Genomic DNA, 57671 nt, shown 5'->3' on the forward strand with positions numbered 1-57671 from the left:
GCGGCGGCCGACGGGGCGCTCGGGGCGCGGCGGCGCCGGACGCGCCAGCGACCACCGAGACGGTGGTCGAACTCGTCGGCGGACGGGATTTCCGCGTGGACGCGGGCGGTTTCTGGCAGGTGCACCGGTCGGCCGCCGCGACGTTGTCCGGCGCGCTCGCCGACGCCCTGGGCCCTCGGCCCGTCGATCCGGACGCGTGGCATCTCGATCTCTACGGGGGCGTCGGGCTGCTCGCGGCCGCCGTGGCCACCCTCGGCGGACCGGCGACACGGATCACCACCGTCGAGTCCGACGCGCGCGCGACGGAGCACGCGGGCGAGAACCTCGCGGAGTGGGTGGGGGCGCGAGCGGAGACCGGCCGAGTGGACCGGTGGCTCGCACACGTGGAGACCACCGCCTCGGCGGCAGAGAGGGAGCGGCTCCGGCGCGGTGTCGTCGTCCTGGACCCCCCGCGGGCCGGCGCCGGTCGCGAGGTCGTCGAGCGGATCGCCAGGCTCTCGCCGGAGCGCGTCGCCTACGTGGCGTGCGACCCGGTGGCCCTCGCGCGCGACCTGGGCACCTTCCGTCAGCTGGGCTACGAGGGCGATGCGGTCCGCGGCTTCGATCTCTTTCCGAACTCTCATCATGTCGAGGCGCTTGTCGTCCTCACGCGAGACCGTCCGGGGTCCTAGGCTGAACGCATGACCCGTGTCGCCTTCATCGACGATCACGAGTCCGTGCGCCTCGGTCTCGAGGCCGCGTGCGCGAGGAACCCGAACAAGGACGTCGTCTTCTCCGGAGACACCGTCACGGACTACCTCAAGTGGCGCACCCGGTCGGGGGAGGGGCCCGCTGACGTCGTCGTCCTCGACCTCACCCTCGGCGACGGGACGACCGTCACCGAGAACGTGGGCCGGCTCGTGCGCGACGGCTCGGAAGTGATCATCCACAGCGTCGCGGATCGTCCCGCTGCCGTGCGTGAGGCTCTCGCCGCCGGCGCGGCCGGTGTCGTGAGCAAGTCCTCGCGCATCGACGATGTCATTCGCGCGATCCGGATCGTCGCGCGCGGCGAGCCCCTCGACAACGTGGAGTGGGCGAGCGCCGTCGACGGTGACCGAGCATTCGCCGACGCGCAGCTGTCCGCGAGGGAGCGAGACGTGCTGCGCCTGTATGCGGCGGGCCTTCCCCTCAAGGCGGTCGCCGACCGACTGGGGATCGCTTACTCGACCGCCAAGGAGAACATCACGCGCGTGCGGGTGAAGTACATCGAGGTCGGGCGTCCCGCTCCGACCAAGGTGGACCTGCTCCGGCGGGCGATGGAGGACGGGCTCGTGGCCGAGGGCGACGGTGACGTCTGAGATCGCTCCGTCCGGGTCGGTCGCTCTCCGGCCCGTGCTGCCTCTGGGCGAGGCGGCGGCAGCAGGCAGCGAACGTTTCTCCCAGGCGCGGATCGAGCGCATCCTCGGCGTCGTGTGCGGCTTCGGGTGCTCGGTGCTCGGGGCGCAGGCCTTCTTCAATGCACTGAGCTCGACGCAGGAGGCGCCGCTGTGGCGCGTGGGCCTGGTGATCCTGATCTTCGTCCCGCTCATCGTCATGGTCGTCGCCAGTTCCAGCGGGCTGGCCACGCGCGCGTGCGCCGGGGTTTTCGCGCTCGTCTTCCCCCTCGCTCTCCTGGCGTGGCCCGTCGCGACGGCCGGGCGTGTTGCCGCCGGGACGAGCGAGCCGTGGATCTGGTACCTCCTGAACGTCGCCACGGTGGCCGCCGTGCTCGCCTTCCCCCTCGCGTGGCAGATCGTCTGGGCGCTGCTCATCCCTGTGCTCTACGGCGTCGTCCGGCTCGTCCAGTTGCAGGATGCGGCCGTCTCGGGCTTCATGCCCACCCTGCTCGACGTCGTCTTCGCGATCATCCTCGCCCTCGTCTTCCTCGTGCTCGGGTGGATGCTGCGCACGATGGCGGTGGGGATGGACACCGCGCGGCGTGAGGCCGTGGGCTCGTACGCCGCCGCCGCCGCCGCTGACGCCGCCGAGCGGGAACGCGTCGCCGTGGCCGCCTTGATGCACGACAGCGTCTTGGCCGCCCTGATCGCCGCGGAGCGGGCGCACACGCCCCGAGAGCGATCACTCGCGGTGTCGATGGCGCGCGAGGCGCTCACGCGTCTCGCCAACGTCGACCAGGATGCCGGTGAGGGCTCCGATGCGCCGGTCCTGCTGGCGGCCTTCGTCGCCGACCTGGAGGCGGCAACCGTCGAGGCCGGCGGTCCGCACGTCGTCGGCGAGCTGCCCCACGAGGAGTGGGCCCTGCCCGGCCGTGTGGCTCGCGCGCTGATCCTCGCGGCGACCCAGGCGGTGGCCAACGCCGTGGAGCACGCGGGGGGCGCCGATCTGGCCGTGCAGGTGGTGGCCTCGCCGCACCGCATCGAGATCGTGGTCTCGGATGGCGGCCCAGGGTTCGATCCCGAGGCAGTCCCAGACGATCGCTTGGGAATTCGCGGCTCGATCTCGGCCCGCATGGCAGCCGTCGCCGGCAGCGCGCGACTGGCCAGCGGCCCCGAGGGCACGCAGGTGACCTTGACGTGGGAGCGACCGTCATGAGGATGTCGATGCGCACGGCGCTCTCGGCGCTCGGCGTCGCCTTCACGGCCTACCTCGCCGTCGGCGGCATGGTGTGGACCGTCTGGCCCGAGCGGCCGCTGGTCGTCGTCGCCGCGCTGGCGCTGTATCTCGCGACCACCTGGCTCTGCATCTTCTGGGCGCCCGGCACGACGCCCCTTCCCTCGTGGCTCGTCGTGCTTGCCGTCGTCACCGCGATCGTCGTCCCCAACGCGAGCTGGTACGGCGCGGGTGATGAGGCGCGGCTGCAGGCTTACGCCACGTGGGGCCTGGGCGGGATCAGTGCGCTCCTGGCGATCCTCGTCGTGCGGGGGCGGGTGCTGACGGCGTGGTTCGGCGTCGCGATCATCGCCGTGATCGGGAGCTTCTGGATCGGGATCGCCGGGGCGCTCTCGCTCGGAGCGGTGGGCGCGGCGGTGTGGGTCGGCATCGCGCAATTGGTGACGGGGCTGATGGCCCGCGCGGCGCGCGACACGGCGGAGCTGACCGAACTGCAGAGGTCGTCGTCGGAGTGGCTCGCCTCACAGGCGGGTCGCCGCCGCGAACGCCGGGTGACCGTCCAGCGGGCGATCGCCTTGGCCGGTCCCGTCCTGACGCGGGTGATCGAGACGGGAGGCGCCCTCGACGACGACGAGCGCCGCCAGGCCAGGCTCGCCGAGGGGCGTCTCCGCGACGAGCTGCGCGGTCGCAGTCTTCTCGACGACGACGTCCGCACGCAGCTGGAGGCTGTGCGGCGCCGCGGCGGTGAGGTCACGATGCTCGACGAGGGAGGGCTGGACGGCATCGCCGAGGAGGACATCGCAGCCATCCGTCAGGAGCTCGCCACGACGCTGGAGAACGCCGAATCGGAACGGGTGTTCATCCGCACCTCACCGCACGAGCATGTCGCCGTCACCGTGGTCGGACGCTCGAGGAGTGAGGACGACCCCGACGGCGAAGAGGTCGTGGACCTCTGGCACGAGATCCCCCGGCCGAAGAGCGACTCCGGTCCCGACGCCGCTGAATGACGCGCGGCGAGGCGACACGCGCACACGGCTGAAGAAGAAGGAAGGCGAGGGGCGGCGAAGCCGCCCGCCCCTCGCCTTGCGAGTGGTTACCCGAAAACCGACTCGCGGGTCGGAATGGTCCTTAAGAGCAGACCGACCGAACGCAGAAGCGTTCCAGCAGTTACAAGTGTGCGGCGGTGCACCCGGAATGTCTGTAGGTATTTTGGGGGACATTCTGTCGAGGCGTGGGGAGAGCGCTCGAAAAGCACGACGACATCACCCGATCAACCCGAGAAACGGCCCCATCCCACGTCGCGTCGCAGCGGCGCGCGTAGCGATCGCGCCGACAGCCGCCACGCCGAGGGACGGACGGCGCGCGGTGCGACCGCGGCGGCCGTTTCGGCCTCGTACGCCTCGGTGACGACGGCCACCACGGCGGCCAGCTCCTCGGCGGTGGGAGTGCCGCGAACGACGTCGAGCTCGACCCGAGGGTGCGTCCGGTCCGGGTCTGTCGAAGAGGTCATAGCGGAATGTTCCCGTGCTTCTTGGCCGGGAGGCTCGCGCGCTTGCCCCGGAGCGACCTGAGCGCCTTGGCGATCGCGACGCGCGTCGCGGCCGGCTCGATGATGCCGTCGAGCTCGCCGCGCTCAGCCGCGAGGAACGGGGAGGCGACGTTGTAGGTGTACTCGGTGGCCAGTCGCGTCCGCACCGCGGCCACGTCCTCGCCCGCCTCTTCGGCCTTGCGGATCTCGCCGCGGTAGAGGATGTTGACCGCGCCCTGACCGCCCATGACCGCGATCTCGGCCGTGGGCCAGGCGAGATTGATGTCCGCGCCCAGCTGCTTGGAGCCCATCACGATGTAGGCGCCGCCGTAGGCCTTGCGGAGGATGACGGTCACCAGCGGGACCGTCGCCTCGGCGTAGGCGTACAGGAGCTTGGCGCCGCGACGGATCACGCCGGTCCATTCCTGATCCGTGCCCGGCAGATAGCCGGGCACGTCGACCAGCGTGACGATCGGGATGGAGAAGGCGTCGCAGAATCGCACGAAGCGGCTCGCCTTCTCTCCGGCCTCGATGTTGAGCGTCCCGGCCATCTGCGACGGCTGATTGGCGATGATGCCCACGCTGCGCCCCTCGATGCGTCCGAAGCCGATCACGATGTTGGGCGCGAAGAGCGGCTGGACCTCCAGGAACTCACCGCCGTCGGTGATGTGGGAGATCACCTGGTGGATGTCGTAGGGCTGGTTGGGGGAGTCGGGGATGATCGTGTTCAGCACGCGGTCGGCGTCCGTCGTCTCGAACTCGAACGCGTGCTCGTAGTCGGGGAGCTCCGACATGTTGTTGTCGGGCAGGAAGCCGAGCATCGTCCGCACGTAGTCGATCGCGTCGTCCTCGTCCTCCGCGAGGTAGTGGGCGACGCCCGAGCGGGTGTTGTGCGTGTAGGCGCCGCCGAGCTCCTCCATCCCGACGTCCTCGCCGGTCACGGTCTTGATCACATCGGGGCCGGTGACGAACATCTGGCTGGTCTTGTCGACCATGACCACGAAGTCGGTGAGAGCGGGGGAGTACACCGCGCCGCCGGCCGCAGGGCCCATGATGATCGAGATCTGCGGGATGACGCCGGAGGCCGCCGTGTTGAGGCGGAAGATCTCCCCATACTTGCCGAGGGCGACGACCCCCTCCTGGATGCGCGCGCCGCCGGAGTCGAGGATGCCGACGATCGGCATCCCGCCGCGGAGTGCGAACTCCATGACCTTGATGATCTTGTCTCCGGCCACCTCGCCCAGTGACCCGCCGAAGGTCGTGAAGTCCTGCGCGTACACGGCGACGGTCCGGCCGTGGATCGTGCCCACGCCGGTGACGACGGAGTCGCCGTAGGGACGGGAGCGGTCCATTCCGAAGGACGACGTGCGGTGACGGACGTACTCGTCGAGCTCCACGAACGAGCCGGGGTCGACGAGCATCTCGATGCGCTCGCGGGCGGTGAGCTTGCCCTTGGCGTGCTGTTTCTCCCGCGCCGTCACTTCGGCGTCGACGATCGCCTCCTGATAGCGCGCGCGGAGGTCGGCGATCTTGCCGGCGGTCGTGGACAGGTCAGGCTGCTCGGTCACGCGTTCCACCCTAGCGAGCACCCTCCGCCACACCTTGGCGCTCGCACACAACGCCGTGTCGTTTCCCTTGTCGAACGTGACAGGGCGCTCACGCTCGGGGCCTTCGCCAGCAGCGTATCGTGGCCGGCATGACGCTCCTCGATTCCGGATTCCCGCTGTCTGCCGCGATCAGTCCCCGCCTGCAGGTGGTCGAGACCGTCGACTCCACCAACGCCACGCTGGTGCGTCACGTGACCGACGACCCCGAGACCCATCCGCACCTCTCGGTGCTGCTCACCCGCGATCAGCGAGCAGGGCGGGGCCGTCGAGACCGGACCTGGACGACGCCGCCCGGGTCGGCGCTGGCCGTCTCGGTCGTGCTGGACGTCGGCGCCGTCGCGATCGACGATCGCGGCTGGATCCCGCTCATCGCCGGAGCCGCGATGGTGCGCGCCGTCGGTGGTCAGCTGTCGCGGTTCGAAGCGAGCCTCAAGTGGCCCAACGACGTGATGGTCGAGGGGCGGAAGATCTGCGGGATCCTCGCCGAGGTCGTCGCCGCCGCTCCGAACCTGGTCGTCGTCGGCGCGGGCGTCAACACTGCGATGCCGGCGGGCGAGCTGCCGGTGCCGACCGCGACGTCCTTCCACGCTCTCGGCGAGAGTGCCGAGGAAGACCGGCTCCTGGCGGACTACCTCACCCACCTCCGCGACGACATCGCCACCCTCGCCGTCTCGGGGTCGGCCGCGGTGCGCCCGGCGGTGGAGGAGCACTGCGCGACGCTCGGAACGCACGTGCGCGTGACGCTCCCCGACGAGTCGACGGTGGTCGGGCAGGCGGAGCGTCTGGACGACGGCGGGCGACTCCTGGTGCGGACCGACGGCGGCGACGAAATCGTCCTGGCTGCCGGTGACGTCGTGCACGTGCGTCCCGACGCGGGCTGAGGGGCTTCTCTGAGGCTCGACACTCGTGCCTCCCGCCCCGGGGCGGCGGGCCGGGTCGAACGGTGTCCCCGCGGCGTGCCCCCGGAGCGGTGTCGGCAGCCCACGCCATGATGAGAGGGTGTCTCAGCCGAGTTCGCTCCCGGGAAGGCCGCTCACGCCGGCCTCCGGTGCGTCTGCGCCGGAGATGCGCATCGCCCGGGTGCGCTCGCACGCTCGGCGCCTGCTGTGGTCGGCACTGGTGCTGATCGCCACCGCCGCTGCCGTGGGCTACTACTCCGGAAACCTGCCGAACTCCTGGACGGCGTGGTTGCCCGACGAACTGAAAGAAGCGGCGGCCACCTGGCTGCTGTGGTCGGCTGCCGCCGTCGTCGTGCTCCTGCTGGTCGTGATCCCTTATCTGCGCTGGCTCGCCCACACCTACACGATCACCACTCGCCGAGTGATCGAACGCAGCGGACTCGTCGCGCGTCGACGCGTGGAGATCACGCACGCCCGCGGCTACACGATCTCCGAGAAGCGCGGACCGTTGCAGCGCATGTGGGGCACGGGGGACCTCGTCCTCTCCAACGGCGTCGAGCAGCCCGTGCGGCTCACGAACGTGCCGGCCGTGCGTCTCGTGCACGAGACGCTGGCGGATCAAGTGGAGATCAGTCAGATCCTCGCCCACCGAGACGCCCACGGACCGGGAGCTACGGGGGCCACCACCGTCCTTCCGTGAGTGCGCGGCACGTGTCGTCGCCCGTGTGCGTCACTATGGTCGAGCGGGGAGAATAGTCGAGCGGTGCGTGCCGTCGCCGCGTGAAGGGAGCCCCATGTCGTTGAAGGTCGGGATCGTGGGAGGCGGGCAGTTGGCGCGAATGATGATCGCGCCCGCGGTCGAGCTCGGCATCGAGGTGCGGGTGCTCGCCGAACGGCCGGACATGGCGGCCGACCTCGCCGCCTCGCAGGTGGGCGACTACCGCGACCTCGAGACCGTCCGCGCGTTCGCTCGCGACGTCGACGTGGTGACCTTCGACCACGAGCACGTGCCGCAGGACGTGTTGCGGGCCCTGGTCGCCGAGGGCGTCGCCGTGCATCCCGGGCCCGATGCCCTGGCGTTCGCCCAGGACAAGCTCGCGATGCGAGCGCGTCTGGCCGAACTCGGGCTCCCGCAGCCGGAATGGTCGGCAGTGTCCGATGCCGCCGCGCTCACGGCATTCCTTCACGCGAACGGCGGCCGTGCTGTCGTCAAGACGCCGCGCGGCGGGTACGACGGCAAAGGCGTGCGTGTCGTGGCCGACGCCGACGAGGTGGCGGAGTGGCTCGATGCGCTCGCGCCCGGCGAGGCGCTCCTGGCCGAGGAGCTCGTCGATTTCCGGCGCGAGCTCGCACAGCAGATCGCGCGCCGACCCTCGGGACCCGTGCGCGTCTACCCGGTCGTCGAGACGGTCCAGCGCGGCGGCGTGTGTGCCGAGGTCGTCGCGCCGGCCCCGGGTGCCTCCCCGCGATTGCGGCAGGTCGCGGCCGAGATCGGCACCACCATCGCCGAGGGGCTGGGGGTCACCGGCATGCTCGCCGTCGAGCTGTTCGAGACGACCGATGAGCGCCTCCTCATCAATGAACTCGCGATGCGGCCGCACAACAGCGGTCACTGGAGTCAGGACGGCGCGGTGACCGGCCAGTTCGAACAGCATCTGAGGGCGGTGCTCGACCTTCCGCTGGGAGACCCCGCTCCTCGGCAGGATTGGGCGGTCATGGTCAACATCCTGGGCGGGCCGGAGTCGGAGGCGATGTCGAGCCGGTTCCCGGCCGTCCTGGAGGCGCACCCCGCGGTGAAGCTCCACACTTACGGCAAGGACCCCCGGCCCGGGCGCAAGGTGGGGCACGTCAACGCGTGCGGAGACGAACTCGACGCGGTCGCCTACGAGGCGCGGTCGGCGGCGGCCTTCTTCGCCGACTGACGGGAAGAGGCCCGGCAGCGGTCCCTCCCGTCGCCGTGAATCCGGCTGCGGGCGCCGTGCCGTTACGCGAGTTCTCAGCGCCGCGCCCTAGCCTTGTCGAGTGACCCGACCGCTGCATTCTTCGGACGCCCCGCTCGTCGGCGTCGTCATGGGCTCAGACTCCGATTGGCGTGTCATGAGCGACGCCTCCCAGATCCTGTCGGACTTCACGGTGCCGCACGAGGTCGAAGTCGTCTCGGCCCACCGCACGCCCGACAAGCTCCTCCGGTACGGGCGGGAGGCGCGCGCCCGCGGCCTCCGGGTGATCATCGCGGGAGCCGGGGGTGCGGCGCACCTCCCCGGCATGCTGGCGTCGGTGACCTCGCTCCCCGTCATCGGCGTGCCGGTGCAACTGGCGACGCTCGAGGGTCTCGACTCCCTGCTGAGCATCGTCCAGATGCCGGCGGGCATCCCGGTGGCCACCGTCTCGATCAACGGCGCGAAGAACGCGGGGCTCCTGGCCGCGCGCATCCTCGGCGCGGCAGACGACCGCCTCGCCGACCGCGTCGAGCAGTACGCGCAGTCGCTCGAGGTGCAGGTGGAAGAGAAGAACCGACGGCTCAAGGAGTCGCTGTGAGGGAGTCGCGGTGAGCACGCTCAGTCCGCCCCGTCCCTCGGCGGCAGCGGCTGCACCGGGACGCGGCCTCTGGAACGAGTACTCGCTGCGGACGCCGGACGCCGCCTCCCCGGAGATCATGACGCGGCGCGGATGGTGGCTCGTCGCGATGAACTTCCTGCTGCCCGGCTCGGCGCAGGCGCTCGCCGGTGACCGCCGACTGGGGCGTGTGGGCCTGATCTCCACCTTCGCGCTGTGGGTCCTGGTCCTCCTGACTCTCGTCGTCGGCCTGTTGTCGTGGCAGTCGCTCCTTGCCGTCCTCTCCACCTGGATCGTCCTTCTGGCGGCGCAGGTCGTGCTCGTCGCCTACGCGCTGCTGTGGGTCGTCCTCACGATCGACACGCTCCGCCTCGTCCGGCTCGTGCGGGTCCGCCCGCGTGCTCGGGTGGGGATCGCCGCGCTCAGTGTCGCACTCCTGGTCGCCGCCTCCGGGGGTGCCGTCTACGCGTCGCAAGTGGCCGGATCAGCCCGTGACACGATCGCATCGGTGTTCGGGAGCGGGCCGAGCATGCCGGCGGCCGACGGCTACTACAACTTCCTGCTCCTCGGAGCCGACAGCGGCACGGGACGCACCCACATGCTGTTCGACAGCATCTCGGTGGTCTCGGTCAACGCCGAGAGCGGAGCCGTCACGATCACCGGGATCCCCCGGGACATGCGAGATGTTCCGTTCTCGGACGGCCCGATGAAGAAGCTGTATCCGAACGGCCATCAGGGTCACGCCGACCCGAGCTGCGGCTGGGACAACAAGATCAATCAGCTCAACACCGAGGTCGGCGTCTGCATGGACGGCGACGCCCTGTACCCCGACGCGGTCGCGAACGGATCGACGCCCGGGATCGAGGCGACGCGCGACGCCGCCGAAGGCGTGCTCGGGATCACGATCCAGTACTTCGTGTTCGTCGACATGGACGGCTTCGCCGAGCTCATCGATGCGCTGGGGGGAGTGGACATCACGGTGGCCGAGCGGCTGCCGAAGGGGGCGCTCCACAAGAACCCGGACGGGAGCCTGTCGGGCATCACGGGGTGGATCGAGGCGGGCCGGCAGCACATGGACGGCGACACCGCGCAGTGGTACGCGCGGTCGCGCTACACGACGAGCGACTACGACCGGATGAAGCGTCAGCGTCAGCTGCAGCAGGCGATCCTCGACCAGTTCACGCCCACGACCGTGCTCACCCGGTTCCAGGGGATCGCGTCGGCCGGGTCCGAGATCGTCCACACCGACATCCCGTCGAGCATGCTGCCGTTCCTCGCAGACCTGGCGGTGAAGGCGAAGTCGCAGAAGGTCACCACCATCGAGCTGACCCGGGACAACGACGTCAACCCGGACGCGCCCGACTTCGACCACATCCACGCTCTCGTACAGCGCGCGCTGCACCCGCCGTCCCCGTCGCCCGCTCCCGGAGGCGGGGAATGACCGCGGGTCACCGGAGGGGCGAGGTCTGATGACGACGACCTTGCGGATCGTTCTGGACCGTCCGCTCGACGGCCCGGCGACCGACCTCGGCGAGGCTGCGCGGGAGCTCGCGCGGGGCTTGGTCGCCACCGCCCCGTCGGGGTGCGACGTAGAGGCGATCGTGCCCTCGGGCGCCGACGACCCTGCCCCCCTCGTTCCCGGCCTGCGTGTGGCCCCGGCGCCGGCCCTGGCGCGACGTGAGCTGGTCACGGCGTGGCAGCTCGGGCTCCCCACAGGCGTGGGCGGGGGATTGATCCACGCTCCGTCGCTCGTGGCCCCGCTCGTTCGTCATGACCGGGTCAACGATCACGACCAGACGGTCGTCACGATGTGGGACCTCGACGCCTGGGAGCACCCGGGCGAAGTCGCGCGGACCGCCGTCGTGCGCGAGCGGGCGCTGCTGAAGCGGGCGGTGCGTCACGCCGACGCCGTCGTGGTGCCCACACACGCCATGGCGGAGCGTCTCGTCGACATCGCTCGTCTCGGTGACCGGATCCGCGTGATCGCGGGCGCGCCGGGGGAGGGGTTCCGTGTGCCCTCCGATGAGGTCGGACGCCGCCGATCGCTCGGTCTTCCCGAGGGGTTCGTCCTCCTGAGCGGCTCCGCGCGCGCGTCCCACGGACTCGCGACCGGGTTCGCGGCGATCATCGCTGCGCGGGTCGACCTGCCCGTCGTGGTGATCGACGCCCCTGAGGGCGAGGAGCCTCACATCGCCGAACTCGCTGCGGCGGCGGGGCTGGCCGAAGGGCGACTCCACGTGCGCCCGGCGCTGGATATGCACGACCGCGGGGCCGTGCTCGGCGGAGCGGTCGCCTTCCTCGCGCCCGCCGTGGGAAGCTCTTTTCCCTGGCGGATGGGGGAGGCGCTCCGAGCGGGCGTTCCGGTGGCCGCCATCGACACACCCGTCCACCGAGAGGTGCTGGCGGAGGGCGGACTGTGTGCGGAGGACGCGGACGGGCTCGCCGGCGCGCTCGCCGAGGCTCTCGGTTCGGCGGCTGCCGCGGAACGGCTCGCCGTGCTGGCGGCGGACCGCGGCCGAGCGTTCTCGTGGCTCGGCGCCGCAGAACGGGTGTGGCAGCTCCACGCCGACCTCTAGAAGCAACCTGGTGTCAGCCTCCGAGCATTCTTGAAACGGCGTGTCGGAACATCCGGTTCCAACTCAGGGTGGTATCGGAAGTTGACTTCCGTAACAATGGTCACATGTCCCCCCGACTCGGAAGCCGTCGCGCCCTCTCCCCGCTCGCGCTCGTCGTCGGCGTCCTGTCGCTCGTCGCCGGGATGCTGACCTTCTCCCCGCCCGCCCCCGCCCAGGCCGCAGAGCTGCCGGGATCGATCCTCGAGGGCGGCTTCATCATCAGCGATCGTGAGTTCTTCGACGCGGACTCGATGACCGCCGCGCAGATCCAGACGTTCCTCAACGCACGCGTGGCCACGTGCAAGGCGAAGAGCGACGCGCCGACCTGCCTCAAGAGCTTCACGACCGATCTGCCCAAGCATGCTTCGGACAAGTACTGCTCCGCGATCGCCGCCAAGAAGGGCGCGACCGCCGCGCAGGTCATCGCGACGGTCGGCAAGGCCTGCGGCATCAACCCCAAGGTCATCCTCGTCATGCTCCAGAAGGAGCAGGGGCTGGTGACCTCCAGTGCGCCCTCGGAATGGTCGTATCGGGCGGCGATGGGACAGGCATGCCCCGACACGGCGCCGTGTGACGAGGCAGCGGCCGGGTTCGTGAACCAGGTCTACAAGGGTGCACGGCAGATGCAGGTGTACACGAAGAACCCGACGTCGTTCAACTACCGCGCGGGGCAGGTCAACACGATCAAGTGGCATCCGACGAGCTCCTGCGGATCGTCGAAGGTCTTCATCCAGAACCAGGCCACGGCGAATCTCTATATCTACACGCCCTACCGTGCGAACATCGCCGCGCTGACCGCCGGTTACGGGACCGGCGACAGCTGCTCGGCATACGGCAACCGCAACTTCTACAACTACTATGTCGACTGGTTCGCCTCGGGGGCCTCGCCCTCGAACGGCGCCCCCGCGCAGGTCGGCTCCTGCACGTCGCCCGCATCGGCCGACATCGCCGCCGCGACGGGCACCGCCACCGTCACGAAGGCCGCGACGGCCCGCAAGGCGCCGACTTCGCGCTGCACGAGCGACACGAACTCAGTCGCGAAGGACGCCAAGCTGACCGTGACAGGCGCCTACGGCGCGTGGATCCGCGTGAAGGTCGGGTCGGCGACCCGCTGGGTGCTCAAGTCGTCGCTCAAGCTCTCGAACACCGGCACGCCCGCCGCCGGAGGAAGCGTCTGCGCGCTCCCCTCGGAGTCCAGTGTGACCAAGGCCTCGGGGAAGGTCGTGGTGGCCACCGCGACGCTGAACGCCCGCAAGGCGCCCAACACCAGCTGCGACTCGGGCAAGACGCAGATCAAGATGGGCGCGACGTACACGCGCACGGCGACCTACGGTGTCTGGTGGCGGCTGACGATCAGCGGGTCGCCCTACTGGGTGCACAGCGGGTACGTCTCGCTCGCCGCGACGTCGACGCCCAAGCCCGTGCCGACGCCGAACCCGACCCCGAAGCCGACGGCCTCCCCGACTCCGACGCCGAGCGCCACCCCCGCTCCGGCCACGCAGACGATGTACACGAAGAACGCCGTGCACCTGCGGACGGGCGCCGGGTCGTCGACGCTGGTCTCCACGCTCGTCAAGGGCACCAAGGTCACCGTCACCGGCACGAAGGGCGCGTGGAAGGCTGCCACGGTCGGAAAGGCCAAGGGCTGGATCGACGGCAAGCACCTCGTCGCCAAGAAGCCGGCAGCCGGCGCGACCTCGTCCCTGCAGACCAAGGCGGCGCTGACACTGCGGGCTGCGGCATCGTCGTCCGGCAAGGCCGGCGCGAAGCTCGCCAAGGGCGTCAAGGTCACCGTCGTCGATCAGACGGGAAGCTGGCGTGCCGTGAAGGCGGGAAGCTCTTCCGGGTGGGTTCCGGCGTCCCAGCTGACGAAGGTCTCGGCGGCCCAGAAGATGCAGACGACCACGTCGCTGAACCTCCGCGCCAAGGCGTCCACGTCGTCGAAGATCATCACGACGCTCAAGAAGGGCACGAAGGTCACGGTCGTCTCCTCGAGCGGCGCGTGGCGTAAGGTCACGGTGTCGTCGAAGACCGGCTGGGTGCACTCGAAGTACCTGAAGGCCGTGCCGGCGTCGACGACGAAGAAGGTCGTGAAGACCACCACCACTAGCCTCAACCTGCGTGCCAGCGCCTCGACGAGCGGCAAGATCCTGACCGTCTTGAACAAGGGCACGAAGGTCACCGTGGTGTCGTCCAAGGGCGTGTGGCGGAAGGTGACGGTGGGAAAGCAGACCGGCTGGGTGCACTCGAAGTACTTGAAGTAGGCGCACGTTCCTCGCGAGTGGCTATTGCAGCCGATTTCCGAATATGCACAATTGTCTTCCCTAAATCACGCCCGCACTGATACGGTGCGGTTGTGGACGAGGAAGACACGGACAGATATTCCCTGCTGAGCAGACGCGGTATCCTCACCGGTGCCTCTGCGGGAGCTTTGGCGCTGTTGATCGATTCGTTCGCGTGGACGAACGTCGCCACTGCCGCCTCCACTGTCAAATGGGTGAAGCCTCTCAAAGGGCCGATCAACTACACCCAGGATTGGGAAGGCAACGGGAACTTCCCGTATTCCCCCGACGGTCGGCACCGTGCACTGGACATGATTCGTCCGCAGCAGGTCGATTCGCCGGTCTACTCGATGGCGGCAGGCAAGGTGGTCCAGAGCGGCTGGTACGCCAGCTACATGGGTTACTGTGCCACGGTCAAGCACGCGGACGACTACTACACGCTGTACGCCCACCTCAAGAACGCGCCGATCGTCGACGAGGGGGAGACGGTGGCGGCGGGCCAGCGCATCGGGACTATGGGGGGCACGGGCGGGTATCCCGTCCACCTCCATCTGGAAATGTACAAGGGCGGTACCTCGCGTCATACCCCTAGCCCTGGAGGCCACCGGATCGACCCGGAGCCCATTGTCCGTGCCGCACCATTTCCGGGCGAGACGCCGCAACTGATCGGAGAAGAAATGCCCAGCTACGCCGAACGTGTCTACGATGCCACGCAAGCGGTTCCCGCAGGATCGTGGGGATGGGTGCGGCTCAATGCCGAAAACCACGTCTCGCTGTTCTCGGGTGGTCTGGTCCTTGCCACGGCGAGTTTCACCATCGACAATCTCGCGGTCGGCGACGTGGTCAAATTCCGATTCGTGAAGTACAACGAGTCCACGGGCAACATGCTCTCGCTGGGGCCGGTGGAAGTCGTCGGAACCACGGGGAGCACGTTCGGACAGCTCGCCGCGGTGATCGACCTCGGCACCGACCGTCGTCTTCGGCTGCAGATGATGAGCGACGTCGCGGCGGGGGTGACGTTGACGGGAATCGATCTGCGCGGTCTGAAGTGGTCATCGTGACCCGCTCCGAGCGCTGACCCAGCCGCTGCTCGGGCTGAGCCCGGAGAGACGCCCCGGAACCGGTGATGCCCGGCGCGCGTCCAGCTTCGCGGGTGATGCGGTCCGTTAGGATGACGGGTGGTCCGCCGCACGCCCGACAGTCAGGCCGGTGGTCTCAGCCTGCGAGGAATCCTGTGACACAGATCGACTACAGCGCCTTCGACACACCGGGGCGCGGCCGGGGCATACTCGACGTCTTCGGACACCGCTATCTGCTCGGGGTCCTCATCAGCAAGACCTCTTCTCTGCGCTATCGCAACTCGGTGCTCGGCTGGTTCTGGTCGTACGTCCGGCCGACCGTGCAGTTCCTGGTCTACTACGCGATCGTCGGCGGCGTGCTGCAGATGCACCAGAGGGTCGAAGCGTTCCCGCTCTACCTCTTCAGCGGCATCGTGGTCGTCAACCTCTTCAACGAGGCGTTCGGGGCGGCGACGCGATCGATCGTCGACAACAAGGCGCTGGTCCGCAAGATCTATCTGCCCCGCGAGCTCTTCCCGATCGCGGCGATCATCGGCTCGTTCGTCCACTTCCTCCCGCAGCTCGCGGTCCTCCTGATCGTCTGCATCTTCCTCTTCGGGTGGGTGCCCTCGTTCGCCTCGATCGGTCTCGCGCTGGGGGGTCTCGCCCTGGTGCTCCTGTTCATCCTCGGGCTGGGGCTCTTCTTCTCCGCGATCAACGTCCGCTTCCGCGACGCGTCGAACGTCGTCGACATCGTCCGGACGATCTCCACCTGGTCCTCGCCGATCCTCTACACGTGGGTCATGGTCGAGCACGCCACCCGGAACGTCCCGTGGATCTTCCACTTCTACATGAGCAACCCCGTCACCGTCGCCGTCGAGATGTTCCACCAGGCGTTCTGGGAGCCGACGGTCGCGGAGTCCCAGCGCCACGGGTGGCCTCCGGAGATGGTCTGGTACGTCGTCGCCGCGCTCGCCGTGATCGCCGTCGCCTTGACGATCGGCCAGCTCACCTTCCGCCGCTTCGAGCGCACGTTCGCCCAGGATCTGTGATGACGACGATGACCGACACCGCCCAGCCCCGCATCATCGTGGAGCACGTCTCGAAGTGGTTCAACAAGCGCAGCAGTCGCTCGATGAAAGACGCGTTCATCAACGTCGTGCGCGGTCGTCCTGTCCGCTCGCAGCAGTTCCAAGCGCTCAACGACCTCTCGTTCATGATCGGCGAGGGCGAGTCCGTTGCGGTGATGGGGCTCAATGGGTCCGGCAAGTCGACGACGCTCAAGCTCGTCTCCGGGGTGCTCGAGCCCGACGAAGGGCGCGTGCTCACGCGGGGTCGCGTGGCGGGGCTCATCGAGGTGGGCGCGGGGTTCCATCCCGACCTCACCGGACGGGAGAACGTCTTCCTCAACGCCGCGATCCTCGGGATGAGCGAGGCGGAGACGAAGGAGCGGTTCGACGAGATCGTCGCCTTCAGTGAGATCGGCGACTTCATCGATCAAGAGGTCAAGCACTACTCGTCCGGCATGTTCATGCGCCTCGCCTTCAGCGTCGCCATCCACGTGCACCTCGATGTGCTGCTCGTCGACGAGGTGCTCGCCGTCGGCGACGCCCCGTTCCGCGCCAAGTGCAACGCCAAGCTCAAGGAGCTCGCGGCGCAGGGAGTCACGATGATGGTCGTCAGCCACAGCAAGGGACAGGTCAAGGACCTGTGCACCCGCGGCATCGTCATCAAGAAGGGCGTCAAGATCTTCGACGGGCCCATCGATGAGGCCGTCGAGGTCCTCGAGGGCAAGTGAAACGGCCCGGCGAAAGGTCTCGCCGGGCCGCCTGCTCATCGCCCCGCCGTCAGAGGCGCACCACGATGTTCTCGGAGTCGATGTAGCGGCCCACCGGCGACGCGAAGGCCTCGATCACCTGCGCGACGTGTTCCGGCTGCATGATCGTCGTGGGGTCCTCCGTCGGGGCCAGCACACGCCGCAGGGCGGTGGCCGTGCGGCCGGGGGAGAGGCACACCACGCGCGTGCCGTAGATCGCGAGCTCCTCGCGCAGCACCTGGCTCATGTTGATCACCGCGGCCTTGGACGCGGAGTAGGTCAGCCATCCGGAGCGTCCGGTGATCCCGGCCGTCGAAGCGATGTTCACGATGAGCTCGAAGGTGTTCCCGAGATGGAGGAGCTCCTGGATGAGCGTGAACGGCGCGTAGAGGTTGACGGTCATGGTGCGCTCGAAGTCGGCGAACTCGACCTGGTGGATCGGGACGGGGTTCGTGTAGCCCGCGTTGTTGATGAGGATGTCGACGTTGCCGACGGCGCGGCGGATCTCCGCGATGGCTGTACGCAGAGCCTCGAGGTCGCCGACATCGGCCGGGTGGGCGACGAGGGTCTTGCCCCGGGCCTCGGCGAGTGCGCCGAGCTCGTCGCGTGCCTGTGAGAACGCGTCGGACTCGCGGGCCACGATGATGACGGTCGTGATGTCGTCGACCGACTCGATGAAGCGGCGGGCGGTCTCGTAGCCGATGCCGCGGGACGCTCCGGTGACCAGTGCAGACTTACTCATAGGACGTCTCATTCTCCTGCATCAGGTAGGTGGCGAGCCGGATGTCGGTGGGCGTCGTGACCTTGAAGTTCTCGTCACGGCCGTCGATGTAGGACACCGGGTAGCCCGAGGTGGCCACGAGGGTGGCGTCCTCGGTGAACACGTCGCCACGCTCCGCCGCCTGGCGGTGGGCGTCGGCGAGATCACTCGTGCGGAACTTCTGCGGCAACTGGACGTTGCGCAGCCGTGAACGGTCGAGCGAGCCCGTGACGGTGTGGGTGTCGGGGTCGACGGGCGCCACGGTGAACGGGATCTGGTGCATGAGGGCCACATTGTCGTGCGGCGACGAGATGAGGTTCTCGAAGTCCTGGCGCAGCACGAGGGGACGTGCCGCCTCGTGGATGATCACGCTGTCGTGCGTGCAGTGCGGCAGCATCGCCGACACTGAGGTGTGACGGGAATCGCCCGCTTCGACGAGCGTGACGGGCGTCTTGATGGCGTAGTCCTCGAGGAGCTTCTCGACGGCGCCACGCCACCCGTCGGGGTAGTTCATCACGATCTCGCCGATCTGCTCGATCGGGTCGATCGCCGTGAGTGAATACACGAGGATCGGGATGCCGTTGACCTTGAGGAACTGTTTCGGCTGGTTCGCGCCGACGCGCGCGCCGACCCCGCCGTTGAGGAGAATGAGGGAGTGCACCCGGGAGACCTCCGTGTCTGGTGTGTGAACCAATCGACTATATCCGTGTGAGCTTGGCGTATCCGGGATGCCCGGGCGCGCGGCGCTCATCGGTCAGTCGGATTCCCCGTCCGTCTCCGCCTCGGCGTGGCCGATCGGCGGCGTCCCGTCGATGTCGCGGCGGGCGGCGTCGATGAAGCCCGAGGCGTAGTCGTCTGCGGGGAAGGAGCCGAGGTAGTACTCCCGCATCTCCTCGCGGATCGTGCGCCGCGAGTCCGGGCCGAGGGCGTCGTCGAAGGCCGCGGCCCACGTCGCCCGGTCGTCGGTGATGACGTACCCGGCGCGCGCCAGCGGGAACTCCGCCATGAACTCGGCCAGATCCCGGCCGAACGCGGTGGTGATGAGCGGCTTCAACGAGTAGAGGAAGTCGCCCACGACACTGGAGACGTCGGAGATCATGAGATCGCTGTCGTTGACACAGTCGTTGACCGAGCGCAGACGCTCCGCCTCGTCTCCGAAGACGTGCGGCACGCCGGTCTGGGACCGGTGGGCGCCCAGCCGCTGCTGGATCCGCTCGTTGATCGCGCGGTGGCTCGGGTCCTTATAGCTCCACGGGTGCGGGCGGAACATGACCGCGCATCCGCGGGCGAGAAGGTCCTCGACGATCTCCTCGGCGACGTCGAGCGACGTGTACGACGAGTCGAGACGTATGCCTCGCCATGTCGGCGCGTACAGCGCCACGGGATGCGGGCGGTCACGTGCTCCAGCCGAGGCCGGGAGAATGCTCTCGACCTGCGGGCGCCCGACGATGACGAACTTCCTCGGGTCGATCAGGACGCCGTGTCGCGCGTAACGGTCCTGACCGGCTTGACCTGCGACGTACACACGGTCGTACATCGCGGTCACGGGGTTGTAGCTGGGGGCCTTGTCGCTCTCGCCATGGAGGAGCTGGATATGCGTGAGCTTCTGGAACCGTACGAAGTGGGTATTGCGGGCAGCGTTGTTCGTGTAGAAGGCCACCCGCAGCGAGGGGACCGTGAGCTCGTCCACGTCGCGCATCGTGGGGGCCAGGACGACGGGTACGTCTCCGGCGACGGCGACCGCATCGTTCCAGCTGCGCCGGTTGCGGAGCATGATGAAGAAGGGGCGGTCGAGCCGCCGCAGGTAGGGCAGCCACATCGCGAGCTGGAACCCCGTGTTGGCCGGGGCGTCCCAATAGACGACGAAGTCGGGCTTCAGCGCCGCGAGGGCTCCGGGGAGCGCCGACCGGGTGCGGCGCGAGGTGCGTTGGCGCAACCAGGCGATGGCGTAGATGACCAGCACCGTGAGACCGATCGGCACGGCGACCAGCGTCCAGAACCAACCGTCCACGTGCAGACGGCTGAGAAGGAACAGCAGCGCCGGGGCGGCCAGCACGACGACGTGCAGGAGGCGCTTGAGAAGGGGGACCGGGGGAATCACCGTCAGTCCGGGGACGTTGGCGATACGCACACCGACGTAGCCGGCGATGGCCTCGATCATCGGTAATGCCGACAGCAGGACGAGGACGAACCCCATGGAGAGCCAGGCGACCGGGGCACTGGAGACCTCGTCGGTGGTCAGCGGCGGAGTGACCGCGAACGTGAGGATGACGAGCCCCCCGACGCTCTGGCGCAACACTCCCTGCCACCGGGGCCGCAAGCGGGTGACGACGACACCGAGGAGAGCCCCGTACGCGATGACCCACGCCACGATCCCGAGAGCCGTCAACTCGGAGTACAGCAGGAGGGTCGCGGTGACGCTGAGGACGATGATCGCGAGATCGACGGGGTCGTTGCGGAGAGCGCGTTGAAACATGAAGGGTCCTGCCTAGAGAATCCGTGGCGTTGTCACGCGTCGTGGAGTCGGACGTTGATGACCTGACCGGTCACCGGAACCGTCAGCATCCGGAGGGTCACCCATGCCACGTGATCGGGATCGAGCAGGGTGTCCTCGGGCTCCTCGCCGAAGGCGGCGGTGCGCATCGGGGTGGCCGTGCGCTGCGGGTTGACGCAGTTGATGCGCACGCCCGATTCGGCCCACTCCTCGGACAGCGCCTGGGTGAGGTTGACGACACCGGCCTTGGTCGCGCTGTAGATGCTGTACCCCGCGCGGCCCCGTGTGTAGGAGCTCGAGGTGAACAGCACCACTTCGCCTCCGGTCTCCTCCAGGTAAGGGAAGGACTCGCGGGCGACGGTGGCGGGCGCCAGCAGGTTCGTGCGGATCGTGCGCTTCACCTCCTGCTTGGGCGTTTCGACCAAGGGGGCGATGTTCAGCACACCGGCGGTCATGACGACGGCGTCGATCCGGCCGAACTCCTCGTGGGCCGCGCGGAGAGCCTTGCGGACGGCCTTGGGCGAGCCGACGTCGGTTCCCGTCGTCGACCGGCTGAACTCCCGCACGCGAGCGCCGTGCTCACGAGCCTGCGCGACGATGCTCGCGCCGATGCCGTAGCTCCCGCCGAAGACGACGATGGCCTTGCCGGTCAGGTCGGCGAGGTCGCCGCCGTCGAGCGAGAGGCTGGCCGACTGCAGCTGGAAGAGCTTGTCGGCGATGTGGATGTCGATCGGCTCGGTCACCTTCATGTTCTCCGCGGTGCCGTCCACGACGTAGATCGGTGTGTCGGGGAGGTAGGTGAACACGACGCCGCAGTCGTCGGTGGCCGTGAAGTCGGGATCCTCTGCGGCGATCTCGTACGCTCGCCGGATCACGCCGAGACGGAAGGCCTGCGGCGTCTGCCCGCGACGCAGGCGCGAGCGCGGGGGAATCCCCGTGATGTGCTGCCGGTCATCGACCTCGATGATCGTGTCGGCGGACGGGACGGCGGTGTCGACGGCGTCGTAGTCGTCGAGCGCCCGGACGCAGTCGGAGATGATCCGGTCGTCGATGAACGGCCGCACGGCGTCGTGGAAGAGCACCTTCGTGTCGTCTCCCTCGATCGCGTCGATGGCCAGCCGTGTGGTGTCGTTACGGGTCTCGCCGCCGGGAAGGATGCGGGTGAGCTTGGCGAAGCGGCCACTGCCCAGCAAGTGCGACAACTCGTCGATCGTCGCCGCGTTCATCATGACGATGACCTCGTCGATGTCGGGGCTCGCGTCCAGCGCCTCGAGCGTGTGCTCCACGATCGCCTTGCCCGCGATCTTGATGAGCTGCTTCGGGATACCGAGACCGACGCGTGCGCCGATCCCTCCGGCCAGGACGACGGCGACGGTATGCACGTTGTTCACCCGGTGGACGCTCCTCGGCGATCGATGGGCGCGCGGTACTTGCGCCGCCGTTCATCCTACTCGGGCGGCCCCGAGAGCCCGGGGAGAGCGCTCGACTATCGTCGAAGGGTGCCGACGACCTTCTCCGTGATCAGCCCGATGTACAACGTCGAGGCCTATCTGCCGGACTTCTTCGCGTCGCTGCGTGGTCAGACCTACGGCTTCGAGAGGCTGGAGGTGATCCTCGTCGACGACGGCTCCACCGACGGCACCCTCGCTGCGGCGCAGGAGTTCGCTGCCGCGTGGTCCAACGTGACCGTCCTCACGCAGCCCAACGGCGGGCAGGCGAGCGCCCGCAACCGGGGCCTCGCACATGCGACCGGGACCTGGTTGACCTTCCCCGACCCCGACGACGTGCTCTCCCCGGGCTACTTCGCAGCGGCGGCCGCGGAGATCGAGCTCCACGCGGAGGGCGAGCTCGCGATGGTCTCCGCGCGCATCCTGATGTGGTTCGAGGATCGCGGCAGTCTCCTCGACAACCACGCGCTCGCCGGACGCTTCCGCCACGGTCGCCGCGTCGTGGATCTCGACGCGGAACCCGAGTGGATCCAGCCGCACATCACCTCGGGCTTCGTGCGGCGCGACGTCGTCAACGCCGCGGGGCTGGGCTTCCCCGAGGACCTTCGCCTTCGCTTCGAAGACGCCAACTTCGTCGCGCGCTACCTCCTGCATTGCCCGCGCCCCGCGGTGGCCTTCCTCCCGTCGGCGCAGTACCACTACCGCCAGCGGGCGGACAGCTCGTCGACGATGCAGTCCAGTCACGAGAAGCCGGAGAAGTACACCGATACGATCCGCATCGGATTCGGCGGCGTGATCGCCGAAGCGGAGTCCCTCGGGCGGTCACTGCCGCGATGGGCGCAGAACCTCTTTCTGTACGACCAGTTCTGGATCCTCCGCAGCTCGCAGACCGCCCGGGTGCGCCAGTCGGACTTCCCCGAGGAGATGCACCGGGAGTTGGCCGAGTCGGTGCCGGGCTTCCTCCGGCACATCGACGAGGAGGCCATCTCGGGATTTGCTCTGATGACCGTCGCGCCGTGGATGCGTGAGGCGCTCCTGCTCGTCAAGCGGGGGCGCGCGGCCGGCACGGTGTACCGCGGCGCCGTCGACCGTCGCCGCGGACTCCAGTCGGTCGTGTATCGCTACCACGGCGAACGCCCCGCGGAGCGTCTCACTGTGGACGGTGCGGTCGTGGCGCCGCGCTTCGAGAAGACCCAGCCACTGGAGTACGTCGGTCGGCCGCTGGTGTGGCAGCGAACGCTCTGGCTGCCCGAGCCCGGGGTGGTGGAGGTCACGCTCGACGGCGAGCCCCGAGAGATCGAGGACCGGCCAACGGTGCCCCTCAGCCCCTTCGCCCCTCGCGGTCGTCTCCGAGGCAGGACCGCGGCCGATCTCCGGCGACTCCGAAAGCGCGTGGGGAGTGCGATCCGGCGACGCCTGAGTGGCCAGCTGGTGTCTCTCCTCCGGCGCGATCTCGCGGTGAGGTCGCCCCGGCTCGCCCGGCGCTTTGCCGGGGCATGGGTGTTCATCGACCGCGAGGTCGACGCCAACGACAGCGCGGAAGACCTCTACTGGTGGGTGCGGGAGCATCACCCGGAGGTCAACGCGTGGTTCGTCGTGCGCGCCGGCACTCCGGACTGGCACCGCTTGACTGCTCGCGGGGCCCGACTGGTCGCGTACGGCTCACCGGAGTTCACCGCACTCCTGGTGCACGCCGATCACCTTGCCTCCAGCCATGCTGATCGGTTCATCACTCACGCGCTACCGCGCAAGTACCGCCCGGCCGGCTACAGCTTCACCTTCCTGCAGCACGGAGTCATCAAGGGCGACCTCTCGCTGTGGCTCAATCCGAAGGTCATCGATGTGTTCGTGACCTCGACCCAGGCCGAGTACGACTACATCGCAGGGGTCTCGCCGTATCGCTACAGCACGAAGGAGGTGCGGCTCACCGGGCTGCCGCGCTTCGACGTGCTCCGCGAACTCGACGCGACGGTGGACGAGAGCGAGCGCGACATCGTCCTGGTGATGCCCACGTGGCGCAACTACCTCGTCAGCGACCTCAAGTCCGCCTCTGACGACCGTGAGCTCCTGGGGGCGCTTGCCGAGACCGAGTACGGTCGTGCGCTGGCGACGCTCCTGCACGACCCGGAACTCGCGCGGCTGCACGACGCCGGTGCCCGCATCGTCTTCATGCCGCATCCGAACATGCAGCGCTACCTGCCGCAGTTCGACCTCCCGCAGCACGTCGAGATCGTGTCCTACCTCGACGCCGATGTCCGCGACATGATCGTGCGTGCGGCCGTGCTGGTCACCGACTACTCCTCCACCGCGTTCAACGCGGCGTACCTGCGCCGCCCGGTGATCTACTACCAGTTCGATCAGGAGGAGTATCGCCGCGGTCACACCGAGCGCGCCGGCTACTTCGACTACGAGCGCGACGGCTTCGGGCCCGTCCTGACCGAGCCCGTGGCCGTCGTCGAGATGATCGCGCGTGCGATCGAGGGGGACTTCCCCGCGGAGTACACGGCTCGCACCGACGCCGCCTTCCCGGTGCGCGACGGGAACAACCGTGCGCGCACTTTCGACGCCATGCGCGAGGTGCGTACCCGTCGGAGCCTCTCGGAGAGGTCCCAACCCGCCCCGCCGGACTCCTGGTCGGTCGCTCCGAGCTGAACGCGCGAGCTTCACCCCACGCGCAGGTGCGCCTCGATCGCGGAGACGATCCGCTCTGCGGCGCGCCCGTCTGCCGTGTCCGCCACCTCTCTCCGCCGTTCGCGGAAGGGCTCGTCCGCGTGGTCGTGCAGGGCTCTCCCGATCGCCGCCACGGCCGCAGACGCATCATGCGTGACGGGACCGAGCCCGTCCCGCTCATAGTCGAAGCGCCCGGCGCGATACGTGTGCCCGCCGCCCAACGCCGCCTCTCGATCGAACTGGAAGTACACGACGTGGCTTCCCGCCACCGCGGCATCGAAGGCGATCGAGGAGTAGTCGGTCACCACCACGCGGGAGCGCACGACTGCATCCACGGCGTCCACATCGTCATCGGCGATGAGCACGCCGCTCCCCGCCGCCACGCGCGCGAAGTCGCCGCGCATGGCGGGGTGGGGGAGCAGCAGCACGCGGGCACCGTGGCGCTCGGCGTGCTCGGTCAGTCGTGCGTCGCCGGCGAGCCCGAGCCATTGCCTCGCGAACTCGCTCTCGAGCACGTCGCCGATGAGGTGCCGCCGCGCGTCGGACCCGGTACGCACCAGGGGAAGCCGCCAAGTGGGAGCGAGGAGGATGGTGTCCGGCGATGCCGGACCGCGCTCGAGGGCCCGCTGCGCCAGTCGGTCGAAGCGCGGGAACCCCGTGCGTGCGACGCTGCTTCGTGACAGCACGTAGGGCGATCCGTCGCCGACGATCGCCTCGTGCTCGCTCTGTGTCGCGGTGGTCATCAGGTCGATGGGCTTTGCGTTGAACCACAGTGACAGATCGTTGTGCAGCACGCCGTGCTGGAGGTAGACGAACAGCCACGGTCGCTGGCCTCCGGGGTAGAGGCGGTCGGGCTTGGGGTGGGTCATCGGGGCATCGACATAGGACGACGCCACGACGACCGCATGATCGAGCGCCTTCGCGTGCTCGTCGCCGCCATAGGGCAGGATGCGGTCGGAGACCTCGCGCAGACGGGCGAAGTCGGGCGAACCCTCCGCCACCACGAACCAGGCGTTGACGGACGGGCGCTCGCGTCGGAGGTGGGTGAACAGGAGCTCCGCGTTGTCGCCGGCGTGGTCGACGCGATCCATCATCAGCCAGGCGTCCGCGAACGGAGACTCCTCGATCGCGGCTGGCGCGGCATCTCCGCTCGGGAGGGTATCCGGGGCCTCGTCGGGGGCACCGCTTCGCGGCGGGCGGGTCACGAGCCGGCGGAGCACACCCACGACTCCTCCGCCTCGGGAGGCGGCGGGCAGCACGTTCCCGCCTGATGCGTCGGGGTCCGTGTCTGACGCCGGCGGTGAGGGGGCCGGCACCGGACGCGGCGGGTAGACGTACACGCGATCGGTCACGGCGCCCGCCACACCGTCGACCTCGACCACCACGGGCGGGTCGCCCGTGGTCCACAGAATGTGCTCTCGCAGGGAGGTCTGGCCGAAATAGTCGAGGGTGCGCCACTTCCGATCCACGATCGGGAGGACGGTCCCGTCGGCCGAGCGAGCCACCACAGCAGGCGTCGCCGCCGTGTGGAGCACGCGCATCTCGGTCCGCGACCGCGGTCCGCGCACGGTCGTATGGGCCAGGACGAAGGGGAGAGGGGAGCCGCCGAGGACGAGGAACAGCACGCGCAGATCGACCCGCAGCGGCGTGAGCCGGTAATCGCGCACGACGTCCGGTTCGATTCGCTTCAGCAGCCGAGTCGCGCCGTCGAGCACCGCGGCGCGGTCGACCGCGTTCAGCCTGGCCGCCGTGGCCAGCGTGAGCTCGCCGAGGAATGCGGCGCGGAGCCGGTGCAGGGCCAGCACCTCCGCCACCCGATCCCGCCCGGCGCCGTCGATCAGGGCGGCGGCACGCTCCACCCACGATGCGGCGCCGCCGCTGGCGGCGACGCGATAGGTCGCCCCGGCGGCCACGCGAACGCGGGTCGATCGCCGGAGCAGGGCCAGGAGCAGGCCGTCCGGCGTCGTGCTCGGCGGTGCGGCATCGGCAGCGACATCGTGGCGGACGGCGAGTCCGGAAAGCACCACCGGCAGGACTCCGCTTCGTGGGTCCAGCTCGGCGAGGCGATCACCGGGCCCGAACAACGGAGCTTGCTCCCATCCCGGCGAGACCGGGCGGGAGACCACGAGGTCGGCGGCCTCGTCCTCCGTCTCGGCGTCCGCCGCGCACGCGTCGCGGAGTCGGGTGAGCCACGCCGGGTCTGGCAGGGTCGTGCCGTCGAGGACGCACACCCACGGTGTCGTGGCCGCTCTCAGGGTGTCGGCGAGGTGCCCGGCGGAGGCGTGCACGTCTCGCGGCATCCGGTCGTCGTCGAGCCAACGTGCGCGAACGGCGCGTGCCGTCGCCGGGTCCTCAGCGACGAGTTCCCATCTCGCCGCGGAGGACTCCTCGAGTGCGCCGATCGCGTCCGTGAGGGCATCGGTCCGGTTCTCATCCGACGCATCGAGGACGACGACCACCGTCAGCGTGGGAGGACTGCTCACGCCACCATCGTAGGCGGGTCACCCTCACGTAGAATCGACGACTGGTCCCTTGCCGGTGGGGGCCGAGGAAGGCACGTCATGCGCGTACTCATCCGCGGGGGCAAGCCGCCCCACATCCCCGTCTCCCCCGAAGCCTCTCTGGCTCGCTGGGGTTGGGGCATCTTCGGGTCGAACGTCGGCAACGCGCTGTACCTCGAATCGGTCTACCGGGCCCTCAACACGCCCGACACCGAGATGACCGTCGATTCCCTCTACGTCGAGCTCTCCAAGGACCCGGCGGCCATGGCGTCCGCGATCAACGGATCCTTCGACGCCTACGTGATTCCGTTGGCCAACGCCTTCCGTCGGGACTTCCTGCCATCGCTCGACCGCCTCACCGCCGTCATCAGCCTCCTGACCATCCCCGTCGTCATCACCGGGGTGGGCGGCCAGTCGGACGTCGGCGGAGACATGTCCGATCCCGAGGTCGACGGGGCCGTCGCACGCTTCGTCTCCGCCGTGCTCGATCGCTCCCGCTCCCTCGGCGTGCGCGGGGAGCAGACCGCCGCGTACCTTCGCCGGCTGGGCTTCGGCTCCGACGTCGTCGACGTCATCGGGTGCCCGAGCATGTTCGATCACGACGGCACGCATCGCGTGGACCGCACGAAGGAGCGCATCGATCAGGACTCGCCGATCGCCTTCAACGTGGCGATCAACATCGACCCGGCCGCGGGGTTCGACCGAGTGATCCGGCACCACGTCGACGCCTACCCCCGGTTGGTGTACGTGCCGCAGGAACACCACGAACTGGCGATGCTCCTGTGGGGCACCGACGCCTCGACCACGCGGCCCGACATGCCCCTGGACCGGACGCACCCCTTCTACCGGCAGGACCGGATCCGCTTCTTCCTCGACCCGACGACGTGGAAGTCGTTCATGAAAGAGCAGGACTTTGCCTTCGGCTCGCGCATCCACGGGAACGTGGCCGCGCTGGCCGCCGGGACCCCCGCGGTGCTCCTGTGCCACGATGCCCGGACTCAGGAACTCGCGGACTATCACCGCATCCCGTACCGCGTGTACGAAGGGGGTGTGGCCGACGCCGCGGAGCTCTATGACACGGCGTCGTTCGATGAACTCAATGCGTTCATGCCGGAGGCCTTCGCCCGCTACACCGATTTCCTCGATCGCAACGCTCTGCCGCATATCCACCAGCCGGGACGCGCCAACCCCGCGTATGAGGCGGCGCTGGCCACCACACCCTTCCCTGCCGCCGTGCGCAGCTACGCGGCCGAGACCACGGAGTTCGAGCGGGAGCTCCTGCGCAAGCTCGCGTGGCTCCGGCAGGGCGAGAAGAACGACGCGGCCCGGTGGGTGGGGGGCTACATGCCGGAGTGGAAGCCGTCCTGAGGCCTACGGGGTGACCGCGTCGGACACGACCCGATAGATCCACGAGTCGAGCGACTCCGAGAACGACCCCGTCAGGTGCGACGCGTCGAAGTACACCGGCAGACCGCCCGCCGCGAAGTAGCAGTATCGCGCGTCGCAGAAGTTGTCGGCCGGATCGGCGACGGTGATGCGATCGCCGAACCGCGCCTCCAACTCGTCGGTGACGGAACGGTAGAGCGCGCGATCCCGCGGGTTGCGGCAGTCGCCGCCGCTCGAGAGACATTCGGGCCCGTCGACGCGATTGCCGATGCTGTCACCGGTCAGCGGAACGTCCTCGAGCACGATCACCGGCTCGTCGCGAGCCAAGAGCGCCTCGATCGTCTCCTCGTACGGCGCGGCCGCATCGCCGTCGAACGGGTAGTTCGATGTCATGTTCGCGAGGATGACGACGTCGGCCTCCGGCACGAGCGTCTCCTCCACCCACGCGTTGCGTGCGTCGCAGGCCGCCTGTTCCGCCGCCGGGATCTCTCGCGACACCGTCGCGTCGGGCGCCTCGCCCGTCGAGGGGCATCCGTGCCGCATGGCGACCGTCACGTCGAACCCGCCCGCCTCTCCCGCCGCGCGGAGGGCGTCGCTCCAGTTCCCGCTGTGGGAGTCGCCCCACAGCAGCACGTCGAGGTCTCCGTCGGGGCTGTCAGAGCGGCAGACGGTGGTCGCGAAGGCGCCCAGGCCGTTCGCACAGTCGTCTTCCCACGGCCAGGGACGGTCTTCTGCCGCAGCCGCGCCGGCGTCGCCGGAGACCTCACCCCACGTGGGCGAGCAGTCGGGGTTCGAGGTCGCGCGCGCGCCCGCGCACGGCGCCGCGGAGACCAGGCGGGCATCCACGGCCTGCTGCGCCTGTTCGACGCGGGCAGTCCCCGCCAGGCTCGTGCCGAGAGCCGCCGCGCCGATGCTGAGGATGCAGGCCAGGCCGAGGGCGTACGCCACGCGCCGTCTCCCGCCGCCGGTGCGCAGGGGTGTCTCCACCCACCGCAGCGACAGCCACCCGAGCAGCAGACTGACGGCGAAGAGGATCACCTTCTCCACCCCGCGCAGTTCGTGACCGATCGCGTAGGGAACGAGAATGACGAGCGGCCAGTGCCAGAGGTAGATGGAGTACGAGGCATCTCCCACGACCTGGATAGGACGCACCCGGGCGAGCGAGCCGAGCGAGCCGCGGCCTTCCTCGCCACCCCCGAGCAGCACGAGGATCGCGCCGATCACGGGGAGCAGGGCCCAGACACCGGGATAGGTGACGTCTCCGAGCGTGAGCGCAGCCACGAGGATCACGCCGAGACCCGCCCACGGGGCCGCGAACCGGACCGGGCGGGGGATCGTGCGATCGTCGGAGACCACGAGCGCCAGGAGACCCCCCGCGGCGAGCTGCCAGATCCGTCCGGGCGTGACGAAGTAGGCCGCAGCCGGCGCGGCGGACATCAGCCACACCATGGCGGCAAAGCTCAGCACGCACACCAGGGCGACGAGGCCGATCACCGCGGCACGCCGCACGGATTCGCCGCGGCGGCGCAGCACTGCGAGGAGTGCGAGCAGCAGCACCGGCCAGAACAGATAGAACTGCTCCTCCACCGAGAGCGACCAGAAGTGCTGGAAGGGCGAGGGCGCGGACTCCGCCGCGAGGTAGTCCACGGCGTTGCCAGCGAGCACCCAGTTCTCCACCGCCAGAGCCGAGGCCAGAAGCTCGCGGGCCATGTCGTTCCACCGCGACACCGGCATCCAGACGACGACGGCCGCGGCCGTGACCAGCAGCACCGCGGTCGCCGCCGGCATCAGGCGCCGGATGCGTCGTGCGTAGAAGCCGGTGAGCGTCGTGAGCACGGAGCGGTCGTGACGGGCGCTCCGGACGATGTGTCCCGTGATGAGGAACCCGGAGATGACGAAGAAGACGTCGACGCCGATGAACCCGCCCGCCAGTCGCCCCGGCCACAGGTGGAACACGACCACGAGGATCACCGCGAGCGCGCGCAGACCCTGGATGTCGGTGCGCAGGCCCGTACGCGGCGCGATCGGGTGCTGACGCTCGCGGTGAGCGCGTCTCGTCGTGGTCGACGGGACGGTCATCGTTCGAAGACCGCGTCGACCAGGCGTGCCGAGGCGTGACCGTCTTCGCGCTCCATGAACCGTGCCCGGAACGCGTCCACCGCCGGGCGCGTGTTCCGCTGAAGCAGGTCGATGTCGGCCAGCGCGGAGAGGCACTCCTCGACCGTCCGGGCGATCGGGCCCGGTGCGGTCTCCTCGTACGGCAGCATCCAGCCCCGCGCGTCGTCGCGGTAGACGTCGAGATCGGGGACGAAGAACACCATCGGGTTGCCGGTCAACGCGTAGTCGAACCGCAGCGACGAATAGTCCAGGATCGCAGCGTCGGAGGCGAGGCACAGCTCTGTGATCTCGGGATAGTCGGTGACGTCGATGACCCCGGGCGCCGCTTGCGCACGCGAGGTCGTCCGCGCGTTCATCGCGTGGCCGCGCATGAGGACGACGTGGTCGTCTCCCAGCCGCTCCACGACATCGCGCGGCGCGAGCCAGTCGACCGGCTTCGCCTCGAACTCGCTCGTCGCGAGATTGTCTCGGTAGGTCGGGGCGTAGAGAATCGCCTTCTGCCCGGGCCGGATGCCCAGCACCGCACGCGTGCGCTCCCGAAGCTCGTGCGCGTGGGGATCGAAGAAGATGTCGTTGCGGGGGTATCCGATCTCCAGCGTGGTCGCCGTCGTGGAACGGAAGTCGCGCTCGAGGAGAGGGGTGGCGTAGGCCGCGGGCGAGAGCAGATAGTCCCACTGCTCGTGCCGGGCGAGGAACGAGGCGATCCGGCTCTCCGAGTACCCCGCCTGCTCCCAGTAGCGCAGCCCGGCGGTCTTGAAGGGGTAGCCGTGGAGCGTCTGGACGAACACCTGCCCGTCGTGTTTGTGGAAGAAGTCGGGTTGGTGGACGTTGTCGAAGAGGTACCGCGCAGTGGCGAGCAGGTCGAACCACTCCGAGGTGCCCACCACGACTCCGCGGCCGCCGGCGGGCACGGGGACCGAGCGATCCTTCACCGCCCACACCAGGTCCAGACCGTAGTCGCGCGCGACGAGCTCACGGTGTACGCCCGCGTTGCTGCAGGACGTGTTCTCCCCGTAGAAGGAACGGAACAGAACCGCGTCGCGGAGCGGGCGCCCGGGAACGGCCTGCTGGCGCTGAAGGGCGAACTGACGACGGGTGCCGGTCTCTTCGCGCGTGAGCGGTGCGCTCAGGATGATCTCGGGGCGGGACTGCTTCGGGTTCACCTCGACGCGCGCCGTGAGCTCACGCGGGATGAGCGTCTCGTGCGGCGTCGTCGCGACGAACTCCTCGGTGAGGAAGAAGTCCTGTTCGGTGGTCTCGTCCACCATCAGGAGGCGATACCGACCGGACGGGAGCGGAGCGTCGGCGCGACCCCATCGCTCGGCGCGCAGCGGCATCCGTGCCGTCCACCGGTCGCCGTCCCACTCCACATCCGCTCGCACGCGCGTCCGGTGATCGCTCATCTCCACGAACGGCGCACCGCGGCCGGACAGAAGCCGACCGGCCATCCGGAGCACCCCGTCGTCGACCTGGATCGACTCGATCGTCATCCGGCGCGTGATGCGCGCAAGGGCGAGGTTGCCGTACACGGTCTGGGTCGCCGACACGAGCGAGGCCGGCGCGACCGACGGCCAGTCCGACTCGGGGGCGGCCCAGGAGATCTCGTGGGCGACGCCGTCGGTGTCGATCAGGCGGAGCCCCCAGGAGGTGTCGCGCGGACCGACCAGCGATGCGGGATCGACCGAGAAGGCCCATCGTCCTTCGCCCGAGGCTTCGACGGGAAATGCCACTGGTTCGCTCGACGCATTCCCCGTCACCCGGGCCTCGACGAACGCCGCCGGGGCGGTGGACTCCACGATGACGTCGATTCGCTCGTCGTGGGTGTCCACCGAGACCGCACGCTCGGGAAGCCGGCGGAGCTGGAGGTGCAGCCGGTTCGGGTCGGAGAGGATCACGGCGATCCTTCTGCCCTCGGCGTCGAAGCGCGGGCGCACCAGCGCGGTGGAGCCCCAGAGGTTCACGTCGCGTACCTGCAGCCGCCAGGAGCCGATCGCGTTGTGCAGGGTGACCCAGAGGAAGAAGTCCGCGCGCTCGAGCCCGGTGGCCACCAATTGCGATCGAGTGACGGTGGCCCGCCACGCTCCCGCCGAGTAGTCGTTGACCTTGTGGTGGGCCACCAGATCGATCCGCGGGTCCTCGCGGCGCTGCGTCGCCAGCGGAATCCGGACATCGCCGGGGCCGACGAGCTCGACGTCGGCCGTCGTCGGCACCTCGACCGAGTCGAGACCCGTCACGAAGCCCCAGCCATCGAGTTGGAGGGTGTCCTCATCGATCCAGGTGGCTCCCCGCACGGCGATTTTCGGGGTGAAGCACTCGGGGGGCATCGTCACCACCGCTCGCGGGTAGTCGATCTCATCCGAGAGGGCGACGCGGAGGGTCGCCACGTCCGCGTCGATCTCCGTCGGCCAGCGTCCTGCGTCCAGGCCGTCGGCGGCGAGATAGCGCAACGCGTCGTCGCGTCGTCCCTCGGCGATCAGCCAGACCAGCGCGGCTTGGTGAGGCAGGATCCGAGCCCACCCGCTGTCCTCGAGGTCGGTTACGAGCGCGCGCACTCCCGCTGTCAGCGCCTCCCAGAACTCATCCGAGGTGTGGGGCACCTGCTTCGCGGAGTGCTGGATGTCGTTGGACAGCAACTGACAGGTGCGGGTCTCGGCCAGGGCGGACGAATGCTCGCGCAGGAGCTCCACGCTGCGGACGGCAGCGTGCATCCGCCCGGTCACATCGGCCACCGATCGGGTCTGCTGTGAGATCGAGGACGCGTCTTCGCGGTCGCGCCAGTTGATGAGGACATCGGGCAGCACGTCCACGGAGCGTGCCACCGCGTAGGCGACCGCCGACACCGGCTGATCTTCGTAGAGGGCACCGACGGGGAACGTGGTCCCCATCCGATCCCAGAACGATCGACGGTAGACCTTGCTCCAGGCGACGGCGTTGACGAGGATCTCGGGGAAGTCGGTCGCGGAGATCCGCGTGCGGCGCACCCGGTGCGCGTCTTGAATCCACGGGCCCGCCGGCCACGTGCGCAGACCAGTGAAGCGCCGGTACTGCGCGACGGCGAAATCCGATCCGCTCTGTTGGAGGGAGCGGAGGAACGTCATGGCGGCGTGGGGTTCCACCGTGTCGTCGGAGTCGACGAACCAGAGGTACTCGCCCGTCGCGTGGCGGATCCCCGTGTTGCGGGCCGCCGAGAGGCCGCCGTTGGGCTGGCTGACGATCCGGACGCGCCGATCGCGCGCCCGCACTCTGGCCGCGACGGCGCGGGTGCCGTCGATCGCGCCGTCGTCGACGACGATGATCTCGATACGTCGGTAGGTCTGGTCCAGAAGGGACTGCAGGCACTCCTCGATGTAGCGCTCGACGTTGTAGGCCGGGACGACGATGGACAGCAGCCCGCGGACATATCCCTCCGGAGTGCGCCCGGCACGCAGGTTCTGCAAGCGGTGACGCATTCCCTGGGGGAGCCGGTCTGCGACGACTCGCGTCACCGTGCGTCTAGCCATGCCTCTTCGATCCGTTCCTCGTGCGTGGGGGAAGCCGTCGCCTCCGGAAAGCGCGCAGCCCACCCCATGATAGGAGGCCGTTCGGGGCGTCATCGACTCCGGCCGGCGTCGTCGGCCCAGAGCGCTCGTGCGGGGATTGTGCCCACGGAGTGGGCGAAGCACTCTGCTTCCGCAAATTACTTGCCGTGTGCGGGTTTATCTGGATATGTTGGCCATATGTCGCAAAGATCAAGGAATTTCTCTCTTGCTGCTGCGACGGGAGTATGGAGTGGCTAGGGAATCGGCGCATCGGTTTCCGGAGGGATCCGCTCGAGGATTATCGCGTCGAGAGGCGATGGCATACGCCGCCACAGGAATTGCTGTCGGCGCGATCCTCACCGACGTCTCAGCGGTTTCCGCATCAGCCGCCGTGCAATGGGTGCACCCGCTGGAGGAGCGGCTTGAACCCTCCCGCCCCTACGGTTCCGGCGATTATCCTCAGTACTCCTTCCATCGTGGTCTGGACTACGGCCGGGAAACCGGGACGAGTGTGCTGGCAGCCGCCGCAGGTGCGGTCATTTTCGCTGGTGTCAACTCGTCGAACGCGTTCTCCTGGGCGGGCAATCACGTGATAATCCGTCACTCCGACGGGTGGCACAGTCTATATGCACACATGAGTGCGATCACGCCCAACCTCCTCAACAAAACCGTTCAACCTTACTCCGTGATCGGAAAGGTCGGATCCACCGGGATTGCAACCGGTCCTCACCTGCACATCGAGATCTGGTCGTCTGCTTCCCGAGATGACAACGTCGATCCCTATCCCCTCGTCCATCGCGCGCCGCTCAGCGGCGAAAACCCCACGGAGCCAGAATTGCAAGCAGAGAGCATCGTCCAGAGTTTCAACTTCGCTTCCAAGCAGACAGTCGCTGCGGGCGGAAGTGCGCTTCTCAAGATCGGTGATGACCAAGTCACCATATCGATCGGTCCCTCGGTAGCCGTCGCGGCCGTGCTCACGCTGTCTCTGAGTGCGGCGCAGAACGACACACGGGTCAGCCTCACGCCGTTCTATGCTCACGTCGTCAGCGGCGTGGTGCAGTCGGAGACGTCGCTGTGGAGTCAGACGGAGATCATCGGGACAACGGCTACCGGGGTGAAGATCCCGATCCAGACAGCGTTGCCGGCCAGTCGGTTCCTCCGCGTGCGCGTCTCGGTGGCCTCCAACGGCAGCACGCTGACCGTTCAGCAGGGCACCGTCCGGGGGACTCGCTTCTTCACGTGACTGCCGACGCCCGCCTGCGGCCTCCCACTCGGCTCCTCAGTCCAACCACGGCGCCGCTTCGCGCAGGGCGGCGTCGAGCGCTGTGGCGAGCGTCGCCGAGTAGGTCGCGGTCATGTGGTCCTGGTCGCGGTAGGCGAGCACGTTGCCGACGATCGGATCGCATCTCGTCTGTGTGCAGAAGGCATCGCTCAGGTCCAGCAGGGTGACTTCGTCCGACAGGCCGGGCTCATCACGCACCGGCGAGGTCGGGAGGAAGACGTCACCCCGATCGCGTCCGCAGGATGCGGGATCGCCGGCGTTCTCCTCGACACACTCGGGCACATCGCCGAGGAAGCGCGGGGTGTCGCGGATGGCGATGACGGGGACTCCACCCTCGGCCAGACGCGCCCACGCGTCCACCTGGCCCGGGTAGGAGATCTCCACATCGCCCTCCACCTCTGGGGTCTTGGTCGCCACCGTGAACACCGCGTCGGGGTGGAGATCGATGAGATAGGGGATCGCCTTGTCGTTCCAGGAGTGGCAGGACTCCGAGAGCCCATCCTTCCCGCCCGCGCGCGTCGTGAGGCGGCAGCCGTCCTTGTCGACGACGACGAGGCTCCAGCCGCGTGCTTCCGCCACCGCCTTCAGGGCGGGATACCAGTGCAGCACGTGGGATCCGCCCGACATCACGATCGTCCGGCGAGGCGATTTCACGGAGTCGTCTTCGCACGTGAGCACCTCGTCCATGCCCGGTTCGCTGCGCCATTTCTGCACGCACCCGCGCTCATAGAGATCGGGCAGGTCGTCGAATGCGGCGTCGACGCTGGGGCGGAAGGGGGTGTCGGTGTCCCACGTGGGCGGTGGGTCCTCCGTCAGCGCGCGAGCGCCGGGATGATCGGAGGACGGGGCCGCCGCCGTGGCGAGCTCCGCCTCACGGGCACGTTCGAGAGTGAAAACACCCGCACCCACCACGAGGACGACGGACAGCAACGCCGCCGTGGGGGCGAGGAGCGTCGCGCGGGGGCGCCACGAGACGCGCAGGCGCAGTGCCGGCTCGGCGATGAACCTCTGCGTCGCCCACGCCAGGGCGATGGAGATCGTCAAGACCACCACAGCACCCAGCAGACCCACCCGCGACTGGTCGCGGTACTCGAGGTAGGCGATCAGGATCGGCCAGTGCCAGAGGTAGAGCGGGTAGGAGATCCGGGCGAAGAAGCGCAGCGGCGCCCACTCGAGCATGCGGTCCGGGCCGACGCGCGTCGGCTCTCCCGAACTGAGGATGACGAGGCTGACCCCGATGATGGGCCACAGGGTCCAGACACCGGGGAAGAGGTGGGCTCCGTCGATGAAGAAGCCGCTGGTGACGATCAACGCGAGCCCAGTCCACCCGAGGACGATGCGAGCGACCGGCGGGAGGGTCAGTCGCCCGGCGACGAAGGCGAGCAGACAGCCGACCCCGATCTCCCAGAAGCGGGTGAACGAGTTGAAGTAGGCGACCGGCTGGTCCAGGCCCGTCAGTGCGATCGCATAGGCGAACGACGCGATCGTCGCGACGGCGGTGACGATCCACACCCACGTGGCGGGCCGGCCACCCAGACGCCGAGCCAGCACCGCCAAGGCGAGCACCAGGAACGGCCAGATGAGGAAGAACTGGCCCTGCACCGACAGCGACCAGAAGTGCTGGAGCGGGCTGGTCGACGGGCCGGCGGCGCCATAGGAGAGTTGCGAGCCGATGAGCTCCCAGTTCTCGTAGTACAGGGCTGAGGCGATCAGCTCGCGCCCCGTCTGCACCCAGCGCGTCGTCGGAGCGATCAGGAGGGTCATCACGGCGGTGAAGATCAGCACGACGAGCGCCGCCGGCACCAGCCGCAGCAGTACCCTCCCGAAGTGCGCGGTGAGGAACCGCTCCCCGGGACGTTCCGTGCGCTTGAGCATGGAGCGGGTGAGGAGGAACCCCGAGATCAGGAGGAAGACATCGACGCCGCCGGAGACGCGGCCCTGCCCGAAGAGGTGGAACAGGACGACGAGGGTGAGCGCGAGTCCGCGGACACCCTCGATCTCGGCGATGTAGCCGGGTCGGCGGGCGCGGGTGGGCTCAGCGGGGGAGTTCGGGTGCACGGTGCTCGGAAGGTGTCAGGAAGCGGGCAGAGCAAGTCTAGAGGTCCGCGCACCGGCGCCCCGACCCGGGCTGCCGTGAAAGACGGCTCAGAGCTTCGGCGGCTCGTACTCGGACAGCGTTCCGTCCCGGAGGGCCTTGCGTACGACGTCGATCTCATCCCAGTCGGGCAGCACGACCGACTGGCCGCTGCGCCATCCCGTGCCCAGGGTCGGAGAGGTGAAGAAGTGGACGTCGCTCGACCGGATGTCGCGCGCGTTCCAGAGCGTGGAGAGCAAGTAACCGGGGTCGACCCCGGCGTCGACGGAGAGGAACGGCGAGACCTCCGAGACGAGGCTGCTCATTCGGAACGGATTGAGAAGGGTGTCGGCGCTGAGGACCTCCGACAGCAGGCCCTTCATGAAACGTTGCTGGTTGGCGGCACGCTGGTAGTCGCCCGTCGCGAAGGCCTTGCGTTCGCGGACGAAGGCCAGCGCGTCGTCGCCGCGAAGGGTGATCTTCCCCTCGTCGAAGTGCTCGCCGGAGACCGCCGTGAACTCCTTCGGGTTGTCGACGGTGACCCCTCCCAGGGCATCGGCCATGCCGGCGAAGCTCTCGAAGTCGACGATCGCGACATGGTCGATGCGCGCGTCGATGAACTTCTCCACCGTCTCCACCACGAGGGGCACGCCGCCGAGGGCCATGGCGGCGTTGATCTTCGCCTCGCCGTGTCCCGGGATCTCCACCCAGTTGTCACGCATGATCGACATGACCGACACGCTCTGGTGGTCTGCGGGGACGTTGACCACCATGATCGTGTCGGATCGGCCCGACAGCTCGTCGTCTTCACTCGAGCCGCGCGTGTCCGATCCGAGGAGGAGGATCGTCTGTGCTCCCGCGACCGCCGCAGGGCGCTCGCCGGTGGGGAAGGCATCCTGGATCTTCTTGGCCTTGTCGAACGAGCTCCACAGGTTCCACCCGAAGAGCCCGACGACGACCACGACGACCGCGAACACGGCGAGGACACTGAAGAAGGCGACCTTGATCCTGTCGCGCTTCTTCTTCGGCTTCGGTGTCGAGGCGGGGTCGCCGCCGACGACCGGGAGCACGGCGGTGGTCGCTCCGGTCCGGGGAGCGTCGGGGGGTGTGGTCATGGCCTCGATTCTGACAGCGCTGCCTGGACCCTCCCTGACGGGTGCTGCGGCCCGTCGGCCGCAGGCTCGGGCGATGACCACGGCTCGACGGCGACACGGGCCAGCTCCAGCATCTCCCGGTACTCCGGAGTGGAGAACCTGCCGAGCGTCGCATAGGCGGCATCGGGGAACCGTCGCACGGAGAGGTCGGGCCGCCCGGCCAGGGTGAACAGGCACGAGCTCGACACCCCGACGACGGCGGCCGGGAGTGCCGAAGGCGCCAGCAACGCCTCGACCGGGACGCCCGGATGCTCACGCCAGATCTCCACTCGAGGGTCGCTCGACCAGCGTTCGCTCCAGACGTCTTCGCTCGCTCGGGGATGGGGGCGGACGACGACGCGGGCGCCGGAGTCGACCAAGCGCGCGATCATGGCGTCGTTGAGTCCGCGCTCGACCTCGCGGGTCAGCCCCGCGTGTCGCAAGTGATCGGCGAAGTTCTGTGTCGTGACCAGGACGGTATCCGGCGAGAACGCGCGCGGCGCGGCCCCCCAGGCGTCGACGACGGCGGAGAAGTCCGGCCGAAAGCGTCCCACGTGCACCTCGGGGAACCGGACGCCGGGCAGCTCGGCGCCGTACTGTGGCGGCGCGGGGAGAGCATCCCACAGCAGATCGACCGTCGCGATCCGGCGGATGTGGAACGCCTCGGCGCAGTCGCCGGAGAGAACCCGGTCGCGCAGGCCGTCATCGACCATCTTGATGGGCTTGGGGACGTACGATCCGAGCCCGTCTTCGAACAGGTGCACCGATGCGCCGTCGAAGGTCTCGTAGAGCACCTTCTGCGCGCGCGCCGACATGAAGGCGGGGATGAACACCCGCGCCGCCCGGAACGGGCCGAGGTGCGCTCGGAAGGCGCGTTGCACGCGCCGGAGGTCGTCCGTTCCAGGGTCGCGGCCGTAGACCCGGCGGTAGGTGTCGGTCACATCGACCACTCGCGCGAATCGGCCCGTGCGCTCGGCGAGGTCCTTCACGCGCGCCCCGAAGTCGGACGCGCCGCCGGTCGAGTAGACGAGGGCGGCCAACGGAGGTGCGCCGGGCGAGGAGTAGACCTGGTCCCAGAGCGCCAGGCCTGTCACCAGCTGGGTCGGACTGTTGACGACGAACACGATCGCGTCGGACGAGGCGCCGGTGGGGGCGCCCGTCGTCGGAACACCCCGCCGCCAGGCACGCCAGCCACGCGCGACACGCGTGAGTCCCGGTATCCGTCGCAATGCCCGGCGGAGCCGGCCACCGATCCACACGGCGTCTTTCCGGCGGACGGTCCGGCGGAGCCCACGAATCGTGCGCAGGAGCGTCCGCCGCTCGCGCGCCGCGTGCGCCGCGACATCGGTGGCGACGGCCTCCACGTGGGCGTCCGAATGGAGGAGGGCCGCAACCTCGCGGGCGGCGAGGATCGCGGGTGTCTCCGGTGCACGGCTGAGGCGCAGCGCTCCGGAGGACTCGTCGATGCCGACGGGACGGTATCCGAGCCGCAGGGCCGGAGCGGCGGTCCGGAGTGCCGGCACGAGACCTCCGTCCGCGGCGAAGACCCGCGTGGTGGGCGACCACGCGGCGGGGTCGGCGAGGGCCAGGGCGATCCGCGCCCGTCGTCTTTCCTGCCCGTCCAAGAATGCACCGAGGTCACCGCCGAGGTGTGCGGGAGTCCCCTTGCCGCCGTGTGAAGCGAGCCGGACGAGTTCACGGAGGACGGCGTCGAACCTCTCCCGGAAACGCGCCTGAGAGAACTCCGCCCCGTAGCGCTCCGCGGCAGCGGCCACCCGAGTCGCCGTCTCGGCGGGCTCCGATGCGCTGCGCCGAAGAGCGGCGGACAGGCCTGCCGCGTCGCCCGGAGCGAACAGCCGGGCCGATGCATCGTCGACCATCTCCGTGATCCCGCCGACGGGGGTGGTGAGGATCGGGGTCTGCAGCTGCATCGCTTCGAGGAGGACGAGCGGCATCGCCTCCGACTCGGAGGGACACACCAGCGCGTCGGAGGCGAAGATGTGCTCCAGCACCTCGGCTTTGGGTAGCTGCCCCGCGAAGGTGACGAGTTCGGCGACACCCAGCCGCGCGACCTCCGCACGGAGCTCGGCGAGGTAGTCGGGCTGCGTCGCACGACCGAACAGGCGCAGGCGATAGCGCCGGTCGGGATCTTCGGAGCAAAGGCGGGCGATCGCCTCGATCGCGGTGCGCTGCGCCTTGCGGGGCTGCACCGTGGCGACGACGCAGATGTTCACCTCGTCGTCCCGATAGCCGAGTTCGCGGCGCACGTCCTGGCGGCGCCGAGAGGACATCAGCGTCGAGATGAGAGGTTCCTCCGCGCACGTGTTGGGGAGGAAGAACTGCGGCTTGGCGGCGATGTGGGGGTATGCGTTCCATGCCGCACGGCAGTTCTCCGAAACGAAGATGTAGGCGTCGTGGGCGGGCATGAGGCGGCCGACCACGTTGTCGCGGTTCCAGACGTCGGTCCCGTAGTGGTCGTACGCGGCGGGCTCGTCGTGGACCACCACGACCCGCAGTGCACCCTCGTGCTCGGGGAGAGGGCCTCCCGGCGCATGGTGGCGGAAGGACCCCAGGCCGTTGCTCAACTGCAGGAGAGGTCGCTGGCGGCGGTACACCGCGTCCGACGAGGACGTGGTGAGAAGCCGCTCGCCGAGGTCGACCGGGACACGGTTGGCCATGACGAGCGTGGAGAGAGCCGAACGAGCCAGTCCGTCCAGATAGAAGGTGTCGGTGAAGGCGATCCCCGAGTCGAGTCGGCCCACGTACTTCGTCAGATAGACGACATCTGCGGGGTCTTCGGGCAGCTCTTCCGCTCTGAGCAGGACCGGCGTCTGGACAGTCGGCCTCACGTGCACGTCCCTCCTGCGGGACGGAAACGACGGGCCGACCACGCGGCCGCGATCGTAGGCGTCGCAGGTAGCCGAATGGCAACGTCAGGGTAGACGGCGGGTGCGCGGGGCCTCGGCGGCGTCACGCAAGCGCTGTGCGATGGCGTCCGCGCAGGGAGTGGCTCCGGCTTCCGGAGAGGGGTCTCCCGGCACCTCCACCCAGCGCCGAGCGAAGGCGCGGGCATCCGACGCCGTCGCCGCCTCCGCCGAGACGGCCGAGGTCAGCTCCTCGATCGTGCGCACGATGGGACCGGGAAGGTCGGTGCGGTAGTCGAGGTAGAAGTTCCGCGAGGAGAGGTACTCGTCGAGGTCGGGGGCGAGGAAGTAGCTGGGGACGCCGACGACGGCCGCTTCGTACAACGCGGAGGAGTAGTCGGTGATGAAGAGGTCGGCGACGTGCAGCATCTCCTGCGTCGAGAACCCGTCCGCCGTGTCGACCTCATCGCCGAAGGCGCCGTGCATCAGGGGGTGGAGCTTGACGACGGTGTGCACCCCGAGCGTCGAAAGCGACTGGGACAGAGCGGCGACGTCGACGGTCATGGTGCCGTCGAGCCGGAACGTCGGCGCGAACAGTGCGATGCGGGCATTGCGAAGGTGCGGATGGCGTGCGTAGATGCGCTCGCGTATCCGGGCGTGGCGGGCCGGGTCGCGGAGGCGGTCGACGCGGGGGAGCGGGGCCACCGCGACGCGCGTGATGTCCGTCCCGAACGCCTCCGCGTACGCGGGCCGGCACTGCTCGGAGCTGGTCAGCACGAGGTCGTATCCCTGGTGCATGCGCATGGCTGCGGCCAGCCGGGAGTCACGGCCCTCCTGCTGTCCCAGGATGCTCAGGCCGAACTTCTTGAACGCGCCCAGCGCGTGCCAGATCTGCACGACGGTGAGGTCGGTCTTGTGGCGCAGCACGCTGGCGACGATCGCGTAGGTGTCGACGACGAGCACCCGCGCCGTGGCGACGTGATACAGCTGGGCGAGCATGTGGATCGAGTACCGCGCCTTGCCCACGATCCCCGGTGGCACCATGCGGACGAGAGAGACGACGCGGATGCGGGGGTCGAGCGCGGCCAGTGCCGCGCGCAGGTCGGCGAAGTCCTCGGGCTCGGTCGGGTGCTCCCGGCTGATCATCACGACCTTGCGCCTGCTCGGGAGCAGTTTCAGGGGCGCGTAGACGAGGTTGAGGCCCGTCCGGGCCGCCCAGGCGGTGAGCAGTTGACGACGCATCCCCCCGGTGACGCGCGTGGGCTCCGGGGTCCCTCCCGGCGCGAGCGCGGCACGGTCCACCGTGACGGCGGGACGGAGCAGGATCTCACGCACGACTCGTTCGCTCGCGTGCCCGTCGCATGCCGAGAGGAACCGCTCGCGGAACGCGGCGGTCGCCGGTCCCGTGCGCGCCGAGAGGATGGCGCCGGCCAGGTCCTCGCCGCGCTTGACGAGCGGCCCCATGAGGAAGTCGCTGAACGGGTAATAGAAGTCGCGGGAGGCGGTGTAGTCGTCGATGTCCGGGCAGAAGAAGACGACGGGGCGGTCCAGCAGCGCGTATTCGAAGATGGCCGAGGAGTAGTCCGTGATCAGGACGTCCGAAGCCATGAGCAGGTCGTTCAGCTCACGCTCGTCGGAGGCATCGATCACCCCGGCGGGGATGACGGCGTCGCGGACGAACGGGTGCATCTTGACCAGGACGACCCACTCGTCGCCGAGCTCTGCGAGCACCTGCTCCCACGGGATCTGCTCGAGGTCGTAGTAGGCCGTGAGCTGTCCGTTGCCCCGGAAGGTGGGAGCGAACACCGCGATGCGCCGGTCGGCGGGGATGCCGTAGCGGTCCCGGATGCGTGCCGCCGTCCGTTCGATCACCTCGGCGTCGAAGAAGACGTCGGTGCGCGGGATGCCGAGGGCGTGGACCTTGGCGACATCGATGCCGAACGCTTCGGCGTAGTTGGCGCGCGTGGTCTCGGCCCCCACCAGCGCGTCGGTGTAGTTGCGGTGGGTGAGCGAGCCCTGCACCGGTCCACCCGGCAGGTCGACGCGACTCCAGCCGACCTTCTTGAACGCGCCGGACGCGTGCCACACCTGCAGGAGCCGCGTCTCCGGTCGCAGCCGGAACGGGTAGATCAACGGATAGAAGTCGTCCAGCACGACCGTCTGGGCGCTCGCGATCAGCCAGGGAAGGCGCAGCGTGTCCCACAGCCGCCGCCGCGCGCCGAGGTTCGGCTTGAACAGTCCGAAGATCTCTGCATCGGGGCGTTGTCGTCGCAGTTCGTCGACGAGGAAGCCGAAGTTGCCCGAGAATCCGGCCCGGGAGTCCGAGAGGAAGACGGTGCGGTCGCGGCGTACCGGCACGATCCGCTTCGCGATGGCGTACGCGGTCGCGTACGGGGCGAAACGCCACCGGTGCAGAAGCGCGCTTCGCCTCAGAAACCGGCGGAGAGCGTGCACGGGGGCCCCTTCTGATGGTCGACGGCCCGGGAGAGGCCGCCGTCGTCGACGGCGCTGCGCGGTCGGGCACCGCCGACGATTCTAGCGTCCGCGCCTGGTTCGCCGCCCAGGGCGTAGGCCGTGCCGGCGCACGCCGAACCGTAGACTCGACGTATGCCGTCCGACGCTCCGGTGACGATCACCGCGATCGTGCCTCTGCACGACGTCGAAGCGTTCGTGGGCGATTTTCTCCGCTCGCTCGATCGCCAACGACCCGGCGGCTACGATCTCGACCTCGTCTTCGTCGACGATGCGTCGCCCGATTCGACCGCACGGATCGTGGCGGACTGGATGCAGACCACGGCGCATCGCACCGTGCTCCTCCGCCAGCCGCACGGCGGGGTGAGCGCAGCGCGCAATCACGGTCTCTCCCACGCCCGTGGGCAGTGGGTCACCTTCCCCGACCCCGACGACCTCCTCGATCCCGGTTACTTCGTGGCGCTGGCGCAGTTCCTCCGGACTGCCGCGGAGGACGTCGACGTCGTGAGCGCGAGCATCTTCCGCGTCTTCGATCCGGATCCGCAGTTCCAGGACGTGCATGCGCTGCGGTTCCGCTTCTTCCAGGGGTCGCGCGTCGTCTCGCTCGAGGACGAGCCCGACATCTTCCAGCTCAATGTCGCCACGGCCCTGTTCCGCAGGGACCGCTTGGTCGAGACCGGCGTCACCTTCCAGTCCGGCCTGCACGCGTCCGAGGACGCCCTGTTCGTCACCCGGTTCCTCCTCTCGCGCCCCCACGCGCGGATCGGACTGGTGGCCGAGGCGCGCTACGGCTATCGCAAGCGCGCCACCCGGGACTCTGCGGTCGACTCGTACCAGGACGACCCGAGCGCCTACATCGACCGGTTCCGCGACGGCTATCTGCCGATCCTCGAGGAGGCCGCGGCCTCGGGCGGGGTGCCGGCATGGCTGCAGTCGATCCTGCTCTACGAATGCCAGTGGCTCCTGCCCCGTCAGCTGGACCCTCAGACCTACGCGGCAGGACTGGACGCGCAGCAGCGACGCGACGCGCGCGATGCGGTGAGTGCGTGTCTGGCCTACGTCGACGCCGACCGGGTGCTGCGCTACGACGCCACGGCCCTTCCGCTCGAGTCGCGGCTGGTCGTCCTGGCCCTGTCGGGGCGACGCGTATGGAACTGGGTGGGGTATTACGCCGAGCGCCCCCGCCCCGGGCAGCGTCGGGTGACCCTCCGCGGCTACACCACCGAGCCCGAGGAGCGGGTGCTGGTGCTCGCCGGCGGAAGGCTTCGCGAGGAGCAGGCGGTCAAGGTCCGCCCCCTGGACTACTTCGGGCAGACCCGGCTCTACGAGCGGGCGCTACGGGTGCCGTCGTCCGTCGATGCCGTTCAGGACGGCGATCTGTTGCGCCCGGTCGTCGTCGCCCGCGCGGGCGAGACCTGGGTGCAAGCTGCCGAACGCCATCGCCGAGCCGTCACGGGACAAGCGATCCAGTCGGTGCCCAGCCAGCCGGGCGCCGTACGTGTCTGGAAGTTCCGGAAGGTGCGGTGGCGGGGCCCGGTGAGACTGAACGCCCGGGAGAACGTCATGGTGCTGGCGGCGCGCGCCCGGCATGACCTCCGGGTGGGAAAGGCCTTCCTCGATCGATACGCGCCTCGATCTCCCGCCGTGTGGACGGTCGTCGCCGACGAGCCGGACCTCGGCCAGGGGATCCGCGAGCGCGCCGAAGAGCACGGCGTCCGCGTCCGCCTCATTCTCACGCGCGACGGCCGAGCGCGCCGTGGCCTGCGTGCCCGGGCGCGGGGCCTCCTCGGGGAGCTTCGCAGCGGCGTCGTCCTGGCGACGTCCGTCGCCGCCGCGGCGTCTCTTGCTGCCACGAGCGCGCGGCGGGTGCTGCTGGCGCGGGGCGCGATCGGGGCCTCCCAACGCGTGGGGATCGACGCGCTGGGTGCCGACCTCGTCCTCACCGACGATGCGGACACACAGGCTCGCCTCCGCGAGGAATCAGCCTTGTTCCCCGGTCAGATCGTGCTCGTTCCGCCGGGGGACGGGGCGGAAGGAATCGTGCGCGCCGTCCTCGCCACGCGCACAGGACCGCGCCGCTGACGCCGGCGTCACTCGGTCGGTCGCGGCGAGCGCCACGCCGGTGACTCCGGCCCGGTGTCCAGCCTGCTGCGCCAGCCCCGCACGAGCGAGGCCCGGGTCGCGCAGACGACCAGGAGGAACCAGCCGAAGCCGCCCAGCAGGGAGCTCGTGACCACCGAATCGGCCAACAGCGTGATGATCACCAGCGCCGGCCAGGTGTAGACGGTCGAGCGTCGTTCCGATGCCGTCACCCACGCGCGGGCGAGCCCGAGCCCGGCGACACCGACGAAGAGGACGACTCCGGCTGCGCCGGCCTGCAGGAGCATGTCCATCCACGCGTTGAGGGCCGAGGTGTGATTGGTGCCGGTGGCGAAGCGGATGATCGTGTACGGCAGCTGATGGTCGGGCCAGGTGCCCACCCAGCCCCATCCCTGGACGGGACGGTCCGCCGACATGTCCAGGACCTCGTTCCACAGCTTCGACCGGGTGAGGAAGTCGGGTTCCGCGTTCAGCCAGTACACGAGCGGCCGACGGAACGTGTAGACGAGGATCCCGCCGATCGCGAGCGCTCCGGCGATGCTCCATTGCAGGGCCGTCCGTCCCGCCGGTCGCGTGTGTCTCACGACGGCGAGGATCCCGATGGCGAGCCCCGCGATCACGGCCATGCCGAGGACGATGGGGGAGCCCGTGAAGACGGCGAGCACCGCCGCCAGGGACACCGAGTAGGCGGACAGGCCCGGCGCGACCGACCGCGTGCGCCATTCCACGACGAAGGTCACCAGCGCGATGATCGTCACGAGCCCGAGCATCGTCCGAGTGCCGAACAGTCCCTGGATCGGACCGCCCTCGGCGAGGTTGCCGGCGATCCCGAGGAAGGGGACGGGCACGTCGAGCAGGATCCCGCTGAGGATCTCGATGGCGAGGGAACCAGTGAGAAGGAACCGCAGCGCGTCGCCGGTGGAACGGACGGTCTGGAGCGTGTCGCGGAACTGCGCGACGACGACGGCGAGGAAGGTCGGTGCCGCCAGCTGCAGCCAGCCGCCGAGAGTCGCGCTCACCGACCTCGACCAGAACACGGTCAGTAGCAGCCAGACCAGCAGCAGCAACAGAGTCGTGGGCATGATCTCGAACGGACGGAGCTCCCGTCGGCGAGCGACCAGCATTGCCGCTCCCAGCACGCACAGTCCCGAGATCACCGCTCCGTAGCCGGCGTCGCCCATCAGCTGCCGGATGAGGTGCGTCGAGAACAGAGCGCCGATCGTGGTGGTCGCGAACGCGGCGGCCAGGGCGGAGGAACGCAGGAAGGTCAACGCGTCGGAGGGGACCGGCTTCATGGGCTCGTCAGCCGCTCACCCTGCTCGCCGACGAGGCGTTGCTCGGTCGGACCGCGCCCCACGAGCGGGGCCTGCTTGATCTTGAACGCCAGGAGGACGAGCAGCATCCACCCCCAGTTGAGCAACGGGGTCGACTCCGCGAGCCCCTGGACGAGCAGCTGCGCAGCCACGAGGGTCGGCAGGAGCGTCAGGGGGGAGTACGGCCGGTCGGCCACGAGGTCCCAGCGGGGGCGGTCGATGGCGAAGAACCACGAGCGCCAGATGAAGGCGAGGTAGGTGAGAGCCATCACGGCGACGCCGACGGCGCCCAGCTGGAGGAAGACGTCGAGCCACATGTTGTGGGCCTGCATGACCGTCTGGCCGTGGTCGACGATCCATCGGTCGAAGGCGGGCTCGGTCGGCACCCACGGCGACGAGAACCCCCACCCCCATACCGGGCGCTCGGCAGCGCGCGCGGCCACGGCGGCCCAGATCGACTCGCGCCCCGTCAGGTCGGACGAGCGCCCGAGGATCGCGAAGATGGCGTCGCGGGCATACCAGAGCCCGGCCAGCCCCCCGATCGCCACGACCGCGTACAGCACGTAGAAGCGTGTGCGCTCGCCCGGGCGGCGGGTCGTGCGCATGAGGAGCACGGTGACCAGGACGACGACGGTCATCGCGGCCGCCAGGTACGCGGTGGCCGATCCGGCGCGGACGAAGAGGAAGACGGCGAGGGCGAACCAGCCCGCCAGCAGAACGCGCCGAGGCGCTCGGGCGGCGAACCGGATCGCGAACACCACCATGCCGAGGAGGGCGACGTAGGCCAACGCGTTGGAATTGCCGAACAGCCCCTGGATGCGACCCCCGTCGGACAGGTTGTCGCGGCTCCAGAGGACGATCGGATCGTCCACACCGCCGTCGGGACGCACGAACTGCGGCAGGATCGGCCCCTGCCAGATCAGCGAGACCCACAGCTCGAAGAGGAGCGAGAGGGCGAGGATCCACTTCAGCGCCGAGGCGAGTGCTCGTACGATCTCGCGCCAGGTCAGGACGGAGGCGACGAAGAAGCCCAGGACGGTCGTGCTCACCAGGACCGCGAGGGTCAGTGCGCTCGCCCCCGGCCAGTGCGACCAGAAGAGCGACAGGGTCGCGAGCACGACGTAGCCGACCGCGAACCACGGCAGGCGCCGCCACTGCACCGGGGGACGGAGGATGACCCACAGCACGAGGGAGAGCAGCGCGGACCCGAACACCGCCACTCCCGTGCCCACCGTGCCGAGCACCATCAGCCATCCGGTCCCCGCCAGGCCGCCGGCCAGCACGAAGATGCACCATCCGCGCAGCAACAGGTGACCCGTCGTCTCTCGGACCGGCGCGGCGGGTGGGGCGGTGATCGGGTGCTGGGTGTGAGAGGTCATCTGATCTCAGGCTATCGCGCGCGACTCTAAGCTGAGAGGGTGCTGATCCCGATCTCCAACGCCCCGCGCGAGTACGCCTGGGGCTCCACGACCCTGATCCCCGAGCTGGAGGGCCGAGAGCCCGCCGGAGCCACCGAGGCGGAGATCTGGTACGGCGATCATCCCGGCTCCCCATCGCGCACGGCCGAGGGAGTGACATTGGACGTGCTGCTGGAGGGGCGTGGCGAACCGGCCCTGCCGTTCCTGCTCAAGGTGCTGGCCGCCGGCCAGTCGCTGTCGATCCAAGCGCATCCCTCTCGCGCTCAAGCCGCCGAGGGATTCGCGCGAGAAGAAGAGGCCGGGATCGCACGCGACGCTCCCGAACGCACCTACCGCGACGCGAACCACAAACCCGAGATCATCGTGGCGCTGAGCGACCGCTTCCGCGCCCTCGTCGGGCTTCGGCCGCTGGCGGGCACCCGCCGGTTGCTCGACGCGCTCGGCGACGGGCCCGGCCCCGAGGCCCTTCGTCGTCGCCTGCAGGGCGAGGACGAGCCGCTGGCGCTGCGCGACACGCTCGCCTGGGCGCTGTCGGGAGCCGCCGGTGATGCGGTGGCCGACATCGTCCGCGCTCTCCGCGCGGCGACGTCGGAGGAGTTCGCAGAGGAACTCGATGTGCTGCGCCGGATCTGCGACGACTTCCCCGGTGACGGGGGCATCGTCGTCGCGCTGCTGATGAACCTCGTCGTCCTCCGTCCCGGGCAGGCCCTGTTCGCGCCCGCCGGCGTCTTGCACGCGTATCAGGACGGCCTCGGCGTCGAGCTGATGGCCGCCAGCGACAATGTGCTGCGAGGCGGGCTCACGCCCAAGCATGTCGACGTCGACGAGCTCCTGCGAGTTCTCGACACCCGTCCCGCGGAGGCTCCGGTGCTCGAGCCCGAGCTGGTCGACGGCCTGGCCCGCTACGACGTGGGGGTCTCTGACTTCGCGCTGACGCGCGTGACGGTGAGCGGGGGCGCCGAGCGTCGAGTGGACGTCGCAGGGCCCGCGATCGCGCTCGTGACGCGCGGCACCGTCCGAGTGGCCTCCGCCGGCGGCGGGTCGGCGCCGGTCGAAGTGACCCCCGGAGGAGCCGTGTTCGCCAGCGCCGACGAGACGGCTCTCGCGGTGTCGGGGGACGGCGACCTCTACGTGGCCGAGCCGGGCGCGGAGTGACCTTTGCGACACGCCCGGGCGTGTCAAGAAGCTTCAATCACGCATTGAGGGTTTACGATCTGCGACTTGACCTGACCGAATGACACGGGTGTAATTAGTCCCACACGCGCAACAGCGCAAGGCGACACAGGTGGGAGAGCGATATGGCGGCTTACCGTTCCGGCGTCCCCGAGAATTGGTTCGTCGACCCCGTCAACCTCGGCGTCCCCGGCGTTCGCCGAGTGTCCGACACCGAGGAGGACGGCGCTCTCGCGTGGCAGTCCGATGCGTTGTGCGCTCAGACCGATCCCGAGGCCTTCTTCCCCGAGAAAGGCGGATCCACTCGCGATGCCAAGCGGATCTGCACGTCGTGCGACGTTCGTGGGGAGTGCCTCGAGTACGCCCTCCAGAACGACGAGCGTTTCGGTATCTGGGGTGGTCTCAGCGAGCGGGAGCGCCGCAAGCTCAAGCGCCGCGCGGTCTGAACCCCGACGCGGTGGTGCGAGTCTCCATCCCGGGAATCGCCGCCGCGGCCGCGGAGTACGGTCGCTGCCGCGTCTAGGCTGACGTCGTCATGCCCGCCCGTGTCCACGCCCTCCTGATCGTGCGCCCCGAGGGGCGTGTCGCCGCGGACATCCGTCTGCGCCGCACGCTCACCGCCGTGGCGAACCAGACGCGCGCCGTCGACGCGATCACGATCGTCCTCTGTGGCGACGATCGTGCGACGGCGGAGGTCGCTGCGACCTCGGGGGCCGAAGCGGTCATCACGGCGGGCCGCTCGACGACGTTCGCCGAGGGCCTGCGTATGGCCTCCCACCGGCTCGCCGGTGACGCGGTCTGGTTGCTCGGCCACGACTGCGCGCCCGAGCCGGAGGCCTTGGCGGCTCTCGCGGCGGCGCTGGAGACGGCTCCCTCGGTCGCCGTGGCCGCGCCGAAGCTCGTCCGGTGGGAGGATCGTGCCCACATCGTCTCCCTCGGCGTGTCGATGACTCGGTTCGGGCGCACGGTGGGCCTGTCCGACGACGAGCACGATCAGGGCCAGCATGATGCCCGCGAGGACGTCCTGGGTGCCGATGTGCGTGGCCTTCTCGTGCACGCTGAGATGTGGCGTCTGCTCGACGGGGTGGACTCGGCATTGCGCGGGGCGGACGAGGGGCTGGACCTGAGCGTGCGCGCCCGGCTGTCCGGCAGTCGCGTCGCCCTGGCGCCCGCGGCCGTGGTCGCGGTGGGCGGTGCCGAGGAGCGCGACGCCGATTCGGGCTCGGCGGGGCGCCGACGATCGGCATATCACAGCCGTCTCGCGCAACTCCATCGCCGCCTGGTGTACGCGGCCGGGCCGTTGTTGATCCTCCACTGGCTGGCCTTCGGTCCGCTCGCCGTCGTGCGAAGTGCCGCGCACCTGCTCGCCAAGAGGCCCGGCCGCATCGCGCCGGAGCTGGCGGCGACGATCGTCGCCGCGCTGCGGATCCCCTCGATCGTCCGCGCCCGCGCCGGCATCCGCCGTGTGCAGCGCGTCTCGTGGTCCCAGCTGGCCCCGCTGCGGATCGGCGGGAGACAGCTGCGGCATCGACTCGACGACGAGGGTGCCACCGGTCAGATGCGGTCGGAACTCGGGTTCTTTCGCGGTGACGGCGGGGTGTGGATCGTCGTCGTCGCGTTGGGTGCCTCGCTCGCGGCCTTTCCGGCCCTGTTGGCCTGGCCCGCGTTGGGCGGAGGGGCACTGGCGCCGCTGCGGACGACCGTGTCCGCACTGTGGGCCGACGCGCTCGCAGGCCCCCGGCCCCTCGGCTGGGACACCGTCGGCCCCGCGGATCCCTTCTCGGCCGTCGTGGCCGCTCTGGGATCGCTGAGTCCGTGGGAGCCGTCGCGGGCGCTCGTGGCGTTGTGGATCCTGGCGTTGCCGCTCGCGGCGCTCGGAGGGTGGTTCGCCGCGACCCGCCTCACGGAGAAGCCGCTCCCGCGTGCGCTCGTGGGCATCGGGTGGGCGCTGGCCCCGACGTTCCTGACGGCTCTCCTGCACGGCCGGCCGACCGCGGTGATGGTCCATCTCCTCCTGCCGTGGCTTTTCACGACGGCGGCCGTCGCTCACCGTTCGTGGACGGCGGCGGCGTGGGCGTCGTTGATCCTCGCCGCGGTCGTAGCCTGCGCTCCCTCGCTCGCACCGGCGATCCTCGTCCTCTGGCTCCTCGTCCTCATCCTCGTCCTGGCCCGTCGCGGCGGCCGCGGTGCCGCGCGGGTGATCTGGCTCGTGATCCCCGCGGCCGTCGCCGTCGCACCACTCGTCTGGCACCGCGTCCGGGCGGGGGAAGGCTGGGCACTTTTCGCGGATCCCGGGGTGCCGGCGGCGTTCGCCATGCCTCGCGACGATCTGTGGGGGCGCCTGTGGCTGGCCGCCGGCTTTCCGACCGATGACTTCGCCGGATGGGCGGGGATCGTCGGTGAGGGAACCGGGTGGGTGGCGCTTCTGATCGTCCCGATCCTGCTGCTGGCACTGGCCGCCCCCGCGGTCTCGCGGATGGCACCGGTGGTGGTCTGCTACGTCAGCGTCGGTCTCGGTATCGTGACGGCCCTCGTCGCGTCGGGCGTTCAGTTGTCCGCCGCCGGCGCGACCCCCGTGACGCTCTGGCCCGGCGCTGGCCTCAGTCTGGCGTGGGCGGGACTGCTGGGGGCCGCCGCGCTCGCGCTGACCGCCCTCCCCTCGCAGGCCTGGCGAGGGGCGGCCGCCGCGGTGCCGCTCGTGGCTCTCGTGGTGCTCGCCGTGCCGGTGACGACCGCGTTGCACCGCGACCAGGCCCAGATCGACAACGGTCCCGACAGCACCCTCCCCGCCTACGTCAGCGCCGAAGGGCGTAGCGGTCCGGGCACGGCCACTCTCGTCATCACGCCGCTGCGTGAGGGCGGTGTCGTCAGCACGGTGGTGTGGGGAGGAAGCGCCACGCTCGGCGGCCAGACGACGCTGCAGTCGTCGAGGCAGCACGCGACGGCGGCTGACCAGACGACCGGCTCCGTCACCGCCGACCTCATCACCGGCTCTGCGGGTGACGTCGTGTCTCGGCTCGCCGACCACGGGATCGCCTACATCCTGCTCGACACCCCGGGCGGCGGCGCGGGGCAGAGCGACGACGCGCGAGCGACGCGGCTGGCGGCGCAGGCCGCGCTCGACCGCAGGGACGGCCTGGAGGCGGTGGGGGAAACCGGCAAGGGGCAGCTCTGGTTCGTGCGTGACGAGGTGACACCGCGGGCGCCGAGCGCGTCGGAGCGAGCCACGGCGTGGAGCGTGGCGGCCGCTCAGGTGGGCATCGTCGTCGTGACGCTCCTTCTCGCCGTGCCCACCGCGGCGAGCGTTCGGCAAGCCCGTCGCCGGCCGCGAGTCGTCGGAGGTGACAGGTGACGCCGACAGGTTCTCGCGGGTTCGGGGCTCGAGCCGGGATCGGTGCAGCGGTCTCCGTCGCGCTCGTGATCGGCGTCGGTGCCGCCGTCGCCCTGCCCTGGCCGAACGCGGAGCGGGAGCCGGTCTCGGTCACCGCTCAGCCGCAGCCGACAGCATCCACGCTGTCGTGCGTCGGTCCGGTGTTGGCGGCAGGACGAAACGCCGCCGACGCCGGGCAGCTCACCGACGCGGCCGACTCGGAGATCTCTGCCGCCACCGGTGTGGATGCGCTCGAGGCGACGACGGCGCGACTCGCTGCGCCGGATGTGGCGCGCGGCGTGGGACCGGAAGCGCTCGAGGCCCTTCCGGTCGAGGGAAAGCGCACCGATCTCGCGGCCGCCGGCTCCACCTCCGTCTCCGATGAGGACCTCCGCGGTTTCGCGGCTTCTTCGTGTGCTCCGGCGCGGCTGGAGTCGTGGATCGCCGGTGGCAGCGGAACCACCGGCGCTGCCGATCTGCTCCTGATCGCCAACCCCTCGGCGGTCGCCGCCGAGGTATCGCTCACCGTCTACGGTGCGCAGGGGGCGACGGAGCCGGCCGCGGCGACCGGCATCGTCGTCGCCCCGCGCACGCAGCGCGTGGTTCCGCTCGCGACGATCGCTCTGGGCGAGGAGAGCCCGGTGGTGCGTGTCACGTCGTCGGGCGCCCCGGTCCAGGTGAGCCTTCAGGCGAGCATCACCCGGACCCTGGTGCCGGGCGGCGTCGACCAGGTCGGTGTGACCGCAGCACCGGCCACGCGGCAGGTGATCCCCGCGCTCTCAGTGGTCGCGACGCCGGGGCAGGCAGGCGCGTCGGAATCCGCCACGGTGTTGCGCGTCCTCTCGCCCTCTGCGGACACCGAGGCGCGTGTCGTCCTCACGCCCCTGGGTGGGGGTGCCACCGTGACCGATACGCTGCCGCTCCTGGCCGGCGTCCCGGCGGAGCTGGAACTGGGGTCGCTGCCGCGGAACGCCTATCGTGTCGAGGTCGTCGCGGACGAGCCGATCGTGACGGCAGCGTGGACGACGACCGGCTTCGGCGCGGGGTCCGATTTCGCCTGGCACACGGCACCCGCCCCCCTCAACGTTCCGAGCCTCGTGGCGGTGGCGGCCGGCCCGTCGCCGAAGCTGACCGTGTCCAACGACTCGGACGCCGCCGCCCGGATGCGCCTGACCGGTCCCGACGGCGAACAGGAGATCGCGATCGAGGCGGGTTCGTCCGCGCGCGTGGCGGTACAGCCCGGCGCGGTCTACCGCCTCGACGGGGGTGGCGCGCGGCTACGCGCCAACGTCACCTACTACGGCCCCGGTTCCCTCGCCGGCTACGACGTCGTTCCCGCCGATGCGGCGTCGGAGCCGGTCGTGGTCTTCACGCAGTAGCGCGACGTCGATCCGCGGGCGATCAGAAGAAGCGGAACCGTTCGGGGCCGAGGTCCCACGGGTCGCGGTCGAGGTACTCCGCGGCCGCCCGGAACACACAGCTTTCGATCATCATGCGTCGGTGGAGGTCATCGTCGCGGTGCAGGTGACTCAGCCGCTCGATCGGGAAGCGGTACAGGATGATCCGCTTCTCGTCCGGCAGGGCGCTCCACCGCGGAATCCCGTCTTCGTCGGTCGACGGCGGCATCGCCGCCACTTCGAAACGAACGTCACGGAGCTCCGACCATGCGCTGCGCAGGAACTCGGCGGCCGTCCCGACGGCGAGATCGAACTTGTCCGCCCGCGTCTCCAGGGGCGGCAGGGGCGGCCTCACGACGGGACTGCGATCGAGGCGTCCGTGTCGGCCGTGACGATTCGGGCGGGCGGGCGAAGCGGTGCGTCGGCGCCTCATCATGCCGATCATCCTATGCGGCCAGCCCGTCGATCGGACCGCCCCGGCGCGGCGCGGCCCGCACCGGCGGTGGGCTGGGTACCGTAGAGGCGATGCGTGACAGACTCTGCTCCAAGGTGGCGTGCGCCCGCGAAGCGGTCACGACGTTGACGTTCGACTACGGCGACCAGATGGCCGCGCTCGGTCCCCTCGGGGGCGGTAACGACCCTCATGCCCACGACCTCTGCGCGATCCACACCGACCGGCTGTCGGTGCCCAAGGGATGGGTGGTCGTGCGGCACGAGACGCTCCGCGTCTGAGTGGGCGGCCCCGCCCTCTGCGGAGCCCCGTGACGTACGGTGACCGGGTCCGGCCCCGGGGTGGGAGAATGGACGGATGCCGACTTCCGTGACATCTCTCGACTTCGTCGTCGCCGACCTCTCGCTCGCCGAGGCGGGCCGTCATCAGATCCGCCTCGCCGAGAACGAGATGCCCGGGCTCATGGCCCTGCGAGCGGAGTTCGCCGACACGCGTCCCCTCGCCGGAGCCCGGATCGCCGGCTCGCTCCACATGACGGTGCAGACAGCGGTGTTGATCGAGACACTCGTCGCCCTGGGCGCGCAGGTGCGCTGGGCCAGCTGCAACATCTTCTCCACCCAGGACGAGGCGGCCGCCGCGGTCGCGGTGGGGCCCACGGGCACCGTCGACGAGCCCGCCGGTGTCCCCGTCTTCGCCTTCAAGGGCGAGACGCTGGAGGAGTACTGGGACTTCGCCGACCGCATCTTCGATTGGTCGGCCGAGGGCTTCGACGGACCCAATCTGATCCTCGACGACGGTGGCGACGCGACGCTCCTCGTGCACAAAGGCGTCGAGTTCGAGGCGGCGGGCGTGGTCCCCGATGCGCAGGACGGCGACTCGGCGGAGTACCGCATCGTGCTCCAGACGCTGCGCGGGTCGTTGGCGCGCGACCCGCAGCGGTTCACGCGCATGGCCGCCGGCATCCTCGGCGTCACGGAGGAGACCACCACCGGTGTCCACCGGCTGTACGAGCTCCACGCGGCGGGGCGACTGCTGTTCCCCGGCATCAACGTCAACGATTCCGTCACCAAGTCGAAGTTCGACAACAAGTACGGCATCCGCCACTCGCTCCCCGATGGCATCAATCGCGCCACCGACGTCCTCATGGGCGGCAAGGTCGCCTTCGTCGTCGGTTACGGCGACGTCGGCAAGGGGGCAGCCGAGGCGCTTCGCGGACAGGGCGCTCGCGTCATCATCGGGGAGATCGACCCGATCTGCGCGCTGCAGGCCGCGATGGACGGATTTCAGGTCGCCCGCCTCGAGTCGGTGATCGGAGAGATCGACCTCCTCATCACGGGCACCGGCAACACCCACGTCGTGACCGTCGACCACCTGCTCGGGCTCAAGCACCTCGCGATCGTCGGAAACGTCGGGCACTTCGACGACGAGATCGACATGGCGGGGCTGGAAGCCCTTCCCGGCGCCGAACGTGTGGAGATCAAGCCGCAGGTCCACGAGTGGCGTCTGCCCACCGGCCGGAGCATCCTCGTGCTCTCCGAGGGGCGCCTGATGAACCTCGGGAACGCGACGGGTCACCCGTCGTTCGTGATGAGCGCGTCCTTCACCAACCAGGTGCTCGCTCAGCTCGAGCTGTGGGAACGGCGCGACGCGTATCCGACCGGCGTCTATGTGCTCCCCAAGCTCCTCGACGAGAAGGTCGCGCGTCTCCACCTGTCGGCCCTGGGCGTGGAGTTGACCGAGCTGACGCCCCACCAGGCGGCCTACATCGGGGTCCCCGTGGAAGGGCCCTACAAGCTGGAGCACTACCGCTACTGACCGGCTGTCGTCCGGTCCTGACCCCGTCAGCGGGCCGGATGCACCGAGGAACCCGGACCCGCCGAGGAATCGTGACGCACCGGGAAACCGCGGGGCGCGTCGGCGGTGGTCGATGTCAGCACGTCGACGCGTTCGGAGGCGCCGCGGAGCGCCCGGTACTCGCGGTCGCGCCGCACGGCCACGACGGCGCGGACGAACGTCTCGGGATCTGCGACGGGAACCGGTGACACGAACGCGCTGACCTCCGCCGCGAGGTGGAACGCGGCACGCGAGCGCGCCGCGGGATCCAGGCCCTCTGCGCCGCGGACGAACTGCGCAGCCCGTCGGGCGACCCGGTAGGGGAGCCGGGCGACATCGGCGACCCGAGCCCACTCCGCCAATGCCGGCGGCACGTCTCCCGCAGGAGCCGGAAGGCGCGGTGCGCGGGTGCGCTCGCTGTAGGTACCGGCCAGGAGATCGCCGAGACGTTGCGCGCGCGGGGTGAACACGCCGACGAGCCCTGCGACCGCCCCCGCGGTGAACCAGATCTCCAGAACCCCGGTCAGGGCGCGGATGAACGCGTGGCGGAAGCCGATCGCGCCACCGTCGATGCGCACGATCCGTCCGCCGACCGCCAGCTTCCCCAGGCTCCGGCCGCGCGTGGCGGTCTCCACCGCGGTCGGGATCACCACCAGCACGATCACGATCGTGGTGATCGTGAGAACGGGAGACATCGTCAGGAGGTCGCCTCCTGCCCCCGTGACGAGTCCGACCACGGTCCAGAACGCGACCAGGACGGCGACCGAGGCGACGGCGTCGATGAGTGCTCCCAGAGCCCGCAGGAAGAATCCCACCGCCTGCACGTCCAGAGCGACGGCCTCACCGGTGAGCACCTCGTCCTGCCGGATCTCGGCGGCAGCACCCGGGGACGTCATGACTACAGTGAAACACATGGACCTCGACGCGATCACGGCTGCGCGACGGG

Annotated in this window: 41 protein-coding genes and 1 pseudogene (1 of these 42 running past the window's edge); 25 read left to right on the plus strand and 17 right to left on the minus strand. The window is 69.6% G+C overall.

Translation table 11 applies throughout. The features are described from left to right. The 4 genes and pseudogenes from QM591_RS13200 to QM591_RS13215 form a co-directional block, all read left to right on the plus strand. Positions 1–671 (plus strand): annotated as a pseudogene (locus tag QM591_RS13200) (class I SAM-dependent RNA methyltransferase); the annotation flags it as partial. Between the two features lie 9 nt (positions 672–680). Then, the gene (locus QM591_RS13205) at positions 681–1337 is read left to right on the plus strand and encodes a response regulator transcription factor (protein ID WP_415132855.1); all 657 of its coding nucleotides are present in this window, start codon (positions 681–683) and stop codon (positions 1335–1337) included. Continuing rightward, complete coding sequence (locus tag QM591_RS13210; RefSeq protein ID WP_415132856.1) at positions 1327–2571, plus strand: sensor histidine kinase; 1245 nt, start codon at positions 1327–1329, stop codon at positions 2569–2571. The genes QM591_RS13205 and QM591_RS13210 overlap by 11 nt, the downstream gene beginning before the upstream one ends. 8 nt (positions 2572–2579) lie before the next feature. Beyond that, the gene (locus tag QM591_RS13215) at positions 2580–3596 is read left to right on the plus strand and encodes a hypothetical protein (protein ID WP_415132857.1); all 1017 of its coding nucleotides are present in this window, start codon (positions 2580–2582) and stop codon (positions 3594–3596) included. Positions 3597–3859: 263 nt separating this feature from the next. Here QM591_RS13215 and QM591_RS13220 read toward each other — a convergent pair whose 3' ends face one another. Together QM591_RS13220 and QM591_RS13225 are read right to left on the minus strand one after the other, a co-directional pair. Beyond that, on the minus strand, positions 3860–4099 hold the full coding sequence (locus QM591_RS13220; protein ID WP_415132858.1) for an acyl-CoA carboxylase epsilon subunit: 240 nt from the start codon (positions 4097–4099) through the stop codon (positions 3860–3862). Next, on the minus strand, positions 4096–5685 hold the full coding sequence (locus QM591_RS13225) for an acyl-CoA carboxylase subunit beta (RefSeq protein WP_415132859.1): 1590 nt from the start codon (positions 5683–5685) through the stop codon (positions 4096–4098). Before QM591_RS13225 ends, QM591_RS13220 begins: the two co-directional genes overlap by 4 nt. 128 nt (positions 5686–5813) lie before the next feature. Here QM591_RS13225 and QM591_RS13230 point away from each other — a divergent pair, with 128 nt between their 5' ends. The 10 genes from QM591_RS13230 (at position 5814) to QM591_RS13275 (ending at position 16932) form a co-directional block, all read left to right on the plus strand. Further along, positions 5814–6605, plus strand: a complete 792-nt coding sequence (locus QM591_RS13230) for a biotin--[acetyl-CoA-carboxylase] ligase (RefSeq protein ID WP_415132860.1) — start codon at positions 5814–5816, stop codon at positions 6603–6605. Between the two features lie 118 nt (positions 6606–6723). Continuing rightward, complete coding sequence (locus QM591_RS13235) at positions 6724–7323, plus strand: PH domain-containing protein (protein ID WP_415132861.1); 600 nt, start codon at positions 6724–6726, stop codon at positions 7321–7323. Between the two features lie 94 nt (positions 7324–7417). Further along, positions 7418–8545, plus strand: a complete 1128-nt coding sequence (locus QM591_RS13240; RefSeq protein WP_415132862.1) for a 5-(carboxyamino)imidazole ribonucleotide synthase — start codon at positions 7418–7420, stop codon at positions 8543–8545. 148 nt (positions 8546–8693) lie between these two features. Then, on the plus strand, positions 8694–9161 hold the full coding sequence (purE, locus tag QM591_RS13245) for a 5-(carboxyamino)imidazole ribonucleotide mutase (protein ID WP_415132902.1): 468 nt from the start codon (positions 8694–8696) through the stop codon (positions 9159–9161). Between the two features lie 10 nt (positions 9162–9171). After that, complete coding sequence (locus QM591_RS13250; protein ID WP_415132863.1) at positions 9172–10620, plus strand: LCP family protein; 1449 nt, start codon at positions 9172–9174, stop codon at positions 10618–10620. A gap of 28 nt (positions 10621–10648) precedes the next feature. Further along, positions 10649–11755 carry a glycosyltransferase gene (locus QM591_RS13255; protein WP_415132864.1) on the plus strand — a complete coding sequence of 369 codons (1107 nt, stop codon included), beginning with the start codon at positions 10649–10651 and terminating at the stop codon, positions 11753–11755. Positions 11756–11859: 104 nt separating this feature from the next. After that, entirely contained in the window at positions 11860–14058 is a 2199-nt protein-coding gene (locus tag QM591_RS13260; protein ID WP_415132865.1) for an SH3 domain-containing protein, read from the plus strand. Between the two features lie 92 nt (positions 14059–14150). Beyond that, positions 14151–15137: a peptidoglycan DD-metalloendopeptidase family protein gene (locus QM591_RS13265; protein ID WP_415132866.1), complete on the plus strand. Its 987-nt coding sequence runs from the start codon at positions 14151–14153 to the stop codon at positions 15135–15137. Positions 15138–15310: 173 nt separating this feature from the next. Beyond that, a complete protein-coding gene (locus QM591_RS13270) occupies positions 15311–16186 on the plus strand; it encodes an ABC transporter permease (RefSeq protein ID WP_415132867.1) in 876 nt (291 codons plus the stop codon). Next, positions 16186–16932 (plus strand): ABC transporter ATP-binding protein, encoded by a 747-nt coding sequence (locus QM591_RS13275; protein ID WP_415132868.1) that lies wholly within the window; start codon positions 16186–16188, stop codon positions 16930–16932. The genes QM591_RS13270 and QM591_RS13275 overlap by 1 nt, the downstream gene beginning before the upstream one ends. Before the next feature lie 49 nt (positions 16933–16981). On the opposite strand, the gene QM591_RS13280 is transcribed toward QM591_RS13275, so the two are convergent. The 4 genes from QM591_RS13280 to QM591_RS13295 form a co-directional block, all read right to left on the minus strand. Further along, a complete protein-coding gene (locus tag QM591_RS13280) occupies positions 16982–17692 on the minus strand; it encodes an SDR family NAD(P)-dependent oxidoreductase (RefSeq protein WP_415132869.1) in 711 nt (236 codons plus the stop codon). After that, positions 17685–18371, minus strand: a complete 687-nt coding sequence (locus QM591_RS13285; protein ID WP_415132870.1) for an IspD/TarI family cytidylyltransferase — start codon at positions 18369–18371, stop codon at positions 17685–17687. The genes QM591_RS13280 and QM591_RS13285 overlap by 8 nt, the downstream gene beginning before the upstream one ends. Before the next feature lie 93 nt (positions 18372–18464). After that, positions 18465–20186 carry a CDP-glycerol glycerophosphotransferase family protein gene (locus QM591_RS13290; RefSeq protein WP_415132871.1) on the minus strand — a complete coding sequence of 574 codons (1722 nt, stop codon included), beginning with the start codon at positions 20184–20186 and terminating at the stop codon, positions 18465–18467. A gap of 32 nt (positions 20187–20218) precedes the next feature. Continuing rightward, positions 20219–21595: an SDR family NAD(P)-dependent oxidoreductase gene (locus QM591_RS13295; protein WP_415132872.1), complete on the minus strand. Its 1377-nt coding sequence runs from the start codon at positions 21593–21595 to the stop codon at positions 20219–20221. Positions 21596–21703: 108 nt separating this feature from the next. On the opposite strand from QM591_RS13295, the gene QM591_RS13300 reads away from it, so the two are divergent. Then, the gene (locus QM591_RS13300) at positions 21704–24304 is read left to right on the plus strand and encodes a CDP-glycerol glycerophosphotransferase family protein (protein ID WP_415132873.1); all 2601 of its coding nucleotides are present in this window, start codon (positions 21704–21706) and stop codon (positions 24302–24304) included. Between the two features lie 11 nt (positions 24305–24315). Here the strand turns inward: QM591_RS13300 and QM591_RS13305 are convergent, their stop codons facing one another. After that, a complete protein-coding gene (locus tag QM591_RS13305) occupies positions 24316–26805 on the minus strand; it encodes a CDP-glycerol glycerophosphotransferase family protein (RefSeq protein ID WP_415132874.1) in 2490 nt (829 codons plus the stop codon). Between the two features lie 78 nt (positions 26806–26883). Between QM591_RS13305 and QM591_RS13310 the strand changes: the two genes are divergently transcribed. Continuing rightward, positions 26884–28191, plus strand: coding sequence for a polysaccharide pyruvyl transferase family protein (locus QM591_RS13310; RefSeq protein ID WP_415132875.1), 1308 nt, complete (start codon positions 26884–26886; stop codon positions 28189–28191). Positions 28192–28194: 3 nt separating this feature from the next. Here the strand turns inward: QM591_RS13310 and QM591_RS13315 are convergent, their stop codons facing one another. Together QM591_RS13315 and QM591_RS13320 are read right to left on the minus strand one after the other, a co-directional pair. Further along, positions 28195–30288, minus strand: coding sequence for an acyltransferase family protein (locus QM591_RS13315; RefSeq protein ID WP_415132876.1), 2094 nt, complete (start codon positions 30286–30288; stop codon positions 28195–28197). Beyond that, positions 30285–33827, minus strand: a complete 3543-nt coding sequence (locus QM591_RS13320) for a CDP-glycerol glycerophosphotransferase family protein (RefSeq protein WP_415132877.1) — start codon at positions 33825–33827, stop codon at positions 30285–30287. The genes QM591_RS13315 and QM591_RS13320 overlap by 4 nt, the downstream gene beginning before the upstream one ends. A 334-nt stretch (positions 33828–34161) precedes the next feature. Here QM591_RS13320 and QM591_RS13325 point away from each other — a divergent pair, with 334 nt between their 5' ends. Next, positions 34162–35088: a M23 family metallopeptidase gene (locus QM591_RS13325; protein ID WP_415132878.1), complete on the plus strand. Its 927-nt coding sequence runs from the start codon at positions 34162–34164 to the stop codon at positions 35086–35088. A 36-nt stretch (positions 35089–35124) separates the two neighbouring features. On the opposite strand, the gene QM591_RS13330 is transcribed toward QM591_RS13325, so the two are convergent. The 4 genes from QM591_RS13330 to QM591_RS13345 all read right to left on the minus strand — a co-directional run bounded on the left by QM591_RS13330 (position 35125) and on the right by QM591_RS13345 (position 43652). Then, positions 35125–37185, minus strand: coding sequence for an acyltransferase family protein (locus QM591_RS13330; protein WP_415132879.1), 2061 nt, complete (start codon positions 37183–37185; stop codon positions 35125–35127). Between the two features lie 87 nt (positions 37186–37272). Next, positions 37273–38316, minus strand: coding sequence for an LCP family protein (locus tag QM591_RS13335; RefSeq protein ID WP_415132880.1), 1044 nt, complete (start codon positions 38314–38316; stop codon positions 37273–37275). Beyond that, positions 38313–41183, minus strand: a complete 2871-nt coding sequence (locus tag QM591_RS13340; protein ID WP_415132881.1) for a glycosyltransferase — start codon at positions 41181–41183, stop codon at positions 38313–38315. The genes QM591_RS13335 and QM591_RS13340 overlap by 4 nt, the downstream gene beginning before the upstream one ends. An 84-nt stretch (positions 41184–41267) precedes the next feature. Continuing rightward, complete coding sequence (locus QM591_RS13345) at positions 41268–43652, minus strand: CDP-glycerol glycerophosphotransferase family protein (RefSeq protein WP_415132882.1); 2385 nt, start codon at positions 43650–43652, stop codon at positions 41268–41270. Between the two features lie 153 nt (positions 43653–43805). Here QM591_RS13345 and QM591_RS13350 point away from each other — a divergent pair, with 153 nt between their 5' ends. Next, positions 43806–45752, plus strand: a complete 1947-nt coding sequence (locus QM591_RS13350) for a glycosyltransferase family 2 protein (protein ID WP_415132883.1) — start codon at positions 43806–43808, stop codon at positions 45750–45752. A gap of 8 nt (positions 45753–45760) precedes the next feature. Here QM591_RS13350 and QM591_RS13355 read toward each other — a convergent pair whose 3' ends face one another. Together QM591_RS13355 and QM591_RS13360 are read right to left on the minus strand one after the other, a co-directional pair. After that, positions 45761–47065 carry an O-antigen ligase family protein gene (locus tag QM591_RS13355; RefSeq protein WP_415132884.1) on the minus strand — a complete coding sequence of 435 codons (1305 nt, stop codon included), beginning with the start codon at positions 47063–47065 and terminating at the stop codon, positions 45761–45763. Beyond that, a complete protein-coding gene (locus QM591_RS13360) occupies positions 47062–48462 on the minus strand; it encodes an O-antigen ligase family protein (protein ID WP_415132885.1) in 1401 nt (466 codons plus the stop codon). Before QM591_RS13360 ends, QM591_RS13355 begins: the two co-directional genes overlap by 4 nt. Positions 48463–48501: 39 nt before the next feature. Here QM591_RS13360 and manA point away from each other — a divergent pair, with 39 nt between their 5' ends. From manA to QM591_RS13380, 4 genes are all read left to right on the plus strand, one after another. After that, positions 48502–49656: a mannose-6-phosphate isomerase, class I gene (manA, locus tag QM591_RS13365; protein ID WP_415132886.1), complete on the plus strand. Its 1155-nt coding sequence runs from the start codon at positions 48502–48504 to the stop codon at positions 49654–49656. 143 nt (positions 49657–49799) lie between these two features. After that, a complete protein-coding gene (locus QM591_RS13370; RefSeq protein WP_415132887.1) occupies positions 49800–50120 on the plus strand; it encodes a WhiB family transcriptional regulator in 321 nt (106 codons plus the stop codon). Positions 50121–50209: 89 nt separating this feature from the next. Further along, positions 50210–53026, plus strand: a complete 2817-nt coding sequence (locus tag QM591_RS13375) for a glycosyltransferase (protein ID WP_415132888.1) — start codon at positions 50210–50212, stop codon at positions 53024–53026. Continuing rightward, positions 53023–54423, plus strand: coding sequence for a DUF5719 family protein (locus tag QM591_RS13380; protein WP_415132889.1), 1401 nt, complete (start codon positions 53023–53025; stop codon positions 54421–54423). Before QM591_RS13375 ends, QM591_RS13380 begins: the two co-directional genes overlap by 4 nt. A 22-nt stretch (positions 54424–54445) precedes the next feature. Here QM591_RS13380 and QM591_RS13385 read toward each other — a convergent pair whose 3' ends face one another. Continuing rightward, positions 54446–54877, minus strand: a complete 432-nt coding sequence (locus QM591_RS13385; RefSeq protein WP_415132890.1) for a metallopeptidase family protein — start codon at positions 54875–54877, stop codon at positions 54446–54448. Positions 54878–54966: 89 nt separating this feature from the next. On the opposite strand from QM591_RS13385, the gene QM591_RS13390 reads away from it, so the two are divergent. Together QM591_RS13390 and ahcY are read left to right on the plus strand one after the other, a co-directional pair. Further along, positions 54967–55173, plus strand: a complete 207-nt coding sequence (locus QM591_RS13390; RefSeq protein ID WP_067163481.1) for a DUF3499 family protein — start codon at positions 54967–54969, stop codon at positions 55171–55173. A gap of 76 nt (positions 55174–55249) precedes the next feature. After that, on the plus strand, positions 55250–56707 hold the full coding sequence (ahcY, locus tag QM591_RS13395) for an adenosylhomocysteinase (RefSeq protein ID WP_415132891.1): 1458 nt from the start codon (positions 55250–55252) through the stop codon (positions 56705–56707). Positions 56708–56733: 26 nt separating this feature from the next. Here the strand turns inward: ahcY and QM591_RS13400 are convergent, their stop codons facing one another. Beyond that, positions 56734–57621 carry an RDD family protein gene (locus QM591_RS13400; RefSeq protein WP_415132892.1) on the minus strand — a complete coding sequence of 296 codons (888 nt, stop codon included), beginning with the start codon at positions 57619–57621 and terminating at the stop codon, positions 56734–56736. A gap of 16 nt (positions 57622–57637) precedes the next feature. Between QM591_RS13400 and QM591_RS13405 the strand changes: the two genes are divergently transcribed. Next, positions 57638–57671, plus strand: partial view of a stage II sporulation protein M gene (locus QM591_RS13405; RefSeq protein ID WP_415132893.1) — the beginning only. It continues 962 nt past the right edge of the window; only the first 34 of its 996 coding nucleotides appear in the window; its start codon is at positions 57638–57640; its stop codon lies off the right edge, out of view.

The organism is Microbacterium sp. (assembly GCF_047607225.1).
In the GTDB taxonomy this organism is placed as follows: domain Bacteria; phylum Actinomycetota; class Actinomycetes; order Actinomycetales; family Microbacteriaceae; genus Microbacterium.

Bases quoted from the DNA above. Each gene is read 5' to 3' on its own strand.
- QM591_RS13370 (WP_415132887.1), top strand. From the start codon at position 49,800: ATGGCGGCTTACCGTTCCGGCGTCCCCGAGAATTGGTTCGTCGACCCC.
- QM591_RS13335 (WP_415132880.1), bottom strand. From the start codon at position 38,316: ATGACCACACCCCCCGACGCTCCCCGGACCGGAGCGACCACCGCCGTG.
- QM591_RS13310 (WP_415132875.1), top strand. From the start codon at position 26,884: ATGCGCGTACTCATCCGCGGGGGCAAGCCGCCCCACATCCCCGTCTCC.
- QM591_RS13275 (WP_415132868.1), top strand. From the start codon at position 16,186: ATGACGACGATGACCGACACCGCCCAGCCCCGCATCATCGTGGAGCAC.
- QM591_RS13375 (WP_415132888.1), top strand. From the start codon at position 50,210: ATGCCCGCCCGTGTCCACGCCCTCCTGATCGTGCGCCCCGAGGGGCGT.
- QM591_RS13230 (WP_415132860.1), top strand. From the start codon at position 5,814: ATGACGCTCCTCGATTCCGGATTCCCGCTGTCTGCCGCGATCAGTCCC.
- QM591_RS13240 (WP_415132862.1), top strand. From the start codon at position 7,418: ATGTCGTTGAAGGTCGGGATCGTGGGAGGCGGGCAGTTGGCGCGAATG.
- QM591_RS13350 (WP_415132883.1), top strand. From the start codon at position 43,806: ATGCCGTCCGACGCTCCGGTGACGATCACCGCGATCGTGCCTCTGCAC.
- QM591_RS13390 (WP_067163481.1), top strand. From the start codon at position 54,967: ATGCGTGACAGACTCTGCTCCAAGGTGGCGTGCGCCCGCGAAGCGGTC.
- QM591_RS13400 (WP_415132892.1), bottom strand. From the start codon at position 57,621: ATGACGTCCCCGGGTGCTGCCGCCGAGATCCGGCAGGACGAGGTGCTC.
- QM591_RS13325 (WP_415132878.1), top strand. From the start codon at position 34,162: ATGGCATACGCCGCCACAGGAATTGCTGTCGGCGCGATCCTCACCGAC.
- QM591_RS13215 (WP_415132857.1), top strand. From the start codon at position 2,580: ATGCGCACGGCGCTCTCGGCGCTCGGCGTCGCCTTCACGGCCTACCTC.
- QM591_RS13205 (WP_415132855.1), top strand. From the start codon at position 681: ATGACCCGTGTCGCCTTCATCGACGATCACGAGTCCGTGCGCCTCGGT.
- QM591_RS13255 (WP_415132864.1), top strand. From the start codon at position 10,649: ATGACGACGACCTTGCGGATCGTTCTGGACCGTCCGCTCGACGGCCCG.
- QM591_RS13385 (WP_415132890.1), bottom strand. From the start codon at position 54,877: ATGATGAGGCGCCGACGCACCGCTTCGCCCGCCCGCCCGAATCGTCAC.
- QM591_RS13290 (WP_415132871.1), bottom strand. From the start codon at position 20,186: ATGTTTCAACGCGCTCTCCGCAACGACCCCGTCGATCTCGCGATCATC.
- QM591_RS13315 (WP_415132876.1), bottom strand. From the start codon at position 30,288: ATGACCGTCCCGTCGACCACGACGAGACGCGCTCACCGCGAGCGTCAG.
- QM591_RS13280 (WP_415132869.1), bottom strand. From the start codon at position 17,692: ATGAGTAAGTCTGCACTGGTCACCGGAGCGTCCCGCGGCATCGGCTAC.
- QM591_RS13220 (WP_415132858.1), bottom strand. From the start codon at position 4,099: ATGACCTCTTCGACAGACCCGGACCGGACGCACCCTCGGGTCGAGCTC.
- QM591_RS13320 (WP_415132877.1), bottom strand. From the start codon at position 33,827: ATGGCTAGACGCACGGTGACGCGAGTCGTCGCAGACCGGCTCCCCCAG.
- QM591_RS13360 (WP_415132885.1), bottom strand. From the start codon at position 48,462: ATGACCTCTCACACCCAGCACCCGATCACCGCCCCACCCGCCGCGCCG.
- QM591_RS13355 (WP_415132884.1), bottom strand. From the start codon at position 47,065: ATGAAGCCGGTCCCCTCCGACGCGTTGACCTTCCTGCGTTCCTCCGCC.
- purE (WP_415132902.1), top strand. From the start codon at position 8,694: ATGGGCTCAGACTCCGATTGGCGTGTCATGAGCGACGCCTCCCAGATC.
- QM591_RS13260 (WP_415132865.1), top strand. From the start codon at position 11,860: ATGTCCCCCCGACTCGGAAGCCGTCGCGCCCTCTCCCCGCTCGCGCTC.
- ahcY (WP_415132891.1), top strand. From the start codon at position 55,250: ATGCCGACTTCCGTGACATCTCTCGACTTCGTCGTCGCCGACCTCTCG.